This is a genomic window from Streptomyces saintjeani, from assembly GCF_055409605.1.
Window position 1 is genome coordinate 7541831 of the sequence record NZ_CP189624.1, and the last position, 57132, is coordinate 7598962.

The window sequence follows — 57132 nt, forward strand, 5'->3', positions numbered from 1 at the left end:
CTGCGCAAGCAGTGCGTCCTCCACCCGATGACAACGCTGTCGGGGCATGGCGCCGAACAGCCTTCGCACCAGCTGCACTTCCTCGTCCAGGACGCGCTGTGCGAGGCGGTCCTCCAGTGTGCCGACGACCGCCCGCTCCTGCTCGTCCTGGAGGACGCGCACCGGGCGGACCGGCTCACCCTCGACGTGCTGGGACTGCTCAGCAACCGCACCCAGGGGCGGCCCGTCAGCGTCGTGATCACGGTCCGTGAACCCGGTCTCGGGGCCGGGCCCGACGCCGACGGCCCGCTCATGGACCTCCTGGCCGACTCCCGCACCAAGGTCGTCCACCTGGGCAACCTCGCCGAGGAACACGTCCGGGCCGCGGTCACCGCCCAGGCCGGACCCGGCGTCGACGCGTCCGTCGTACGGGCCCTGTACGAGCGCAGCGCCGGCAACCCCTATCTCCTCGACCAGTTGCTCGCCGACGCCGGCGGGGCCCGGCGCCTGCACGATCCCCGGGTGGCCGACGTCGTCCGCGCCGGGATCCCGACGGGGATCCGCAGCATGCTGCGCCGGCGGTTCGCCGGGCTGCCCCCGCGCGTCGTGCGGATCCTGAAGTGCTGCGCCGTGCTCGGCACCGAGGCGACGCTGGCCTCGCTCACCGGCATGCTGGACGACGGCGGGGCCGACCACGGCCTCGGGGAACTCGGGGAACTCGGGGAACTCGTGGAAGAGGTCATGGGCACCGGGCTCATGGAGAGCGACCGCGACCGCCCGCACCGGCTCGTCTTCCGCTACGGCCTCATCCGCGACGTCCTGCTGGCGGAGATGCGCCACCAGGAGCGGGCGGCCCTGCACGCCCGCGCCGTCGGCGTGCTCAGCGCCTGGCACGGGGACTCACCCGAGGCGAGCGAGGAGGTGGCCCGGCACGCCTGGCAGGCCGCCCTGGCCCTGCCGGCCGAGGACGTGGTGCCGCACCTCAGGCGCGCCGGCGAACAGGCCATCGGCGACGGCGACTACCAGGGCGCGCGGACCTGGTTCGAGCACGCGCACACCCTGCTCTCCGCCGCGCCCCGCACCGGCGACGCGGCGTCGGAGCAGACGCTGGACCTGCGCACCAGGCTCCTGTACACGACGACCATCACCCGCGGCTACGGCGACCACCAGGTGGAGGCCGAGGCCGGGCGCATCCGGAAGCTGTCCGCCGGCACGGCGGGCCGGACCACCGAACAGGCCGCCCTGCTGCTGCGGCAGTTCGTGGCCGAGCTGATCACCGGCCGGCACACCGAGGGCGCCCGGCACGTGGAGCAGCTGCGCGCGCTCGCGGAGCGGTCCGGTGCCCCGGAGATCCGGTTCTACGAGCAGATCGCCCGCGGGCTGCTGCGGCTGCCCAGCGAGACCGCCGACGCGCTCACGGCCCTGACCGAGGCGGAGCGGACGGCCGACGAGCTGAGCCCCGAACGGCGGGGGGCCATGACCCGCCGGTCGCAGCACGACCCCCGGTTCCTGGCCATGAACCACCGGGTCCTCACCCTGTGGCTGCTCGGCGCCACCGACGACGCGCGTGCGCTGTGCGACGAACTGCTCGCGGCCACCGGCCGGGACGGCACACCGGTCGACCGGGCGAGCGCGCACTACTTCGACTCCCTGGTGGCGGCCCTGGGCGAGGACGCGCACCGGGCGGCGGCCTCCAGCGGCCGGGGCCTGGACATCGCCCGGGCCCACGGGCTGAGCCACTGGACCGCCATGCTCCAGGTGTGCCGGAGCTGGGCGCGGCAGCAGGCCGGTGAGCCCGGCGCGCTCGGCTGCCTGGAGTCGGCGGTCGCCGAGCTGCGCGAACGGCGTCTGCTCATCCGGCTGCCGCTCCACCTGGGCCTGCTGGCCCAGGCCCAGCACAGCAGCGGGGCGGTCGAGGACGCCCGCAGGACGCTGCGGTCGTCGGCCGCCGAGGTCGAGTCCCGGGGGGAGTTCGCCTATGCGGGCAGCGGTCTGCCGTTCACCCGGCTGCGCCACCTGACGTCCGCGTCGTAGCAGCGGGGGCGTCTCTCAGCCGGGCGCGTGCCTGTTCGGCCTCGGGGTGGCCGAGTTCGTCGAGGATCCGCACCGCCTCCCGCCACAGCGGCACGGAGGCGCTGCGGCTCCCCTGGGCCTCGTGGGTGTCACCCATGTGCAGGAGGGTGTCCGCCTCCAGATAGCGGTCGTTCATGCGCTGGTACAGCTTCAGGGCGCGCTCGTAGCAGCGGAGGGCTTCCTGGTGGTGGCCCATGTGGTGGTGGGCGTACCCGAGGCTGTCCCAGGCCGCCGCCTCGCCGTTGGTGTCGCCGATCCGCTGGTGCAGGGCCACCGCCCGGGTGCACTCGGCGACGGCCTGCCGGTAGGCGCCGTGCAGGATGTACGTCCAGCCCGTCTCGTTGAGGACGAGCGCCTGCCCGGTGAGGTGGTCCACGGACCGGTACAGGTCCAGGGCGAGCGCGTAGTGGCGCAGGGCCGCGTCGTGGTCGTCGCGGCCGTTGGCCAGGAAGCCCAGCGACCGGTGCGTGCGGGCCTGGCCGCCCGCGTCGCCGAGTTCGGTGAACAGGGCCATCGCCGCGTCGAGTTCGGAGTGGGCCCGGTCGTCCTGGGCGAGGCGCCCGTACGCGAATCCCAGCGCCCGCCGGGCCTTCGCCTCGCGGAGCCGGTCGTGGAGCAGCCGGGCGGCCTCCACGGCGATGGTCTGCGCGTCGGCCTGGTCCTGCCAGCGGCCCCTGCGGTCCAGGTACAGCTCCAGGGTCTGGGCCAGCAGCCAGGCGTGCGCCGGGTGGCCCCCGCTCCCGGCCTGGACGACGGCGGACAGCAGCACGGGCAGTTCCCGCTCCAGCCAGGCGGCGGCGGGGGCCGGGTCGGTCAGGGGCTCCAGTTCGACGCCCGGCTCGGCGGGGGAGTCGGGGGCGGCGTCGATGCGGTGGGGCGTCAGCGCGGTGGTGGCGGTGTGGGCGCCGTGGACGTAGTGGTCGAGCAGGCGCCGTACGGCCGCTGCGCGGGTGTCGGCGTCGTCGTGGTCCTGGAGCTGCTCGGCGGCGTAGATCTTGAGCATGTCGTGGAAGGCGAAGCGGTTCGACAGCGGCCGGATCATCAGGTGGGCGTCGGCGAGCTTGGCCAGCAGCGTCGTCGTCCGGCGCACCGACAGGGCGGCCAGGCTCGCCGCGGCCGTGGCGGACAGGTCGGGTCCCGGGTGCAGGGACAGCAGCCGCAGCAGCCTGGCCGCCTCGGGCCCGAGGCCGTCGAGGGACCAGGAGAAGACGGTGCGCAGGTCGGTGTAGGGGTCGTCGTCGGCGAAGGCGTCGAGGCTGTCGTGGCCGGCCCGCAGTTCGGCGGCGATGGACGAGAGGGAGAAGCCGGGCAGGGTCGCCGCGCGGGCCGCGATGACGGCGAGGGCGAGGGGCAGCCGGTGGCAGAACTCGACGATCGCGTCGACGGCTTCGGGTTCGGCGGCGGTCCGGCCCCGGCCCAGGTGACGCGCGAGGACCTCCCGGGACTCCTCCTCGCTGAGCGGGCCGAGGATCAGCGGGGCGGCCCCGTGGGTGGCGACGAGGCCGCGCAGCTGGGTGCGGCTGGTGATGAGGACCAGACAGGTGCAGCTGCCCGGCAGCAGGGGGCGCACGTGCTGGGAGTCGCGCGCGTTGTCGAGGACGATCAGGACCCGGCGGTCCGCGAGGATGCTGCGGTAGAGGGCCATCTGGGAGTCGAGGTCGGCGGGCAGGTGGCGGGCGGAGACGCCGAGGGCGACGAGGAACGAGCGCAGGGCTTCGGCGGCGGTGACGCACGGTCCGCTCGCGTCGAAGCCCCGGAGGTTGACGTAGAGCTGGCCGTCGGGGAAGCGGGGCGCGAGGCGGTGGGCGAGGTGTACGGCGAGGGCCGTCTTGCCCACGCCGGCCATTCCCTCGATGGTGTTGATCACCGCCGAGGGGGTCGGGGAGGCTTCGTCGAGTCTGTCGAGGGCGCTGGTGATGCGGGCGAGTTCGTCCCGTCGGCCGACGAAGGTGCGCAGGTCCAGGGGGAGCTGGGTGGGGCGGACGATGGCCGGCGCGGGCGGTGCCGGGGGTGCTTCCTGGCGTCCGTTCCGAGGGGTCGTGGCGCTTTCCGGCCGGCTGAGCAGGCTCGCGTGGGCCAGGCGGAGTTCCCGGCCCGGCTCGATGCCGAGTTCGTTCTTCAGCCGCAGGCTCATCTCCTGGAACAGCCCGAACGCCTCCGCCTGACGCCCGGTCCGGGCGAGTGCCTGGATCAGCCGGGCGTGCAGCGACTCGTCCAGCGGGTACTGCGCTGTCGCCCGGTGCAGCAGGGGCAGGACCGGGGCGGGGGTGCCCAGGGCCAGCATCAGGTCGGTGCCCTCGCGCAGGGCCGCCAGGTGTTCGCTGTCGACGGCGGAGAACAGGGGGTGCACCCGGATGTCCGCCGGAACTCCCTGGGCGGCCTCTCCGCGCCAGAGGGAGAGTGCCTGGGTGTACAGCTCCGCCGCGCCGCTCACCTCGCCGCCGTCGGCGGCGCCGCGGGCGCGGGTGACCAGCTCACGGAAGTGCAGCAGGTCGAGGGTGGTGGCGTCGGCGTCGATGCCGTACCCACCGGCGTGGCGCACCAGCAGGCCGCCCGGGGCGCGGGGCGGCAGTGCGGGCTCCAGCAGTTTCCGTAAGGAGCCGATGTGGCGGTGGACGACGTTCACCGCGCTGTTCGGCGGGTCGCCGTGCCACAGGACGTCGACGATCTGGCTCAGGCCGACGGCCTGCCCGGCGTGCAGCAGGAGGAGCGCCAGTACGGCGTGCTGCTTCGGCGGCCCGAGGGGTAACTCGACGCCTCCGCGCCGTACTTTGACCGATCCGAGGACCATAAATCGTACGTGATGAGTTTCATCGTCTTTGTCTTTCATCTTCACAAGCCCTGGTAGAAGGATCCTGGACCCAGGTCGAGCCCGACACTTCAACCCTAGTTCGTGTGATCATCATTCCCGCGCGGCCTGCCGCCGGCCGGACCTGCGACGACGCTCCGTCAGCGACTCGAATCCGCCGCGTCCGTAGGGGACTTGGGCGGATCGACCGCTGGAGGGGGCACGGTGGCCGGCTCCCGCTCGGCGACCTCCAGCCGTGGCAGGAGGCGGTCCAGCGGGCCGGGGAGCCACCAGCTCGCCCGGCCGGCCAGGTGCAGTACGGCCGGTACGAGCATGGTGCGGATGACGAAGGCGTCGAAGAGGACGGTCACCCCCATGCCGATGCCGAAGAGTTTCATCTCCCGCTCACCCGCGGCGAAGGAGAGGAAGACCAGCACCATGATGGCCGCGGCGACGGTGATGACGCGGCCGGTCTCCACCTGCCCGAGGGTGACGGACCGCCGGCTGTCGCGGGTGTGGACCCAGGTCTCGTGCATCCTGCCGAGCAGGAAGACCTGGTAGTCCATCGACAGCCCGAACAGGATCGCGAAGAGGAAGACCGGGAGGTAGGCGTCGATCGGGCCGGTCTCGCCGATCCCGGTCACACCGCGCAGCCAGCCCCACTGGAAGACCGCCACGATGACGCCGAAGCAGACCCCGATGGCGAAGAGGTTCATCACCGCGGTGAGCGCCGCGACCAGCAGGCTGCGGAAGGCGATCAGCAGCAGCAGTGCGCCCAGCAGCACGACCACGCCGATGAAGAGGGGCAGCCGGGCGCTGATGGTGTCCGTGAAGTCGACCTCGGTCGCGGTGAACCCGCCGATGTACACGGCCGCTCCCGTGCCCCGGACGGCTTCGGGCGTCACGTCGTCACGGAGGTGGTGCAGCAGCTCCTTGGTCCGCTCCGACTGGGGTGAGGTCTTCGGGAACACCTGCTGCACGGCGACCTCGCCGGACGGACTGACGCGCGCCGGAGTGACGCTCGCCACGCCGGGGGTCGCGGCCATGGCGGCGTTCACGTTGCGCAACGCCGCGTCGGACAGGCGGCCGTCCGCCGTGACCACCGCGAGCAGCGGCGCGTTGAAGCCGGGGCCGAAGCCCTCGGACAGCGCGTCGTACGCCTGCCGGGTGGTCTGTCCGGGCGGGTCGTTGCCCTGGTCGCTGAAGCCGAGCCGCAGACTCAGCAGCGGCAGGGCGAGGACGACGGTGACCAGGGTGGCCGCCACCGCGAACACCAGCGGCCGGCGCTCCACCAGCGCGGCCCAGCGGATCCAGCCCCGGCTGTCCGGCGCCCGGTCCCCTTCCCCCGCCTCGGCCCGGCGACGCTCCCGCCGGCTGAAGAGCCGCTCGCCGAAGAAGCCGAGCAGGGCGGGCAGCAGCGTCAGCGCGGCAGCCATCGTGAAGAGGATGCCGATCACCGAGGCAGCCGCCATCCCCGACAGGTAGTCGACCCCCAGACTGAACAGGCCGAGCAGGGCGAGACAGATGACCGTCCCGGCGAACAGCACGGAGCGGCCCGCCGTGCGCAGGGTCTCCACGAGCGCGTCCTCGACGCTCCGCCCGGCGAGCAGCCCGCGTCGCTGACGGGTCACCAGGAACAGCGCGTAGTCGATGCCCACGCCGAGGTTGAGCAGGATCGTCAGACTGGAGGCGAAGCTCGGCACCGTCATCACCCGGGAGACCATGCCGATGAGGGCCACCGCCGGGATCACCGAGGCGATCGCGCAGACCAGCGGCAGCGACACGGCGAGCAGGGAGCCGAAGGCGAGCCACAGCACCACGGCGGCGGCGAGGACGCCCACGAGTTCACTGACCGAGGTGCTGATCGTCATCGTGGCCTGCGCGACGGCGTAGCCGCCGAGGTCGACCGACACCTTCGGGGTGGCGAACCCCTGTGCGGTGTCGATCACCTTGAGCACCGTGTCCTTGGCCAGGGCGTCGCCGTCCTGATCGAACCGGACCGAGGCGAAGGCGATCGTGCCGTTCGCGCTGATCGCCCGCTCGCCGCCGGTCTCGTACGGGCTCTGCACCCCGGCCACATGCGGCAGGGCGTCCACCGCCGCCAGCATCTTCCCCATCCGCTCCCGTACGTCCGTGTCCCGCACGGTGCCGCCGTCGACCTTCCAGACGATGGTGTCCAGCTCGCCCGCCTGGTCCGGGAACTCCCGCTGGAGCAGTTCGCCCGCGGTGCTGGAGTCGGTGTTCGGCAGGGAGTCGCTGACGCGGTAGTCGGCCGGGATCAGCCGGCCCAGTCCCGCGATGGCCACCACCGCCACCACCCAGAGCACGACGACGAGGCGACGGTGCCGGAAACTCCACCGGGCGAGCGTTTCCATGGACCAGTCCTCCGGCCAAAAGGTAAGTCACCACTCATGTTAATGATGCACAAGGATGATGGCATCTCGTGGGAAAGAAGCAAAGAAGGGGGTTCGAGCCAACCCATAAGCTGAGTTCCGACTCACTTTATCGGGATCCGGGGATACTGGGCTTCATGAAGCAGAACGAGGAGGTGTCGCAGCCACCGCTGCGCGCAGACGCCCGCCGCAACCGCGCCACGATCCTCGCGGCGGCCCACGAGGTGTTCGCCGAGGAGAGCCTCGACGTACAGATCCAGGTGGTGGCCCAGCGCGCCGGGGTGGCCGTGGGCACGGTGTTCCGGCACTTCCCGACCAAGGAGGCGCTGATCGAGGCGGTGGGGGCCATGCAGCTCCGCACCGTCCTCGACCGCTTCGGCCGGGCCCTGGAGGAGCCCGACCCGCCCGGCGCCTTCGAGCGGCTGGTGTGGCACCTCACGGGCCAGTACCAGCTCTACCGGGCGGTGCCGCCGGCGCTCGCGAACGACTCGTCGCCGGAGATCGGGCACCTGCGCGGGCAGTTGTACGAACAGCTGGGGCGGACCGTCGCCCTGGCGCAGGAGGGCGGGCGGATCCGGGCGGATCTCGAACTGACCGACATCATGCTGCTGGTGACCGCCTGCGCGCATGTCGCCGAGGGGACGGCCCGCACGGACCCCGCCCTGCGCAAGCGGTTCATGACGGTGGTCTTCGACGGCATGCGCCCGGCGGGCGGCAGCCCCCTCCCCAAGCCCACGCACGCCTCCCCCCTCGGCAGCTGGCTGGCGGTGTACCAGGCCCAGCGCTGACCGGGACGCCCGTCGCCCGTCAGTGGGACCGTTCCACCGAGAACACCGCGATCCGGTACAGCGACTGCCAGGCTTCGGGGGACGCCGTGGCGCGGATGCTCTCCAGGGCCTCGATCGCCGCGTGGTGATGGTCGCGGGCATGACGGCGGGTCAGTTCCCGGCCACCGCAGTCCTCGATCAGCCGGGTCGCCCGGTCCACGAGGCGCGCGTCGAGTTCGCCGTCCGTGTCCATGACGGCCCGCAGTTCGGCGACCGCGGCCCCCTCCCCGCTCAGCGCGGTGGCCAGCGGCAGCGTCAGCTTGCGGCGCTGTACGTCGGCACCCACGTCCTTGCCGGTCAGCCGGGGATCACCGAACGTGCCGAGCAGATCGTCGACCGCCTGGAACGCGATACCCAGGTTGGTCCCGTACCGGCGCAGCGCGGTCACCGTCGTGGCGTCCGCGCCCGCCAGGATCGCGCCGAGGGAGGCCGCGGCGCCGAACAGCGCCCCGGTCTTCCCCGCGAACATGCCCAGCACGTCCTCGACCGTGAGGTTGCGCTGCGCCTGGTAGGAGAGGTCCTTGGCCTGGCCGTCGATCATCTCGCCGGTCGCGTCGAGCAGCACCGCCGCCGCCTCGGCCGCGCCGGGCGCCCTGGACTCCAGCACCACCTGGAGCGCCAGGGTGAGCAGCGCGTCCCCGGCGACGATGGCCGGTCCGATGCCGAACACGGTCCACGCCGTCTGCCGGTGCCGGCGTTCCCGGTCCAGGTCGATGACGTCGTCGTGCAGCAGCGAGAAGTTGTGCACCAGCTCCATCGCCACGGCGCCCGGCAGCCCGGCGCCGGCCTGGCCACCGCTCAACTCGGCGGAGAGCAGGGCCAGACAGCCCCGCAGCCCCTTCCCGCTGTCGCCCTCGCTCGGCTGCCCGGCGCTGTCGGTCCACCCCATGTGGTAGGAGACGACCTGTCGCAGCTCCGGCCCCAGCCGGGCCGCCGCCGAGCCGAGCGCCGGCCGCACCAGCCCCCGGCACCGCTCCAGCGTGGCCTTCATCGCCCTGGTGCCGTCCGCGCCGGCCTCGGCCGTCGTCCCGAGTGCACCCGTGCCCGTCCGTTCCATCACGTGTCCTTTCGCGCGGTGTCGGACGCCGGCAGCCCCGCCACCCGCAGCAGCAGGTTCTTGATCTCGGTGGCGTGGAAGGACGGCTGCTCGAACCGAGGATCGCTGCACAGGACCACGGGTCCGTCCGCGGGCCGGTCCGGGAGCCGGCCGTGGCTGCCGCCCACACAGGACGGGTCCAGCGGTACGACGTTGAAGCCCGCCCGCATGCCGAGCTTCATCCGCGCCAGCTGGTACAGCCCCTTGACCTTGACCAGGGGGTCCGCGGGATCGAAGAACAGCTCGGCCGGGTCGTAGCCGGGCTTCTTGAAGAAGTCCATGCACTGGGCCCAGTCCGGGGCCCGGTCGTCGTCCAGCCAGTAGTAGTAGGTGAACCAGGCGTCCGGCTCGGCGATCGCCACCAGTTCCCCGGCCCGCTCGTGGTCGATGTGGTACTTGGCCTGCTGGGTGCGGTCCAGCACCTCGTCCACGCCCGGCAGCTCACCGACGATCGAGCGCACCCGGTCGAGGACCGACGGATCGCGTACGTAGACGTGGGCGGCCTGGTGGTCGGCGACCGCGAGGGCGGCCGAGGTGTGCGGGTCGAAGAACTCCTTGCCGTGCTGGCTGTAGACGTTCAGCAGCCCTTCCCTGCGCAGCGCCCGGTTGATGTCGACGGGGCGGCCCACGCTGGTCAGCCCGTACTCGCTGACGATCACGATGTGGTGGTCCCGGTCGATGAGGGCGTCGATCAGCGGAGCCAGGACCCCGTCCAGCTCCCGGGCGGCGGCGATCGCCTCCGGGCCGTCGGCGCCGTACCGCTGGAGGTCGTAGTCCAGATGCGGGATGTAGAGCAGCATCATGTCGTGCGGGCGCAGCTCCAGCATCCGCAGCGCCGCGTCGACCAGCCAGCGGCTGGGTTTGATGTTGGACAGCGGGCTCCAGAACTCGGGCAGCGGAAAGGTGCCGAGGGCCTTCTGGAGGTCGACGCGGAGGTCGTCGGGGCGGGTGTAGATGTCGGGCTGGACGGAACCGTCGTAGTGGAACATCGGGCGCGGGGTGAGCACGGTGTCGATCTCCATGCCCATCGCGTACCACCAGCACAGGTTGCCGATGGAGTAGTCCGGGTCGGCCTTGTGCGCCGCGTGCCAGAGCTTCTCCCCGGCGACCAGGCCGTTGTTCTGCTTCCAGAAGTGCACCTCGGCGAGGTCCCGGAAGAACCAGCCGTTGCCGACGATGCCGTGGTCCTTGGGGTACAGCCCGGTCAGCATGCTGGACTGCACGGAGGTGGTGACCGCGGGGAAGACCGGGTCGAGCCGGGCCCCGAAGCCCCGTTCGGACACCCTGCGCAGGCTCGGCATGTGCTCCAGCAGGCGCGGGGTCAGCCCGACGACATCGATGACGTGGACGGGCCTGCGCGCACTCGCCGCGCGTGCGCGGGAGACGGACTCAGCCATACGACAACTCCTCCAGTCCGGTTTTGTGCAGTCGGGTGATCAGCCAGTCGAGTTCGCTCGTGATGCCCGCGACCAGCCCGTCCGCCGCCGACGGTTCCCGGGCGGGCAGGACGTCCCAGGTGTAGGTCTCGACCTCGATGTGCCGGGTGAGCGGGTGCGGGCCGCCGAGCACGGCGTCGAGGGCGTCGCCCAGGACGTGCTGGGTCGTGGTGAGCGCGCCGAGCCGCTCGCGGTGCAGCGGGGCGTGGAAGTGGACCCGCCAGGGCCGGTCGGCGGGCAGGGCGGCGGCCTCCGGCAGGTCGTCGACCCCCTGTACGCCGGTGGCGCCGAGCGCGCGCACCTGGTGCAGATAGCGCTCCTCCGCCAGGGCTTCGAGGCTCTCCCGGGCAGCCGCCTCGGCCGGCCGGGCCGCCTCGACCGCGCACGCCGCCTGGAGTTTCACCAGCGCGCGCCCGGCCCCGCGCAGCGCGGTGAGGAACTCCGGCGGGGACTCGAAGGCCACGGCCAGATGGCAGGTGTCCAGACAGACCCCGATGGTGTCGCCGAGACCGGCCAGCCGGGTCAGCTGATCGGCGCGTTCGACGACACAGCCCGGCTCCGGTTCGAGTCCGACCCGGATACGCCGGCCGGTGCGGACGGCGTGGGCTTCGAGCTCCGTGTGCAGCCGGTCGAGGGCGGTGCGGGCGGCGGCGTCCTTGGCGTCCGTCCAGCCCACGCGCCAGCCGAGCGGCAGGGTGGAGATGGCGCCCTCGTCGATGGTGTCGGGCATCAGGGCGCCGAGGATCCGGGCCAGCATCAGGGTGTAGTCGAGACGCCGGGGGTCGGCCCAGTCGGGCCGGTAGACGCGCTTCTTGACCCGGGCGCCGTGGAAGTCCCGGTAGGGGAAGCCGTTCAGGGTCGCCGTGAACAGTCCGCGCGTGCTCAGCTCCCGGCGCAGCCGGCTCAGCAGCTCCGGGTCCTGGTCGAGGGCCGCCGCCGCCTCGTACGGCAGCCACAGGCCCAGCCCCAGCTCAAGGCGGCCGAGCCGGTCGCGGACGGGCCGCGCGTAGCGGTCGAGCTGGTCGACGATGTCGGAGACGCTCTGCGCCGGGTGCACATTGGTGCAGTAGCTGACGTACACGTCCGTGCCGTCCGGGTGCCTCAGGCGCATGGGGTCACTTCTCCCCGCGCAGGATCGTGTTGCCGTCGAAGGTGTCGGCACCCAGTCCGGCGGTCGACTCCTCGTCGAGCTGGAGCCGGCCGCTCTGCCCGTAGAACGCGACCGGGTTGTCCCAGAAGAGTCCCTGTACGGCTTCTTCCCCGAAGCCGGCCGCGCGCAGCGCCTCCCACGTACGGACGGTGGCGAGCGGATCGCTGATCCCCCAGTCGGCGGCGGAGTTGACCAGCATGCGTTCGGTGCCGTACTCCTCGGCGACGAGGGCCATCCGGACGGGGTCCATCTTGGTGTTGGGGTAGATGGTGAAGCCCGTCCAGCAGCCGCTGGCGCGGACCTCCGCGACGGTGAGTTCGTTGAGGTGGTCGACCACGACCATGCCGGGGTCGATGCCGGACTTTGCGACGAGGTCCAGGATGCGCTTGGTGCCGCCGGTCTTGTCCCGGTGCGGGGTGTGGATCACCACGGGCAGCCCGTGCTCCTCGGCCAGCCGCAGCTGACGGGCCATGACCTGTTCCTCGGCGGAGGTGCCCGCGTCCAGGCCGACCTCGCCGACCGCGACCACCCGGTCCTTCTCCAGGTAGCGCGGCAGGGCGTCGAGGACGGAGGCGCAGCGGCTGTCGTTGGCCTCCTTCGGGTTGACGGCGAGCGCGCAGAAGTGCGCGATGCCGAACTGGGCCGCCCGATAGGGCTCCCAGCCCAGCAGGCTGTCGAAGTAGTCCAGGAAGGTGTCCGGGCTGGTCCGGGGCTGACCGAGCCAGAACGCGGGCTCCACGAGGGCGCGCACCCCCGCGTCGGCCATCGCCCGGTAGTCGTCGGTGGTGCGGGAGGTCATGTGGATGTGCGAGTCGAAGACGCGCATGCGCTCTCCTCGGGGTCACTTCGGGCGGGGGGCGTCGGCGCGGAAGCCGGCCAGGGCGAGCCGTTCGGCCACGCAGCGCGCGGCCCTCGCCCGGAAGGGCAGGTCGGACTCGGCTTCGGCGGTGAGACCGGCCCCGGCGAGCCGGTCGGGCCGGGTCGCGATGACGTCGATGATCTGCCCGTCGACGTCACGTCCGGCCAGGATCCGCTCCCGGACGAAGTCGATCAGCAGGTCCACCAACTCGTCGTCGGTGCGGTCGAGCACCTCGGGTATCGAGGCGAACGGCACGGACAGGAAAGCGCACTTGAGGACGGCCTGACGCAGCGCCGCCGGCCGCAGGTGGCGTGCCGCGTACGGGCCCAGCGCCGCCTGGATCACGGTGGCGTCGTTGCTGCGTACCGCGTCCTCCACCAGCCACAGTCCCTCGGGCCCCTCGGTGAGCAGGTCCAGCGCCTTGAGCGCGGCGCGCCGCTCGCCCCGGTCCCCGTGGTGGTAGACGTCCTTGGCCATGGCGATCCGCAGCCGCGGGGTGACGGCGTACAGCAGCAGGGCGCGGACCGCCTCGTCGATGCGCCAGCCGATCCGGGTGGGGTTGAGATCGAGCGGGCCCCGGCCGCAGCGCCTGGCCGCACCCGCGTACCTGACCGGGCAGGCGGCGGGGTCCTCGGCGATCCGCTCCAGCGACTGGACGAACCAGTCCCAGGCGGGGGCGGGCAGCTTCGCCTCCACCAGTTCGCGCAGGTACGTGACGGCCTTCGGCTCAGCCATGGCTGCCCGCCGGGACCTGACCGCCGTCGCGGGCGGCGGCGCGCAGGAACTCCAGGGAGCGGCGGGCCGTCTCCGGGGCCGCGTGACTGTGGCGCGGCAGCTCGACGGCGACGATCCCCCGGTAACCGCAGGCGGCGAGCGCGGCGAGCACGGGCGGGAAATCGATGCTCCCGGCGCCGAACTCCAGGTGCTCGTGCACGTCCCGGACCATGTCGTCGATCTGCACGTTCACCAGGTACGGGGCCGCCCAGCGCACGCAGTCGGGCACCGACATCGGCTCCACGCACTCGCAGTGCCCGATGTCCAGGGTGAGCCCCAGTACGTCGGGTTCCCCCAGCTCGGCCCGCAGCCGCGCGTAGCCCGCCAGGTCGTGGACCAGCATGCCGGGTTCGGGTTCGAGGCCGAGCCGCACAGCGCGTGCTTCGGCGTACGGCAGGAGCTGGGCGACACCGGAGGTCAACTGCCGCCACGCGGCTGCCGGTTCGCCGGCGCGGTCGGTGCCGCTCCAGAAGGAGACGGCCTCGGCGCCCAGGTCGGCGGCGATGTCGACGGCACGTTTCAGCAGCCGTACGCGCGGCTCGTTGTCGGGGGAGACCAGCGAGGGCCAGTGCTTGTGCCGGATGTCCAGCAGATAGCGTGCGCCGGTCTCCACGACCACGGCCAGGCCCAGCTCTTCGAGCCGTCGGCCCACCTCGCGCACCCGGCGTGCGGCGTCGGGGGCGAAGGGGTCCAGGTGGTGGTTGTCGAGGGTGAGGGCGACGCTCCGGTAGCCCAGTTCGGAGACGATCGTGAGAGCGTCGTCGAGCCGGTGGTTGGCGAAGCCGTTGGTGTTGTAACCCCAGCGCAGCGGGGCGGGCCCGGTCATGTCGTGGCCACCCTCCGGGCCAGCGCCCGGCCGATCGGCAGGGCGGCGAGCACCGACAGCGCGGCTCCGGGCCGCCCGGACCGGGCGGTGAGCGCGGCCTGGAGCGGGATGATGCTCATGATGCCGGAGCCGACGGCCTGCTGGAGCCGGGGAGCGGTCGGCTGGACCACGGCCTGGAGTTGCGCCGGGCCGAACATGGCCGCGTAGACGACGGAGAGCGCGGTGGCGGCGGCCCGGTCGCGGAGCCTCGGGGAGGTGCCCCCGGCGCTCGGTGCCGCCGCGCAGACCGCTCCGGTGGCGGCGAGGGTGAGCGCGGGCAGCACGGCCGTCGCCCCCTCCACCTCCTTGCGGCTGAGGGCCATGAGGGTCGCCGTGTGCGCGGCGGTGACGGCCGCCGGCCGGACGGCGGCGCGCCAGCCGTCGGCGCCCGCGCCGTGCAGGACGTTCATGCCGCGGGCGAAGGCCATGGACGCGGCGGCGCCGGGGGTGCCCTTGAGCCACAGGTCGTACGCCCAGATCCCGGCCGTCAGCGGCAGCGTCACGGCGAGGGCGCGGCGCCCGCCGGCGAGTGCGGCGACGGTCAGTCCGGTCGCGGTCAGTCCGGTCGCGATGCCGAGTGCCGTGTCCGGGGTGACCCGTCCCGAGGGGATGGGCCGGTCGGGACGTTCCTTGGCGTCGATGTCCCGGTCCGCGTAGTCGTTGAGCGCCATGCCGGCCCAGTAGAGGCAGACGGAGGAGGCGATGAGCGCCGGGGTACGCCGGTCCAGCGGCCGGCCGGCCGCCGCCGCGCCGGCCAGGATGTCGCCGGGGATGCTCAGCGCCGCCGGGGCGCGCACCAGTTGGACGACGCTGCGCAGATCGGGCCGCCGCAGGTCGGGGGTGCCCAGGCTCATGAGGTCGCCTCCAGCGCTTTCGCCCAGGCCAGCAGCTGTTCGTACTGCACGACCAGCCGGGGGTCGGAGTCCCCGATGGGGTCCTTGAAGAAGAAGGCGAGCTCGGACTGCGGCCCGGACGCGCCCGTCTCCAGCGCCCTGCCCATCAGCCGGGCCAGGTCCAGGATCAGCGGCGCGGCGAGCGCGGAGTCGCAGCCCTGCCAGGTGAACTGCATCTTCATCTGGACGCCGAGGAAGCCCTCGAAGGAGATGTGGTTCCAGGCCGTCTTCCAGTCGCCCATCTCGGCGACGTTGTCGATGTGCACGGTGCCTTCGGGGTCGTAGCCCAGCAGCCGGCTGAGTCCTCGCTGCTTGGAGATGAGCTTGCTCGTGCAGGCGTCGCTGTCGGCGAGGGTGGCGCCGTCGCCGCCGCCGAGGATGTTGGCGCCGTACCAGGAGCGCACGCGCAGACCGCGGTGGGCGAACATCGGGGCCAGCGCCGTCTTGGCCAGCGTCTCGCCCGTCTTGCCGTCGCTGCCGGCGTACGGCAGGCCCTCACGCCGGGCCAGTTCGTCCAGCGCGGGCACGCGCACCCCGAGCGAGGGGGTGAAGTCGACGAAGGCGCACCCCGCTGTGAACGCGGCGTAGGCGCTGAGCGCGCTCGGTGGCAGCACGCCCGGGCGCTCGGCCATGGCCGCTTCCAGCAGGTCGAGACGGGTGTACGCCTCGTCGTGGGCCGGGTGGGCCTCGGTCGACGCGATGTTGATCACCACGGTCCGCGCCACGCCGGTGCGCTCCGCGAACCGCCGCAGCGCGGCGACCATCGCTGCCGCCTGCTCGGCCTGCGGTGCCTGCGGGTCTCCCGCCTCGGTCAGGACGATCTCCCGGTCCGCGCAGTCGAGTTGCTCGGTCACCGAGCCGACGAGGTGCTGCGGGAGGACACCGCCCATGGCCAGCTGCTCCGCGCGCTTGCGCAGCGGGGTGGTGACGACGTCCCAGCCGCCGAACACCAGATCGCGGATGGGGACGAGGCCGGCGGCGTCCATGCTGGCCAGTTCCGTCACACAACCGCTGCTCGGGGCGAGTCCCGCTCCGACCGCAGCGGCCCCGGTCACCACGGTGGTGGCGACCGAACCCCGTGCGCCGTTCAGCCAGACGCCCAGTAACCCCGTATCCCGAAGTGCCATGGTCAGTTCTCCCCTGTCAAGTGACCGACGGTCAGTCAGTCGGGAATCTATAGGCGGAAATCAAACGCAGTCAAGAGGCGGGATCCACCCTCCCCACACGTCAACCCCCAACAACAAGGGGGTACTTGAGCCCCATCCGTCCGATCTCGGCGCACCCGCCCCAACCCGCGCTCACTATTTGACCCGTCGGTGCCTGCGGTGCTGTTATGACTGGCAGTCATAACAGGCGTACCACCTCAATCGGGGGAGATCATCGTGATCGCACGCCAGGAGGAAGTGTCGAGCAACAGAGAAGCCCTGGATCAGGGCTTACCCGACGAACTGGGCAGTCCCGCTGGCATCAAGGCCCTGCGTCCCGAGCAGCTCGCCGCCGTCAGCGACCGGATCCGCGAGTTCCTGATCAAGGCCGTGTCCCGGACCGGCGGCCACCTCGGGTCCAATCTCGGCGCCGTCGAGCTGACGCTGGCCCTGCACCGCGTCTTCGACTCACCGCGCGACGTGATGCTCTGGGACACCGGGCACCAGGCGTACGTGCACAAACTCGTGACCGGCCGGATCATGGACTTCCGCACCCTGCGCCAGGCCGGCGGGCTCTCCGGTTACCCGAGCCGCGCGGAGTCCGAGCACGACTGGATCGAGAACAGCCACGCCTCGACCTCCTTGTCCTACGCGCACGGCCTCAGCGAGGGGTTCGCCGCGCGCGGCGAGGACCGGCGGGTGATCGCGGTGATCGGCGACGGCTCGATGACCGGCGGCATGGCCTACGAGGGCCTGAACAACCTCGGCCGCAGTGGACGCCATGTGCTGATCGTGCTCAACGACAACGGCCGTTCGTACGCGCCGACCGCCTCGCGCCTGCCCGGACAACTGCGGCGCGACCCCGCCCTGAAGCTGTGGGAGGAGAACCAGCGGCGCAGGCTGGAGCGGGCGCTGGACGCCGCGGCGGACATCAGCCGGCAGGCCGCCAAGGACCTGTGGGCCATCCACCGCGCGCTCGGCGACCGGCCACGCCCCGAGGCGTTCTTCCAGGCCCTGGGCATCCACTACACGGGGCCGGTCGACGGGCACGACACCCCGGCGGTCGAGACGGCGCTGCGCTCGGCGGACGCGGTGCCCGGGCCGGTGGTCGTCCACGTGGTGACCCAGAAGGGGAAGGGATACTCCTTCGCGGAGGACGATCTGGAGAAGTGCCTGCACGACGTGCCGGTCTTCGACACGGCGACCGGTCCGGTGGCCCCGGTGCCCGGACCGTCCGGCCTGACCCGGGCCTTCAGCGACACCCTCGTGGAGTGCGCCGCGGCGGACGAGCGCGTCCACGCGATCACCGCGGCGATGCCGGGGCCGACCGGTCTGCTCCCCTTCCAGCAGCGCCATCCCGACCGCTTCCACGACGTCGGGATCGCGGAACAGCACGCCGTGACCCTGGCCGCGGGCCTGGCGATGGCGGGGCGCCGGCCCGTGGTGGCCGTCTACTCGACGTTCCTCGCCCGGGCCTTCGACCAGGTCAACCTGGACGTGGGGCTGCACGGTCTGCCGGTGGTCTTCGCGCTGGACCGGGCCGGAATCACGGGCGACGACGGACCGAGCCACCACGGCGTACTGGACCTGGCGCTGTGCCTGCGCGTCCCGGGCATGACCGTGCTGGCCCCGTCCTCGGCCGACGAGCTGCGGGTGATGCTGCGGCACGCCCTGACCCTGCCGGGCCCGGTGGCGATCCGCTGGCCGAAGGGCAGCCCGGAGCAGGCCGACGCGGAGACGGGCGAGGGCCTGCTCGGCCGGCGGCTGCGCTCGGCCGGGGAGCACCCGGAGATATGCCTGCTGGCCGTGGGCCGGATGGTGGCCCCCGCCGTGTACGCCGCCGCCGAACTCGCCGCCGGGGGACGGGGCGTGACCGTCTGGGACGTACGGTGCGCGAAGCCGCTGGACGGGCGGATGCTGGCGGACGCGGCACGGCACCACACCGTCCTCACCGTGGAGGACGGCTACCGCGAGGGCGGCGTCGGCTCGGCCGTCGCCGCCGAGCTCGGCCGGACGGCGCAGGAGCGGGGGGTACGGCCGCCCGTCACCACGGTCCTCGGCGTCCCCGACATGTACGTCCCGCACGCGAAACCCGACGCCATCCTGTCCCGCCTCGGCCTCGACGCCGCCGGCATCGCCGCCTCGGCCCGGGACACCTGGCGGCGCAACCGCCCGGGCCCCGCCTGCCCGTTCGACGCCACGGAAACCGACGGACGTCCCCCCGCTGCGGGCCGCCGGTAGGCGTTGCCCGACGGACGACGGACCGAGCCGGCCGGGGCCCGCGGCGCTGCCGGGGCCCCGCGCCTGCCTACTCCTGTCTGCCGAGCTGTAGCCGGATGATGCGGCGTACGGCGCTCAGCAACTGCTTGTGGTTGGCGTCGCCCGAGGTCAGGGCCTCGACGAAGACGCCGTACACGCCGTGCAGCAGGAAGGACACGACGATCTCGGGGTCGCGGACCTCCAGATCGCCCGAGCGGATGCCCTCGCGCACATGGCGCAGCAGATCGTCGCGGACCAGCGAGATCTCGTTGTGGTCCTCCAGTCCGGCCTCCCGGAAGAGGATGCCGAGCAGTGATCTGTCGGCCGCCGTCGCGTCGAACAGCGCCTCGATGAACCGCTCCACCCGGGTGAGCGCGGAGACCTGACGGCCGTACATCGCGGCGCTGTTGCACGAGACGAGGGCCCGCTCCACCCAGCGGGTGCGCAGCGCCGCGAGGATCTGGGTCTTCGACTCGAAGTACAGGTACATCGTGCCCTTGCCGATACCGGCCGTCCGGGCGATCTGGTCCATGGTCGTGGCCGGCAGCCCCCGTTCCAGGAGGACTTCCACCGCGGCGTCCAGGATCTGTTCCGAACGGACATGCGGAGCGGCCCGCCGGGCGCGGGTACGGCGGCTGGTGGCTTCCTCGGCCTTGAGGGGTGCCTCGGGCTTGGTGTTCGACACGGTTACCTCGATCCGGGGAGGACGACTCTACTGGGCTGCCGGTGCGGTACAGCACACCTTGACTGACTAACAGTCAGTCATCTAGCCTCATCTGACCGTAGCGTGACTCGGGTTCAACGTCACCTTCATGACCCGAATTTCGGCATGTCACACCAAGAAGCGGAGGGCAATCGCCCTATGTCGCGACCCCGCTCCACCCCATCCGACTGCACCTCCAAATCCCCCGCCGGCACCGCGATCCCCCTGATCGACCGGAACCGGTGCGAGGGCAAGGAGGACTGCATGGTGGTCTGCCCGTACGACGTCTTCGAGATCCGCAAGCTCACCGAGGAGGAGCGTGAGGGGATGTCCCTCCTCGGCACGCTGAAGTCATGGGCGCACGGATACCGGCAGGCGGTGGTCGTGCGACCGGCGGACTGCCACGCCTGCGGACTGTGCGTCAAGGCGTGCCCGGAGAAGGCGATCAAGCTCCAGCGCAGCGACCGCCCGGCCGAGGCCGGCTGACCCCTCCGGGGGAGAACAGCCCACCAGGGGCCGTCGGGACACCCGGCGGCCCCTTTTCGCGCGCCCTGGGCCGGGCGGCCAGTATCCCGGCCGTCCGGACTCTGTACTGACCGACGGTCGGTCAGTTAGCATCGGAGAAGCCCGCCCGTTGGTGCCGTGCGATCTGGTGCCGTGCGATGCCGCCCGGGCCGGTCGAGGACGTCGTATCCGCTCCACTCCGCCATCGACCATGGAGTTCCGAAGCGATGCCGGTCATCTCTGTCCAGAGTTACGGAATCACCGCCGACGCCGCGCCCGGGCTGGCCCGGAGCGTCCGCGCGCGGGTGACCGCCGCCCTCCCCGGGACGGACGGCGTCTGCCAGTGCCGCGTCGTGGTCTGCGCCGCGGCGGACGTACCGGACCACCTGCCGACACCGCACGCCTGGGTGGAGGTGACGCTGTTCCCCGGCCGGTCGGCGGAGGACAAACGCGCCCTGTACACGGCGATCGTGGCGGGCCTCGGCCCGGCCGGGATCGTGCCGGGCGCCGTGACCGTCGTCCTGCGCGAACCCGCTCTGGAGAACTGGGGCATCCGCGGCGGCCGGCCCGCCTCCGAGGTCCTGCGCGACGCCGCCCCGAGCCCGACCGACAGCAGCGCCGACGATGAAGGGGACGCGCGATGAACGTGATCAGCAGCGACGAGGGCCCGAGCGAAGTCCACGAAGGCGGACCGCCCGGCCGGGGCAGGGCCGCGGACAGGGAGCGGCCGTGAACCCGGTGCCGGTCGGGCTGCCGACCGCGCGGCCGGTCCTCGCCCCGCGCCGCAAGAGCCGCCAGGTCATGGTCGGCGGCGTCCCGGTCGGCGGCGGTGCCCCGGTCTCGGTGCAGTCGATGACGACCACGGTCACCTCGGACGTGAACGCGACCCTTCAGCAGATCGCCGAACTCACCGCGTCCGGCTGCCAGATCGTGCGGGTGGCGGTTCCCTCGCAGGACGACGCCGACGCGCTGCCCGCGATCGCGGGGAAGTCGCGGATCCCGGTGATCGCCGACATCCACTTCCAGCCGAAGTACGTGTTCGCGGCGATCGACGCCGGCTGCGCGGCGGTGCGGGTGAATCCCGGCAACATCAGGAAGTTCGACGACCGGGTCGGCGACATCGCCCGCGCCGCCCAGGACGCCGCCGTACCCATCAGGATCGGGGTCAACGCCGGATCGCTGGATCCGCGGCTGCTCGCCAAGTACGGCAGGGCGACACCGGAGGCGCTGGCCGAGTCGGCGCTGTGGGAGTGCTCGCTCTTCGAGGAACACGGGTTCCAGGACATCAAGATCTCGGTGAAGCACCACGACCCGGTGGTGATGATCCAGGCGTACCGGCTGCTCGCCGGGCAGTGCGACTACCCCCTGCACCTCGGCGTGACGGAGGCCGGTCCCGCGTTCCAGGGCACGGTCAAGTCGAGCGTGGCGTTCGGCGCGCTGCTGGCCGAAGGCATCGGGGACACCATCCGGGTCTCCCTGTCCGCCCCTCCCGTGGAGGAGGTCAAGGTCGGCACGGCGATCCTGGAGTCGCTCGGGCTGCGCGAGCGCCGGCTGGAGATCGTCTCCTGCCCCTCGTGCGGCCGGGCCCAGGTGGACGTCTACCGGCTCGCCGACGAGGTCAACGCCGCCCTGGAGGGTTTCCCCGCGCCGCTGCGGGTCGCCGTCATGGGGTGCGTCGTGAACGGTCCCGGCGAGGCCCGCGAGGCCGACCTCGGGGTCGCCGCCGGCAACGGCAAGGGGCAGATCTTCGTCAAGGGCGAGGTGATCAGGACCGTACCGGAGTCGAAGATCGCCCAGACCCTGATCGAGGAGGCGCTCAAGCTCGCCGAGGAACGGGGCGTGGCAGACCCCGGCCGGCTGCTCGGGCCGGTGCCGTCGGCCGGCGCGGAGAGGGGCGGGGCGTGACCGCATCCCCGGACGGGCCCGGACGGGTACTGCTCGCGGCCCCGCGCGGCTTCTGCGCCGGTGTGGAGCGGGCGGTCGCGACCGTCGAGAAGGCCCTGGAGCTGTACGGGCCCCCCGTGTACGTCCGCAAGCAGATCGTCCACAACCTCTTCGTGGTCGCCGGACTCGAACGCAGGGGCGCGGTGTTCGTGGAGGAGGCCGAGGAGGCGCCGCCGGGCGCCGTCCTGGTGCTCTCGGCGCACGGGGTGGCGCCCTCGGTGCACGCCGAGGCCGCGGAGCGCGGCCAGCGGGTGATCGACGCGACCTGCCCCCTGGTCACCAAGGTGCACCGGGAGGCCCAGCGGTTCGCCCGGCAGGGCTACGACATCCTGCTCATCGGCCACGAGGGGCACGAGGAGGTGATCGGCACGCTCGGACAGTCGCCCGACCGGATCCACCTGGTCGACGGGCCGGACGACGCGGAGCAGGTCACCGTCCGGGACCCGGGCAAGGTGGCCTGGCTGTCCCAGACGACCCTGTCCGTGGACGAGACGACCGAGGTGGTGGAACGGCTGCGCGAGCGCATCCCCGACCTGGTCGGCCCGCCCAGCGACGATATCTGCTACGCCACCCAGAACCGTCAGTCGGCCGTCAAGGCTCTGGCGCCGCGCTGCCAGCTGATCGTGGTGATCGGCTCGGCCAACTCCTCCAACTCGCTTCGGCTGGTGGAGGTGGCCCTGGAGAACGGCGCGCCCGCCGCGCACCTGGTGGACCGCGCGGAGCAGATCGCCGACTCCTGGCTGGAGGGCGTCCGGACCGTCGGTGTCACCAGCGGTGCCTCGGCGCCGGAGGAGCTGGTGCGCCAGACCCTCGACCGGCTCGCGGCGCGCGGCTTCACCGACGTGGAGCTGGTCCTCACCGCCGAGGAGCACCAGGTCTTCGCGCTCCCCCATGAGCTGGGGGACCGGTGAGGGCCGGGCCGCCCCCCGCCGCGAGCGTGCTCGTCGTGGCGCACGGACGGCTCGGCGCACGGCTGATGCGCCGGCTGGAGGCGGCCCGGCCGGAGCTCTCGGTCCTGGTGGGACGGCCGGTGGAGTTCTCCGGGATGCAGTCCGTACTGCCGCGGCTGGACCCCGCCGTCCTGTTCACCGCCCTGCGCATGATCGATTTCTCCCGCCCCGACGTGGTGGTGGAGGCGGTGCAGGTGCCGGAGCCCGCGACGCGGATCGTGGAGCGGGCGATCGCGGCCGGCGCCTCGGTGGTCACCGTCTCCCCGGCCCTCGTCGGCACCGAGGGCCCCCGGCTGCGCGGCCTCGCCGCCGCTCACGGAGTGGGTCTGTACACGGACGGCGCCCTCGGGTTCGGGGTGTCCCTGCGGCACCTGTTACGGGCGCTGCCCGCCGGGGACTCCGTACGCCATGTCGTCGGCTGGCTCCGGCACGGGGAGACGGTGCCCGCCCAGGCGTCCGAGGGCACGGTCGAGTCGGTCGCCCACCGCAACGCGGGGCTGGCCTCGACCCTCTTCGCAGCCGCCACCACCACGGCCGAGGTGACCGTGGACCCGGGCCGGGACCGGGGCGGGGGCGAGGCGTGCGCGGTGTCCGAGTGCGAGCGGGTCGGCGGACGGGTGTCGGTGCGGGTGTGGCCCAGGCTGGTGCCCGAACTCGTGACCGCCGCCGTCAGACCGTTCGGCTGGTGGCCCGGCTGGTCCAGCGGGCTGCTCGTGGAGACCGGCACCGCCGGCACCCTCCTCCTGCCTCGCGCGGGCAGCGACCTGGACCGGACCGCGCGACTGGTCCTGGCGGACCTCGCCGCCGCGCTCCGGGCCCGCCACGGCGGGCCCGCCTTCGCCGGGGAGCACCGGTCCGTGCCGCCTCCCCGCTTCCTGATCCGCGCCGAGGCGGGGCGCCCCGGCGCCCGGGGCGCGCTGCTCCCCGGACTCGCGGCCCGCGGCATCACCGTATGGGCAGGCCGTTTCCATCGCGCGACCGATGAGATACACGCCGTCACCGGACCCGTGCCGGAAGGCGAACTCAAGAGAATCCTGGCCGAGTTGGGCACGGGGCGGCGGGCCGTGCCGGTTTTCTCGGTCGCGTCCCCGGACGACGGCGGCGAGTTCGGCCCCCTGCTGGTCCGGCCTCCTCGTCGTCCGCACCGCCGTGGCAGCCGACCGGCTGTACGTCAACTCCCGACGGAAGGAACCAATGTCATGAACCGTCCGAGCTGGGCTCCCGAGAACGTGGACATCGACGTACCCTCCTCCGCGCGCGCCTACGACTACGTCCTGGGCGGCACGCACAACTTCGAGGTCGACCGGGAGATGGCGCGCAAACTGGTGGAGGCGGCCCCCGACCTGGCCGCCCACGCGCGCGCGAACCGCACCTTCCTCCAGCGTGCGGTGCGCTTCCTGGTCGACTCCGGCGTCCGGCAGTTCCTGGACCTCGGTTCCGGCATCCCGGCGACCGGCAACGTCCACGAGGTGGCGCTCGCGATGGCCCCGGAGAGCCGGATCGTGTACGTCGACTTCGACGAGGTCGCGGTGGCGCACAGCCGGAGCATCCTGGCCGAGGTGCCGGGCTGCGCGATCCTGCGGGAGGACATCCGCAACCTGGACGCCATCCTCGACCACCCCGACGTACGGAAGCTGCTGGACTTCGACGAGCCGGTCGCCATCCTGATGCTGGCGGTCCTGCACGCCTTCCCGGACACGGACGACCCCGGCGGCCTGGTGCGCCGGCTGCGTGACGTGGCCGCCCCCGGCAGCTATCTGGTGATCTCGCACGCGACGCACGAACTGCGGGTGGCGGAGACCCGGAAGCTGGAGCATGTCACCAAGGAGTCACCGACCAAGCTGAACATGCGCTCCCGCGCCGAGATCACCGCCTTCCTCGACGGCTTCGAACTGGTCGAACCGGGGATGACCTGGGTGTCGAAGTGGCGCGAGGAGACGCAGCCCGGTGCCGCCGCGGACTCGGACCGGTCCGACATCCTCTGGGCCGGAGTGGGCCGCAAGCCCTGAGCAGGCCCTGAGCAGAGCCGGGGCGCCGACACCGGAGACGGTGTCGGCGCCTTGCCGGCTACAGCCAGTCGCGCTTCTTGAAGACGACGTACAGGCTCACGCACACCACGCCCATCAGCGCGACGGCGAACGGGTACCCGAGCGCCCAGCGCAGTTCGGGCATGTGGGTGAAGTTCATGCCGTAGATCGTGCCGACGAGGGTGGGCGCGAAGAGGATCGCCGCCCACGAGGAGATCTTCTTGACCTCCTCGTTCTGCTCGAAGCCCGCTTCCGCCAGCGCCCGCATCTCCGCGTTCTGCTGCTGCGTCACCAGCGTCGCGTTCACCGTGAGGATCTCCGTGAGGGCCTGGCGGAAGCCGTCGACGCGTTCGCTGGTGTGGGTGACGTGGTCGGCGACGTCGCGGAGGTAGCGCTGGAGTTCGTCGTCCGTGCCGTACTTGGAGAAGCCGGCCATCAGCGCGTGGAGCATCCCGACCAGGGGACGCGTCGCGCGCTGGAACTCGACCATCTCGCGGGAGAGTTCGTAGATGCGGCGGGAGACCTCGGGGTCGCCCCGGAAGACCTCCGTCTCGATCTCGTCGATGTCGTTCTGGACGCCGGAGACGACGGGCACGTAGCCGTCGACGACGGCGTCGAGGATCGCGTAGAGGACGGCCTCCGGGCCGAGGCGCAGCAACTCCGGGGTCTCTTCCATGCGGTGGCGTACGACGGAGAGGTCGGGCGCGTCCGAGTGGCGGACCGTCAGGACGAAGCCGGGGCCCAGGAAGACGTGGAGTTCGCCGAAGTCGATCTCCTCGGGGGCGTCCAGGTACCGGGCCGCGCGCAGGACGACGAAGAGGGTGTCGCCGTAGCGTTCGAGCTTGGGGCGCTGGTGGGCCTCGTTCGCGTCCTCGACGGCGAGGGGGTGCAGGCCGAACTCGGTCGCCAGGGAGTGGAGTTCGGACTCCGTCGGCCGGGCGAGGCCGATCCAGGCCATGCTGTCGGGCTGTTCGCGCAGTTCGCGGTAGGTGTCGGCGAGGGTGGCGGGGGAGGAGACGCGGACGCCGTCCCGGTAGAGGGCCGCGTCGATCACGCCGGCGGGCTCTCCCGCGGGCCGCCGGACCTCCTTGCGGGGAAACCTCGCGCCACGGCGTCGCTCGGGCATCGCGGCTGCCTCCCGTCACTGTCGGTTCTGTCCTATTTCGTGATGATCACGGGCAGGATATACGCGAGGAGGGGAGCGCGGGCGGGGAACGCGGGGCGGCGGCAATGAGGACAGGATCTGTCCTCGATCGCGGCTACCGTGCACCCCATGACCGTCCCCCGCCTGCTCGACGTTCGCGCCCTCAACCGCGCCACCCTCGCCCGCCAGCTCCTCCTGCGCCGGTCGGCGATGACGGCGCACGCCGCCGTCGAACACCTCGTCGGCCTCCAGGCGCAGAACGTCAAGCCCCCGTACTACGCCCTCGCCGCCCGCCTCGACCCCTTCACCCCGGCCGACCTCGCCCGGCTCATGGCCTCCCGCGAAGCCGTACGCATCGTCACCCTGCGCTCGACGATCCACACGCACACGGCCGCCGACTGCCTCGCGCTGCGGCCGTTCGTGCAGCCCGCGCGGGAGCGGGAGCTGAAGCTGTTCCGCAAGGGCCTAGGGCGTGTTGCGGAAGTCCCGCCTGCCGCCCGACGCCTGGCACGCACTCTCGCCGCACCGGGCGAAACCCCACGTACAACCAGTACGAGGGCTTCCGCCCGGCACGCCGAGAGCACGCACCAGACGCCGCTCGGCCCGCCCTCCGGGCGGACGGCGGGACTTCCGCAACACGCCCTAGCGGGCGTGGACCTCGACCGCCTCACCGCGCTCGCCCGCGACCTGGTCGAGGAGAGGCCCCGCACGCCGAAGGAACTCCGCGAGGCCCTGGCCGGACGGTGGCCGGACGCGGACCCCCGGTCGCTGGGGATCGCCGCGCGCTGTCTGCTGCCGTTGGTGCAGGTCACGCCGCGCGGCGTCTGGGGCGAGAGCGGCCAGGTCGCGCTGACGACGTCCGAGCACTGGCTGGGCAGATCGGCGGACACGTCGTACGACGCCGCCGCGCTGGTCCGGCGCTACCTCGCCGCCTTCGGCCCCGCCTCCGTGAAGGACATGCAGACCTGGGCGGGCCTGACCCGGCTGCGCCCGGCGTTCGAGAAGCTGGAGCTGCTGACCTTCCGCGACGCCCACGGCACCGAGCTGTTCGACCTCCCCGAAGCCCCCCGCCCCGACCCGCGGACCCCGGCGCCGCCCCGCTTCCTCCCCGAGTTCGACAACCTCCTCCTCTCCCACGCCGACCGCACCCGGATCATCCCGCCCGAGTACTGGGGCCGCACGTGGGTCGGCAACGTCTCCCACCCGACGTTCCTCGTCGACGGCTTCCTCGCGGGCGTATGGAAACTGACGGAAGGCATCCTCACCGTCCAGCCGTTCGGGCACCTCACGAAGACGGACCGGGAGGCGGTCACCCGGGAAGCGGCGCGAATGCTGACGGTGATGCACCCGGGAACGCCGTACGACATCCGCTTCGGCACGGTGATCCCGTAGCCCCCGGTGGAACCGGCGCATGGACAGGGGGCGTTGCGGGCCGCTCGTGGAGGCCCGCAGCGCCCCCTGGTCTTGCTCCTGGGGTACCTCTACGAGGTGACCTCGGAAGTGACGAGGGAGGAGAAGGTGGTCAGCCGGGTGTAGACACCCGGGTAACCGGCCTCCGCACACCCCTCTCCCCAGGAAGTGATCCCTGCCAGGACGCCCCCGATGAGCAGGGGACCGCCGCTGTCGCCCTGGCAGGTGTCTGTGCCGCCGGAGGTGTATCCGGCGCAAACCATGTCGGACTGGACGAAGTCCGAACCGTACGAACTGCCGCAACTGGAGTCGGACACGACCGGGACGGTCGCGGTCCGCAGCTGGTTGGAGGAGCTGCCGTTCTCGGACGTGGTGCCCCAGCCGAGGATGCGTGCGGTGGTGCCGGCCGCGTACACGCTCGTCTGGGAGGAGGAGACGTACGGTGCCGTGGTGTACGGCATCGAGGTCGCCAGGGTGAGGACAGCGACGTCATCGCCATTGGTGGCATCGGTGTAACTCGGGTGGATCCAGATGTCGCTGACCTGGCTGACAGTGCCGTTCGTGCCGTTCAGATAGGTCCGGCCGCCGACCACCCGCACACTGCTCGTGGTCTCGCCGACCATGCAGTGCGCCGCGGTCACGACCTTCGTCGCGGAGACGAGGGTGCCGCCGCAGAACTGGTTCTGCGAGGCGTCCGTGATCTGCATCATGAACGGATACGACGTGGTGGTGGTCGTCGTACCGCCGACGATCGGCTGGGGTGCTGCCGATGCCGACGGGGTGCCGAGCAGCATCGTGGCTGCCGCTGCGGCGGTCGCCGCCAGGGCGGCGGCGGCCTTTCTTGCACGGTGGAGCGCGGACAAGGTGTCTCCTCGTGGGGGAGGGGGCAGTGGGGAGTACGCGCGGGTGCTGTGGGGGAGTTGTGCACGGGGGCCGCGGGACCGACCCCCGTGTGCCCGGGCGAGCGGCACGTCACCGAACCTATGGCCCGTCACACCCTCACCCCAATGAGGGAACCCCCTAGGGGACCCGGACAGGGAAAACCCTCGGTGTCCGCGTGGCGAACCGCTGGTGGCAGTTAACCCGCCGGTCCGTCAGGTGGCCCGGCGCCCCGCCGCGAGCCGCACGATGTCCACCCGTGAGCGGATCCCGAGCTTGCGGTAGACGCGCGTCAACGTCGCCTCCACGGTCTTGACGCTGATGAACAGCCGGGCGGCGATCTCCCGGTTGGTGGCGCCCTCCATGACGAGCGCGGCGACCTGCCGCTCCATCGAGGCGAGCCCCTCCAGCGCGTCGGCGGCGGGCGCCCGCTCCACGAGAGCGGGCGTCTCGACGCCGGACGCGAGGGCCGCGTCGACCTGCCGCAGCCAGGGCACGGCCCGGCACCGCCGGAAGAGGCGCGCGGCCTCGTCGTACGACGTCGGCCCGGGCCGCCGCGTGCGCAGCCGGGCCAGCGCGAACGCGGCGCGGGCCTCCTCCAGCGCGTACCCGAGTTTCGCCAGCCGGTCCTGGACGGACGTCAGTTGGGCGAGGGCGGTGTCGTGGTCGCCGCGCGCGGCGCGCACCAGGGCCTCGGCGCGGTCGAGGACGGCGATGATGCTCTCGCGGCCGAGCCGTACGGCGTGTTCGCGGGTGACGTCGATGACGTCCTGCGCCTCGGCGGCCTCCCCGACCCGCACGAGGGCCTCGGCGAGGTCGCCCTGCCAGCGCCCGCGCGCGGGGTCGGTGATGCCGAGCCCCTGCTCCAGCTCCCGTACCCGGCGCAGCGACTGGACGGCCCCGGCGGCGTCGTCGGCGACCAACTGGGCGTACCCCAGGGAGGCGAGGGCCTTGGACAGGTACATCTGGTCGCCGTCGCCCTCGGCGCGTCCGGCGGCCTCGCGGGCGAGTTCCAGGGCGCGTTCGACGTCGCCGCCGGACGCCTCGGCCTGGGACGTCAGCATCGCGGAGGCGCCGAGCCCGATCCCGGAGTCGCGCGCGAGGCGCAGGGACTCGCGGGCCAGGTCGAGGGCGCGCCCGCAGTGCCCGGAGCGCAGTTCGGTCTCGGCGAGGAACCGCTGGAAGTGCACCTCGCTCTCGACGACGCCCCGCCGCTGCACCTCCCGCAGCAGCGCGGTGATCGTCGTGCGCGCCTCGGGCAGCTGGTCGCTCATCAGCAGCCAGCGGAACCGCGCCATCGCGGGCCCGTTGTGATGGCAGGCGACATCCGCGAACTGCGGTTCCCTGAGCGCCTTCTTGATGGTCGCGGGCGCGTCCGGATGCCCCATCAGGGTTTCGGTGGACGCCTGGAGGGACAGCGCCATCAGCTCCGTACGGCGGTCCCCGCCGCGCTCGGCGAGTTCGGCGGCGTGCGCGGACTGCCGACGGGCCTCGGGGAACTCGCCGTCGACGACCAGGCCCCGCCAGGCCAGTTGATAGTGGACGAGGGCGAGGAGGCGGGGGTCGTCGCCCGCGTCGGCGAGGACCTTCGGGAAGACCGCGTCGACCTCGCCGAGGGCCTGCCCGGCGGACTCGATGACGATCATCCAGGCGCGCACCCGGTCGGCGGGCGCGGTGACCCGGGCCAGCACGTCGTGCGCGATGTCCCGCGCGAAGTCGGCCTCCCCGGCGGTGATCGCGTCCTCGCCCGCCTCAAGGCGCCGCTCGTCAGGGGAGGGCGCGGCGTCCGGCGGGGTGTGCCGGGCGGCGAGCAGCCCGAGCGAGGCGGCGACCGAGGGGGCGCCCCGGTCGCGGGCGAGGGCGGCGGCCTCGGAGAGCCGGTCGGCGACCTCCGGGTCCGTACCGGTCGTCGCCAGCGCGAGGTGGCGGGCGCGCTCGATGGGGTCGGAGGCGGCCGTGGACAGCGCCGCGTGCGCGGCCCGCCGGTCCTGCGCGGGCGCCTCCGCGTACAGCGCGGCCGAGATCAGCGGGTGCGCGAACCGTACGGCCGGGCCCTCCGGCTCCGTCGCGAGCAGGCCCAGCGCGGCGGCCTGCGCGGTCTGGGCCTCGGCGTTCTCCCGGCCCGCCGCGTGCAGCAGGGCCAGCGTCGGCCGCGCGCCCGCGCTGGCGACCAGCAGGGTGCGGCGCGCCTCGGCGGACAGCATGTCGAGGCGGGACAGCACCAGCGCGCGCAGCGAGGTCGGCACCGGCAGCGGCTCGCCGGGGCGCGGGGCCGTCGGCATCTCGCTCAGGGCGCGGCCCAGCTCCAGCGCGTACAGGGGGTTGCCGCCGCTGGTGCGGTGGATGTCGCGGACCGTGGAACGGGGCAGCTCCGTGTAGCCGCGGTGGTCGAGGAGCGCGGACACGTGCGCGCGCGAGAGCGCGTTCAGCCGGATCGCGAGCGTGTCCGGCGGCGACTGCCGCAGCTGCCGGTCGTACTCCTGCCCCTCCGTACGGACCGCGCACAGGAGCTGTACGGGGGTGTCGCCGAGCCGGCGTGCCGCGAACCCGAGGAGTTCGGCACTGGCGGGATCCAGCCACTGCATGTCGTCCGCGACGACCAGGACCCGGCCGCGTGTGGCGAGCTGGCGCAGCGCCGACAGGACGGCGAGGCGCAGGGCGAGGCCGTCGCGCTGGAGGGTGGACTCGCCGCGCCCGGTGAGCGCCGATTCGAGCGCCGTGCGCTGGGCGGCGGGCAGGGCGGCGGCCACGTCGTCGAGGACCAGGCCGAAGAGGTCGGCGAGGGCCAGGAACGGGAGGTGGGATTCGGACTCGGTCGCCGAGCAGCGCAGAACCGTGTGCGCGCTCTCGCCGTAATCCGTCGCCAGAGCGCGCAGCACCGTCGATTTCCCGATTCCGGCCGGCCCGTGGAGCAGCACGCTGCCGCCCCGCGCGAGCTGGTCGCGGGCCGACGTCCACAGCTCGTCCCTGCCGATGACCAGGTCGGGGCGGCATCGGGCAGACTCCTTGAAGTCCCGTCGCACGGTCACCGCTCCCCTCCGAGTGTCGTGTGCGGGGCAAATTCTAGGCAACGTCCCTTTGATATTCGGAGGGACATCCGGGTGAGGGAGACAACAACCGACGGCATGAGGAAATTCAGTAAGCGGTGGCCTGAATGAGCTGTGTACGTCCGAGGCTCAGGGGAGGGCTCAGGACGGCGCGCGCCCTCCCGTCCGCGACGGTTCACACCGGCCACCCCTTCCCTGTCCGGAAACCAACTCTCCCACTCAGGGCAACAGCCCCGCCCGCCGCGCCGCGACGACCGCCTCGCCCCGGGTCCGCGCCCCCAGCCTGCGCATCGCCGACCGCAGATAGCCCTTGACCGTCTCCGGCCGCAGCCCGAGCCGCTCGGCGGTCAGCGCGTTGGTCGCGCCGGCCGCCACACAGGCGAGGACGTCCAGCTCGCGCGGCGCGAGCGTGGTACCGCTTTCTACGGTTTCCGCCTGCTCGGCGCTCAATGTCAGCAGGCCGCACGCGGCGAGAAGTTCCGCCCGCAGCTGCGGGTCCGTGATGCGCGGGGCCAGCGCGCGCAGCGCCGCGTGCGCCTCCCGGACCTGCTCCCAGTGCGCCGCGTCCGCCGGGCGCCCCGGCTCCACGACCGGCCGCGCCGCCTCCAGCAGGGCCTGCGCCTCGTCCTGCACCACCAGCGCCTGCTCGACGTCCCGGGCCACGTCCACCGCCGCGACCAGCGTCCGGTCGCCCAGCGGCATCGCGGTGCGCAGCGCCCCGTACAGCACGCCGCGCACCCGGCGGCGCACCACGATCGGCACCGCCAGCACCGAGCGGATGCCCTCCTCGGCGACCGCCACGTCGTACTCGTGGCTGATCTGCCGCGAGACCGAGTAGTCGCTCACCGCGATGGGCCGCGCGAGGGCCAGCGTCTTGCCGCCGAGGCCGTAGCCGGCCGTCACCGCGAGGCCGCGCAGCGAGGTCGTGTCCGCGCCGCTCATCTCCGTGATCCGCATCCGCCGCTGGCCCAGCTCGACCGGCCCGCCGAACGTCACCGGCAAGCCGGTGGTCCGCCGCAGCCGGACGAGCGCGCCATGAATCTCCATCGTTCCCGACGCGTCCGCTGCCACCCTGCACCCGCCTCTTTCTACGGCTCCGTCGCCGCGCACACCCCCGTTCGGGGGTAGTGAGACCTGCATCACGGATTACACGATGGCAGAGTGCCGCCGGGCAATGGACCGGTACGGAGCGGGAGTGAACCGGAGGAACACTCTCCGTGGATCGAAGGAGTGCAGATGGTGACGAAGGATTCGTTCTCCGTGCGGGTTTCCGCCGATTCCAACTCGTCTGCCGCCCATGCCGGTTCCGCCACGGAATTCCGCAGAGCCCGGGACTTCCTGCTCGCCCACCGCGAGGACTACGCCGCCGCGTACGCCGGGTTCGCGTGGCCGCGCCCCGAACGCTTCAACTGGGCGCTCGACTGGTTCGACGCGATCGCCGACGGCAACGACCGCACCGCGCTGCACATCGTCGAGGAGGACGGCTCCGAACAGAAGCTGTCCTTCGCCGAGTTGGCGCACCGCTCGAACCAGGTCGCGAACTGGCTGCGCGCGCGGGGCGTGCGCGCCGAGGACCGTGTCCTCGTGATGCTGGGCAACCAGGCCGAGTTGTGGGAGATCGCCCTCGCCGCGATGAAGCTGCGCGCCGTTGTCATCCCGGCAACTCCCTTGCTGGGCCCGGCGGATCTGCGCGACCGCGTCGAACGGGGCCGCGTCCGGCACGTGATCGTCCGCTCCACCGACGCCGCCAAGTTCGCAGAGGTGTCCGGCCGTTACACGAAGATCGCGGTCGGCGAGCCGGTCGAGGGCTGGCACGGGTACGCCGACGCCGACGCCGCGTCCGCCGAGTTCACCCCCGACGGGGAGACCCTCGCCGACGACCCGCTGATGCTCTACTTCACCTCCGGCACCACCGCCCGCCCCAAGCTCGTCGAACACACCCACGCGTCCTACCCCATCGGGCACTTGGCCACCATGTACTGGATCGGCCTCAAGCCCGGCGACGTCCACCTCAACATCTCCTCGCCCGGCTGGGCCAAGCACGCCTGGTCCAACCTCTTCGCCCCCTGGAACGCCGAGGCGACCGTCTTCATCTTCAACTACGCCCGGTTCGACGCGAGTCGGCTGATGGCGGAGATGGACCGGGCCGGGGTGACGACCTTCTGCGCGCCGCCGACCGTCTGGCGGATGCTCATCCAGGCGGACCTGACCCAGTTGCGCACGCCGCCGCGCGAGGCCGTCGCCGCCGGGGAACCCCTCAACCCCGAAGTGATAGAGCAGGTGCGGCGGGCCTGGGGGCTCACGATCCGGGACGGGTTCGGGCAGACCGAGACGGCCGTCCAGATCGCCAACAGCCCCGGGCAGCCCCTCAAGACGGGCTCCATGGGGCGGCCCAGCCCCGGCTACAAGGTCGAGCTGCTCGACCCCGTCTCCGGCGCTCCCGGCGTCACCGAGGGGGAGATCGCGCTCGACCTCGCCGGGCGGCCCGTCGGGCTCATGACCGGGTACCACGGGGACGCGGACCGTACGGCCGAGGCGATGGCGGGCGGCTACTACCGCACCGGGGACGTCGCCTCCCGCGACGCGGACGGGTACCTGACGTACATCGGGCGCAGCGACGACGTGTTCAAGGCCAGCGACTACAAGATCTCGCCGTTCGAGCTGGAGAGCGCGCTGCTGGAGCACGAGGCGGTGGCCGAGGCGGCGGTGGTACCGGCGCCGGACCCGGTGCGGCTGTCCGTGCCCAAGGCGTACGTGGTGCTCGCGGCGGGGTGGGAGGCCGGTCCCGGGACGGCCGCGGCGCTGTTCGCGCACTCCCGCAAGGTGCTCGCGCCCTACAAGCGGATCAAGCGGCTGGAGTTCGCGCCGTTGCCGAAGACGGTGTCGGGGAAGATCCGGCGGATAGAGCTTCGGGAGGCCACGGCGGAGGGGTCGGAGAACGAGTACCGGGAGGAGGACTTCCGGTGAAGCCGGGGGCCGGGTCCTATGCCCACGGCGCCGGGTCCGTCCCTCTCCTCGGTGACACCATCGGCGCCGACCTCGACCGTGCCGTGGCCCGCTGGGGCTCCCGGGAGGCGCTTGTCGACGTGCCGTCCGGGCGGCGCTGGACGTACGCCGAATTCGCCGCCGACGTCGAGGAGTTGGCGTGCGCGCTGCTCGCGAGCGGGGTCGGCAGGGGGGACCGGGTCGGGGTGTGGGCGGTCAACACCCCCGAGTGGGTGCTGGTGCAGTACGCGACCGCCAGGACCGGCGCGGTCCTGGTGAACATCAACCCCGCGTACCGCACGCACGAGGTCGCGTACGTCCTCGACCAGGCCGGGGTCTCGCTGCTGTTCGCCTCGGTCGCGCACAAGGGCAGTGACTACCGGGCGATGGTCGAGCAAGTCCGGGGCCGTTGCCCGGAGCTGAGGGAAGCGGTGTACTTCGGGGACCCCGGCTGGGAGGAGTTCGTCGCGCGCGGCGGACCCGTACCGCGCGGTGAACTCCTCGCCCGCGAGGCCGAGTTGTCCTGCGACGACCCGATCAACATCCAGTACACGTCCGGCACGACGGGGTTCCCCAAGGGCGCCACGCTCTCGCACCACAACATCCTCAACAACGGGTACTTCGTGGGGGAGTCGCTGGGGTACGACGAGCGGGACCGGATCTGCGTACCCGTGCCCTTCTACCACTGCTTCGGCATGGTCATGGGCAACCTGGCGGCCACGTCGCACGGCGCCTGCGTCGTCATCCCCGCCCCGTCCTTCGACCCCGCCGCCACCCTCCATGCGGTCCAGCGGGAACGCTGCACGTCCCTCTACGGCGTACCGACCATGTTCATCGCGGAGTTGAACCTCCCCGACTTCGCCGCCTACGACCTCACGACCCTGCGCACCGGCATCATGGCCGGCTCCCCCTGCCCCGTCGAGGTCATGAAACGCGTCGTCGCCGAGATGCACATGGCCGAGGTCTCCATCTGCTACGGCATGACCGAGACGTCCCCGGTCTCCCTCCAGACGCGGCGCGACGACGACCTCGAACACCGCACGGCGACCGTCGGCCGGGTCCTTCCCCACGTCGAGGTGAAGATCGTCGACCCCGCGACCGGTGTGACCCAACCCCGGGGCCGCGCGGGCGAGTTGTGCACACGGGGCTACAGCGTGATGCTCGGCTACTGGAACGAGCCGGAGAAGACCGCCGAGTCCATCGACGCCGGCCGCTGGATGCACACCGGCGACCTGGGCGTGATGCGCGAGGACGGCTACGTGGAGATCGTCGGCCGCATCAAGGACATGATCATCAGGGGCGGCGAGAACATCTACCCGCGCGAGGTCGAGGAGTTCCTCTACGCCCACCCGAAGATCCGCGACGTCCAGATCGTCGGCGTCCCCCACGAGACGTACGGCGAAGAGGTCCTGGCCTGCGTCATCCCCCACGACGCGGGCGACCCGCCGACGCTGGACGAGATCCGGGGCTACTGCGCGGGGCGCCTGGCCCACTACAAGATCCCGAGCCGGGTGCGGATCCTGGACGCGTTCCCGATGACGGTGTCGGGGAAGGTCCGGAAGGTCGAACTGCGGGAGACGTACGGAGGCTAGGCCGGCGACGGCGCTCGCGGCCGGTTTCCCCCGTGTCCCGGCCGCGAGCCGTCCCCCGTCAGCAGGACCCGCCACCCCCGTTCCGGCAGGACCCGCTGAACTCAATGTGCCCTGTTTCCCGCCAGGTTGAAGCCCCTCGACGCTTCTTCAGAGGTTCATTTGAGGTTGCCGTACGGCTGCTACGACGGGTGCGGTAACGCATTTATGCGCAGGTATCAGGCTTCTGGTGTGCTGCCGGTCCAAGGCGCTTGGCGGCTCGGGGAGGTTGTCAGTGGGGACGTGCACCATGCATGTATGCCTACGCGAAGCGACATGACCCTGGAATGGCAGTTGAGAGAGGTCCTCAAGCAGGCGGTCGACGAAGGGGTGCGGGAGGGGCTGGAATCGATCTTCACGTACATGCACAGCGGAGGTGGTAGGAGGCGCAGACAGAGCAAAGAACTCGTGCGGTTGCTGGAGGCGGCCCGGGGTAGGGCGGCTCTCGTGGGGGAGTGGCAGGTTGTGCGATTGCTACAGGACTCGTTGGATTACGCAGAGGGGCGGATTCTCCAGCCGGATTTCGCGGAGCGTTACCGCCTCTTTCAGGACGGGGCGCGCAAGGAGCGGTCCCGTGACTTCACGGCCAGCACGGTGCAGTCGATGCACGGATGGCTGGTCGAGCACGTCAGGGCCTACGTGAGAGAACACCCGGAAGCGAGCGTCGAGGAAGTGGTGGAGAACTTCCGCGCACAGGGCGAGGACGCCGCGTTTCTCCAAGCTCCTGAGGATCGGCCCGGCCGGTACGTGATCCCCAGAGGGAGAGCCGAGATCGCGTTGTGGATGGAGCGGTTGCTGAGGAGTGACCGCATCGAGATCGAGCACCCCGAGGAGGCGGCTCGCCGGATTGCTGTTTCCCCCGAGGCGCTGGCCGTGCTTGCCGCTGACAAGGAGGGACGACTTGTGCTTCAAGCCGCCGAGTTGCAGCGCCGCACCGCAAGCCTTCGTGCTCTCCGTCTCGTCATCGAGGACCGTACGGCCAAAGAGGCCGATCTTCAGCGAGCCCTCGAAGGCAACCACTGGATCTTCGGCGGCAGATACATCGGTGAGGCTGCTCACCGCCGGCTCGTGCCTGGTGACGAGATGGACATTCCTCTGATCCGCGCAGACGGCGCTCTGCACGTCGTGGAGTTGAAGCGCTCCATGAGCCTCAAGGACCCTTTCGTCAAGCGGTACCGCAATGCCTGGGTCCCGGCGGCGCCGGTCCACGATGCCGTCGGACAGGCGGTCAACTACCTCGTCGGACTGGACGAGCATCGGCAGCGCATTCACGAGGAATTCGGCATAGAGACCCGGCGGGCCAGCGCCCTGGTGCTCGTAGGCCATCCCGGGCTGCATCCAGATGTGCCTGAGGAGGAGATCAACGAGGCCCTGCGGACGTTCAATTCACATCTCGCGCGGGTCGAGGTGCTCACCTACAAGGACCTGTTGGACAGCGCCGAACGATCTCTGCAGTGGGTGTGAGCCACGGTCAGCGTGCCATCCAGCTGAACGCCTCCGCGTCCGCCTTGTACTCCAGGCTCACGAGCCCGTCGTATCCGGCCACCGTCAGCCGGTCCAGCCAGGCCCTCAGTGGCAGCGAACCCGTGCCCGGTGCCCCGCGTCCCGGGGCGTCGGCGAGCTGGACGTGGCCGGTGACGGGGGCGTACCTGTCGATCATCGTCGGGACGTCCGCGCCGTTCGTTCCGAGGTGGTAGAGGTCCATCAGGAAGCGCGCGTTCCCCAGTCCCGTAAGGGAGTTGACCTGGTTCACGACCTCCACGGCGGCCTCCGCGCTCAGCAGGGGATACCTCGGTGACTCGACCCGGTTGAGCGCCTCGATCAGCAGGACCGCGCCGACCCGGTGCGCGGCCCGCGCCGCGTACGTGAGGTTCTCCAGTGCCAGCGCGTCCTGTTCGGCGGGGTCGACGCCCTCGACCCGGTTGCCGTACGGCGCGTTGAGGGTGCCGCAGCTCAGGGAACCGGCGAAGTCGGCGGCGACGTCGACGTTGGCGCGGAAGCGGTCGGACTCGGCGCCGGGGAGGGAGAGGGCGCCCCGGTCGGGGCCGGGGAGCCGGCCGGAGTAGAAGTTGAGGCCGGTGAGGCGGACGCCCGCGTCGGTGATCGCCCCGCGCAGGGCGTCGAGTTCGGACCGGTCCGGCGTCGGGGTGTCCGGCCACGGCCACCACAGCTCGACGTTGCTGAAACCGCTTGCGGCAACGGCCGCCGGACGTTCGAGAAGGGGGAGGTGGGTGAAGAGGATCGAGACGTTGACGGTGTACCGCCGGTCGGGGAAGCTCATCGACACCCTCATCGACACCCTCAGGGACGTACCGAAGTGTTTCGTATACCGGAAAGGGGATTCTGGCACACGGAGGAAAGGCGCCATGTTTCCGGACGGCCTCGGCAACCCCCTGCGGGCGCCCGCCCCCGTCCGGGACAGTGGTCGCATGAGTCTGATGACCGACGGCAAGGCACCCGGCCCCGTGCGCTTCTACCTGCGCTGCGACCGCCTCGACTGCGAGGCGCGCGCCGTGTTCGAACTGGTCATCACGGAACCGGGCCCCGACATCGAGCAGGACCTGATGGGCCACATCATGCACGAGTCGGGCAAGGCGGTTCCCCACATCGACGCGATGGGGTGGACGTTCTACCCGGGCGGCATCGGCTACTGGTGCCCGCGCTGCACGGGCCACCGGACGGGCCCGGCACCCGCCGTCGTACGCGACCCGGCGGCACCGAAGCAGCGGGCCCGGCGCAGGCGCCCGAAGTGAGGGCTGCCGCGCCGGCGGCGGGGCGCGTTAGGTTGAGCGCGTGCGATTGAGAGTGGAGTTCACGACCGAGCCCTTCGACCTCGACGAGGTGCCCGCCCACGCGCTCGCGGCCCGCAAGGCGCTGGACGCGGCGGAGCTGGACGCCGTCGACGTGGGCCCGTTCGGCAACACGGCCGAGGGGGACGCGCCGGCCGTCCTGAGCGCGGTGGACGCCGTGCTGCGCGAGGCGCTCCGGGCCGGTGCCACCCGCGTCTCGCTCCAGGTCAACGTCCTCGGGGAGAACGCCGGGGAGGGGGCGTGAGCGACCCCGCTGTGAGCGACCCCGCTGTGAGCGACCCCGTTGCGAGCGACCCCGCCGTGAACGACCCCGCCGCGAGCGATTCCGGCGACTTCATCACGGCCGTGAAACCCCTGGTCGACGCGATCGGCGGCGAGCTGGTCCCGGCCGACGAGGCGGGCCCCGACGACGTCGTCCTCACCTGGTCCGGCGCTGACGCCGTAGCCGTACGCCTCCCGCAGCTCGCCGACTCCCTCGACCACATCCTCGCCGCGATGGAGAGAAAACTCGGGAAACCGCTTGCACAACTCGACCGCAAGGCGAAACAGGAGATCGTGCGGACGCTGGAGGCGCGGGGTGCGTTCACGGTGCGGCACGGGGTGGAGACGGTGGCGAGCGCGCTCGGGGTGAGCCGGTTCACGGTCTACAACTACCTGAATCGGGAGAAAGGCGCCTGAAAGGTCGCATTCGGTTGCGCTTCCGGCGGCGGCCACGCGTGTAACCCAGAATTTTCAACAAACTGTTGACGAACGTTCGTGCGACGGCGTTAGCTGACGCCGTGACGACCCCACCCCCGGGCCTGGCCCGCCTCAACACCCTCCCCGAGCCGGCCGCCCGCGCCGCCCTCCACGAGGTGTGCGCGGCGACGTCCTGGGCCGACCGGGTCCTCGCGGCCCGCCCGTACCCGACCCCCGAAGCCCTGTACGACGCCGGCGAGGCCGCCGCACACGATCTCGACGACACCGGCCTGGACGAGGCGCTCGCCGGGCACCCGGCGATAGGCCGCCCCCGCTCCGGCGACCCGGCATCGGCGCGCGAACAGCGCGGGATGACGGACGCCGACGCCGCCGTACGGGCCGAGATGCTCGAACTGAACCTCGCCTACCAGGAACGTTTCGGCCACGTCTTCCTGATCTGCGCGACCGGCCGCACCGGGACACAGCTGCGCGACGCCGCCCGGGAACGGATCGGGAACACGCCGGAGCGCGAACGCGAGATCGTCCGGGGGGAACTCGGCAGGATCAACCGCATCAGGCTCGTACGACTCGTCGAAGGTGATCCCGCATGACCAGCACCGTGTCCACACACATCCTGGACACCTCGGCCGGCCGCCCGGCCACCGGCGTCGCCGTGCGGCTGTCCGCGCGTGCCGAGGGCGACTGGTGGCCGGTCGGCGAGTCGGTGACCGACGCCGACGGCCGCTGCAAGGACTTCCCGCCGCTGCCCGAGGGCACCGTCCACGCCCGCCTCGTCTTCGAGACCGACACCGAGTTCTTCCCCGAGGTCGCGGTCGCGTTCGCGGTCGCACCCGGCGAGCACTACCACGTACCGCTGCTGCTGAATCCGTTCGGCTACTCCGTCTACCGAGGGAGCTAGGACCCATGACCCGCGCACTGCTCGGCCAGAACCAGTACGGCAAGGCCGAGACCCGAGTCGTCCGCGTCGTCCGCGACGGCGCCACGCACCACATCAGGGACCTGAACGTCTCCGTCTCCCTCAGCGGCGACATGACCGAGGTCCACTACTCCGGCTCCAACGCGAGCGTCCTGCCGACCGACACCACGAAGAACACGGTGTACGCGTTCGCCAAGGAGTACGGCATCGACTCCGCCGAGCAGTTCGGCATCGACCTCGCGCGGCACTTCGTCGCCTCGCAGGAGACGATCCACCAAGCCCGGGTCCGCATCGAGGAGTTCGCGTGGGAGCGGATCGCGAACGCGGGGGAGGGGGAGCACTCCTTCGTCCGCAAGGGACAGGAAACCCGCCTGACCCAGGTGACATTTGACGGTTCGTCATGGGAGATCGTGTCCGGCCTGAAGGACCTCACCGTCCTCAACTCGACCAACTCCGAGTTCTGGGGCTACGTCAAGGACCAGTACACGACCCTCCCCGAGGCGTACGACCGTATCCTCGCGACCGACGTCACCGCCCGCTGGCGCTTCAACTGGTCCGGCGCGGAAGGGGAGTCGCCGAACTGGCAGGAGTCGTACGAGGAGACGAAGCGGCACATCCTGGAGGCGTTCGCCGAGACGTACTCGCTCTCCCTCCAGCAGACGCTGTACGCGATGGGTGCGCGGGTCGTCGAACACCGGCCGGAGATCGACGAGATCCGCTTCTCGCTGCCCAACAAGCACCATTTCCTCGTGGACCTGAAGCCGTTCGGGCTGAAGAACGACAACGAGGTGTACTTCGCCGCCGACCGGCCCTACGGCCTCATCGAGGCGACGATCCTGCGGGACGGCGCCGAGGCGCGGATTCCGGTGGACCTCACCAACCTGTGACGCTCCGAGAGCTTTTGATGCTTTGAGAGAGGACCCTGTGATGCCCCAGCGCATCGTCATCGAGAACGCGGCGATCGCGACCGTGGACGCCGCCGACACCGAGTACGAAAACGGTTACCTCGTCGTTTCCGGCAACCGCATCGAGTCGCTCGGCGCGGGCCGGGCTCCCGAGGGCCTCACGGACGTCGTCCGCCGTATCGACGCGACCGGCCACCTCGTCACCCCCGGCCTGGTCAACACGCACCACCACTTCTACCAGTGGATCACCCGGGGCCTGGCCACCGACCACAACCTCTTCGACTGGCTCGTCGCCCTCTACCCGACCTGGGCGCGCATCGACGAGCCGATGGTCCGCGCGGCGGCCGAGGGCTCCCTTGCGATGATGGCGCGCGGCGGCGTCACCACCGCGATGGACCACCACTACGTCTTCCCGCGCGGCACCGGCGACCTCTCCGCCGCGATCATCGGCGCCGCCCGCGACATGGGCGTCCGCTTCACGCTCGCGCGCGGCTCGATGGACCGGGGCGAGTCGGACGGCGGTCTGCCGCCGGACTTCGCCGTCGAGACCCTGGACGGCGCGCTCGCGGCCACCGAGGAGACGGTACGCCGCCACCACGACCCGTCCTTCGACGCGATGACCCAAGTCGCCGTCGCCCCCTGCTCCCCGTTCTCCGTCTCCACCGAACTCCTGCGCCAGGGCGCCGAGTTGGCCCGCCGCCTCGGGGTACGCCTGCACACGCACGGCTCGGAGACGGTGGAGGAGGAGAAGTTCTGCCACGAGCTCTTCGGCATGGGTCCCACGGACTACTTCGAGTCCACGGGCTGGCTCGGCGAGGACGTGTGGATGGCGCACTGCGTGCACATGAACGACTCGGACATCGAGGCGTTCGCGCGCACCCGCACGGGCGTCGCCCATTGCCCCTCCTCCAACGCCCGCCTGGCCGCCGGGATCGCCCGGGTCCCCGACATGCTCGCGGCCGGCGTCCCGGTCGGCCTCGGCGTCGACGGCACGGCGTCCAACGAATCCGGGGAACTGCACACGGAGTTGAGGAACGCGCTGCTGATCAACCGGCTGGGGGCGCATCGGGAGGCGGCGCTCAACGCACGCCAGGCGCTGCGGCTGGGTACGTACGGCGGCGCCCAAGTCCTGGGCCGCGCACGGGAGATCGGCTCCCTGGAGCCCGGCAAGCTGGCGGACCTCGTGCTGTGGCGTCTCGACACGCTGGCCCACGCGTCGATCGCCGATCCGGTGACCGCGCTGGTCTTCGGGGCTGCGGCTCCGGTGACGGCGTCGTTCGTGAACGGTCGTCAGATTGTCGAGGAGGGGCGGTTGTTGACGGTGGACGAGGACGAGATCGCGCGGGCGACGCGGGCGGAGGCGCGGAGGCTGGCGGGGATCGCGGCGGGTCGATAGGGGCGGGTCGATAGAGGCGGGCCCGGCCTTGCCCCTGACCCCGCCACCTGGCCTCACCTCCGCCGAGGCGAAGCCAGCAAGTACCGTTCCCGCGACCGTGTGTCCGTGTGCTCGCTCACCTGCCAGCCGGCCGCCTCCAACGCCTGTGCACAAGGGGCGAGTTCGGGCCCGTACACCGCGACCGCCTCCGGCTGGGGTGTCGCCCGTACCCGGTAGCCGTCCTCGTCCGGCCCGGCGGGCAGTCGATCCGCCGCCTCCAGGGCCAGCGCGGCGGCGCGTACGAGGTGTGCGCGCTCCCAGGCGCACGGGCGCGTGGTGTCGCCGTCCGGATCGGTCATCCGGCGCAGCTCCAGCAGCCCCTGCCAGGCGCTGTGCACCTCGCGGGCGCGGGCGGGCGTACGCGCGGGCGGCGCCTCCTCCCCTCCGACGCGAGCCGCGAAGACCCCGGTGTCCGGAGGCGGCGCGGGGACCGCCCGCCGCACGGGCTCCTCCCGCACCCGCTGGCCCGCCGGGGTCAGGAAGTACTCGTGCGGCACCCGGGGATGCCGGAACGCGAGCCCCCGCTTCACCAGCGCGTCGAGCTGCGCGGCCGTCCCCTTCAGCCGTCCGGTGACCGGCTCGGCGGCGTCGATCACCCGCCGCTGAGCGGCGGTCGGCGGTCGTATCACGGTGTACCTCCTCTCCTGCTCAGAAGGCTACGACGCGGGTCTGACAACCGGCTTCCCGGCGGCTACTGCCGATACCCGCTGAGGAACCGCCCGATCCTCCCGATCGCCGCCTCCAGATCGTCCGCGTGCGGCAGTGTGAGGATGCGGAAGTGGTCGGGGGTCGGCCAGTTGAAGCCGGTGCCCTGGACCACCTGGATCTTCTCGCGGAGCAGGAGGTCGAGGACGAATTTCTCGTCGTCGTGGATGGGGTAGACCTTGGGGTCGAGGCGGGGGAAGGCGTAGAGGGAGCCCTTGGGGCGGACGCAGGAGACGCCGGGGATCTCGTTCAACTTGCGCCAGGCCACGTCGCGTTGCTCGTAGAGGCGGCCACCCGGCGCGGTGAGGTCGTTGATCGACTGGCGTCCGCCGAGGGCTGCCTGGATGGCGTACTGAGCGGGCGCGTTGGCGCACAGGCGCATGGACGCCAGCATCGTGAGGCCCTCAAGGTAGTTCTTCGCGTGCTGAGTCGGACCGGTCACCACCAGCCAGCCCGAACGGAAGCCCGCGACGCGGTACGTCTTCGAGAGGCCGCAGAACGTCAGGACGACCAGGTCGGGCGCGAGCGCCGCGGCGGAGTGGTGGACGGCGTCGTCGTACAGGATCTGGTCGTAGATCTCATCGGCGAAGACCATGAGGCCGTGGCGCCGGGCCAGGTCGAGGATGCCCTCGATGACCTCCTTCGGATACACCGCGCCCGTCGGGTTGTTGGGGTTGATGATCACGACCGCCTTCGTGCGGTCGGTGATCTTCGACGCCATGTCCGCGAGGTCGGGGTTCCAGTCGGACGCCTCGTCGCAGACGTAGTGCACGGCCTTGCCGCCCGCGAGGGTGGTGGTGGCGGTCCAGAGGGGGAAGTCCGGTGCGGGGATGAGGATTTCGTCGCCGTCCTCGATCAGCGCCTGGACGGCCATGGAGATCAGCTCGGAGATGCCGTTGCCCAAGTAGACGCTGTCCACGTCGACTTCGAGGCCGAGGTTCTGGTACCGCTGCGCGACGGCGCGCCGTGCGGAGAGGATGCCGCGCGAGTCGGTGTAGCCGTGCGCCTGGGGGAGCATCCGGATCATGTCCTGGACGATCTCCTCGGGCGCCTCGAACCCGAAGAGCGCGGGGTTGCCGGTGTTGAGGCGCAGCACACTGTGCCCCGCCTCCTCCAGCGCGTTGGCGTGCTCGATCACCGGCCCGCGGATCTCGTAGCAGACCTCGCTGAGCTTGTTCGACTGCCGGAACTCCATGCATCCCTCCGGGAACTCGTGTTGCTTGGTTTTACCAAGTGGGAGCTTGGAAAGTCCAACAACTTGTTTAGACTGCGTCGCATGTCACCTCGCCGAAGCTACGACCAGTACTGTTCCGCCGCTCGTGCGCTCGACGTCGTCGGCGACCGCTGGACCCTGCTGATCGTCCGGGAGCTGCTCGCCGGCCCGCGCCGCTACACCGACCTGCACGCCGACCTCCCCGGCGTCAGCACGGACGTCCTCGCCTCCCGGCTGAAGGACATGGAACGCGACGGCATCGCGGGCCGCCGCAAACTCCCCCCGCCCGGCGCGGCGTACGTGTACGAACTCACCCCGCGCGGCCGGGAGTTGCTCCCGGTCCTCCAAGCGCTCGGCACGTGGGGAGAGCGGGAACTCCAGGACCGCCGCCCCACCGACGCGGTCCGCGCCCACTGGTTCGCGCTACCTCTGGCCCGCGCCCTGGAGGGCGAGGGAGTAGTCCAAGTGCGGCTGGACGAAGGGGAGTTCCACCTGTACGTCGGTGAGGTGACGGGACCGGTGTACGGCGACGGCGTCGCCCCCGTCGAGCCGGACGCCGGTCTGGTCCTCGACACGTCGACGTGCATGGCCATAGCACAAGGGGAGTTGAGCCTCCTGGACGCCGTACGCGCGGGCCGCGTCGAGGTGAGCGGCGAGGGGAGCGTCGCGAAGGCCTTGCGGGAGGCGTAGAAACGCAAGATGCCCACCGCCCTTGAGCGGTAGGCATCTTGATGAATCATCAGGTTGTGATCACACCCCCGGCGGCACCCGCGACGGCCTCCCCGTCCCCCGGGTCAGCGTGTATCCGCCGATCCCCGCGAGCGCGGCGAGGATCGCGCCGACCCCGGTCCACACCCAGCGACTCGACCACCACCCCGACGCCCACCCGTCCTCGGGCTCCAGGCTGAACAGCGACGCCTTCGAGTCCTCCTGCGCCTTGGTGGCCGCGACGCCGGGCACCAGCGGCTCGGACAGCCACCCGTCGACCGCCGCGGCGCCGCCGATGTGCTTGGAGTCCACGCGGAGTTCGGCCGAGACCGGCAGCCCGAGGTCGGCGGTCTTCACGCCGACGGCCGTGAGGCGGACGTAATACGTGCCGGGCAGCGGGTCGTTGGCCCACGGCTCCGACCAGGACCTCACCGTCCGCAGCACGCAGGCGAGTTCGAGAGAACCGGTGCCCTGCGCGGCGGTGTGCGTCTGCGCACCGTACTGGCACGCCTGGCGGCGGCGTAGACCGTCGTACACGTCGAGCTGCCAGGTCTGGCCCGTGTGGGCCTGGGGGAGCTTCAACGTGGCCTTGACGGTGGGGCGTTGGCCCGCGTCGGCGGGGAACGACCAGTACATGTAGTCACCGGTCGAGCCGCTGGCCGTGGCCGTCTGCCCCTGCTCGATCTCGGCCGCCGTACGGAACGACGTGCCCGCCGAGGTCGGCACCTTGACGTCGCCGGACGGGCTCGGGGAGGGGGAGTCGGCGGCGGCCGGAGCCGCGGCGAGGCCCAGCGTCAGCAGGGCGGCACTCAACACTCGTACGACACGCATCAGTTGGTCCTCCAGACCGCGAGACGCCAGCGGGACAGCCAGCCCCAGAGCAGACCCGCCAGGAAGCCGACGAGCACCAGCACACCCAGCAGCCACCAGCCGCGGCCGAGACCGAACGACGCGACGTCACTTGCCGGCGACGGCGCGTCCACGACGTCCACCGTCAGCTCCAGCGGCAGACCGGGAGTCGTCTTCACCCCGGCGGCCGGGGAGAACGAGTTGGTGATCTGGAGACACACCGTCTCGGCCGGTGCGTCGTCCTCGTCGCTGTCCTCCTTCGGATAGCGAAGTCCCGTGGACAGGACGTCCGTTCGGCCCGTGCCCGACGCCTCGCCGCGCACGATCTCCCGGCCGCTGCGCGTCACCGCCCGCACCAGCAGCCCGTAGTTGGGGTCCACGGCCCGGTCGGCCGAGACGCTCACCGAACTCCGCAGCTCCTGGCCCGGCTTGACCTCGACCTTGTACCAGCGCTGCTGCGCGAACTCCGTACGGTCCGTGTACAGACCGGACTTGAGGACCGGCGCGCTCGCGCAGGTCGCCCCGCCCGTGGTGGCCACCGGCGTCACCACCGGCGCGGCGGCGCGGTCCACCAACTGGTTGACCTTGTCGGTGAGTTCGGTGGTGTGCTCGACCGACGTGTACGTCCCGCCGGTCGCCTCCGCGATGCAGCTGAGCTGCTGGCGCATCTTCGTGTTGGGCACCAGGCCCAGTGTGTCGATGGTCAGCCCGATGCCCTTGGCCGCGATCTCCCGGGCCACCACACAGGGGTCGAGCGGCGCGCAGGTGTCCTCGCCGTCGCTGATCAGCACGATCCGCTTCGAACCGGTGCCGCCCTCCAGGTCGTCCGCCGCCGCGAGCAGCGCCGGGCCGATCGGCGTCCAGCCGGTCGGGGAGAGCGTCGCCACCGCCGTCTTCGCCTCGGTGCGGTCCAGCGGGCCGACCTTGTAGAGCTGCGAGGTGTCCTTGCAGCCCGTCTTCTGGTCGTCGCCGGGGTAGTTGGCCCCGAGCGTGCGGATACCGAGCAGGACGGTCTCCGGGGTCGCGTCGAGCACCTCGTTGAACGCCTGCTTGGCCGCGGCCATCCGCGTCCCGCCGTCCATGTCCTTCGTCCGCATGGAGCCGCTGACGTCGAGCACCAGGTCGACCTTGGGCGAGAGAGCGGTGGTTTCGTCGGCCGCCGCCGCGGTCGGGAACGTGAGCCCGACCGCGAACGAGGCGAGCAGGGCGCAGACTCCCGCCGCCAGCCGTTGTGTTCTGATCATCGACGGATCTTATGGACCGGGGACGCTCCGCTTCAAAACGAGCCCTGGCAGGCGGTCAGTTCTTCAACGGGTTGGGCAGCAGCGCCCATTGGTCCCCGCTCACCCCCGGCGACAGCCGCATCAACGTCAACGCCTTGGTGGGGAGCGGCTGTTCACGCAGTGCCGTGAGGTCCTCCGTCGGCGGCAGGTCGGGTACGGCCGCCTCCAGCGCCTCCGCCAGCGCCGTACGGCTGCCCGCTGTCGAGCCGAGCGCGCCCGCCACCAGCGAGCCGAACAGCTTGCGGCGCAGGGCCGTCACGTCGTCCGTGAGGATGCGCTCGGGGAGGTCCGGGAGGGGGATTCTGTGCCGGGTCAGGCGAGTTGGGCTGACCCTGATGTCCGCGAGGTCCCGGTAGACCAGCCGCACGGGGGTGCCGTCCCCCGACAGGACGACCAGGAGGTTCTGGCCGTGTGCCTCCAACGCCACGCCCAGGTCCAGGAGTTGCAGGCCGACCGTCAGGCAGAGCCGGGCGAGGTCCGCCAACCAGCCCGGGCGGGAGGGGAGTCCGGTGAGCGGGAGTGCCGCCACCGGGACGATGTGCTCGCCGGGGGCCGCGTACCGCTGCGGCGACTCACGCCAGACCGCCGCGAGGTCGGGGGAGTCGGCCGTCGCCGCGCCCGGCGTGCGGGTGACGTGCAGGAGGCCGTCCGTGCGCGCGGCGACCGTCTCCGCGAACGCCGAGAGGGTCGCCGAGGCGAGGATCGAGCCGATCGAGATGTCCCGCACGGAGGAGGTGAGGCGGGCGCTGAGCGCCGTCTTGACGTGCGGGCCGCCGCCCTGGAGGGCGAGAGTGCGCAGGGACATCAGGGGGTGCGCCGTCAGGCCCGCGTCGGCCGTGCGCTTCAGGACGTGCCGGGCCTGCCAGGGGTGCGCCGGGATCAACAAGTGGGCGCCGTCCCGCAGTTCGTCCGGCCACTCGCCGGACACGAGGCACTCCTCGACCGGGACGGGGACCAGGCTCAGCCGTACGTCCGGGCGGTGCTCCGGGCCGTACGCGAGCTGCTCCGCCACCGAGAAGCCGGGCCGGGAACGGCAGTTGGGGTGATACGGGTGACCGTCCACCACGCGCTGCTCCCACTCCCAGTCCGAGGCGGGCCAACCCTCGCCGGGCGTCTCCTGGTTGGCCCGGGACAGGGCCAACGACGCCGTGCTGTGCGCGAGTTCGGCCGCGAAGCCCGTCGCGTGCGGGACGCCCAGGTCCGTCATCAGGCGCGCGGGGTCGTCGTACCCGGCATCGTCCAGACGCACGACGGTGACGTACCCGTCCGTCGCGAACGGGTCCGGGGACGGGCCGTGCAGGCGGCGGCCGTCCGCGAGGCGCAGCGTCCCGGCCGGCTCATGGGCCGTGATCCACGGGAGGGGCTCGTGGGTGAGGGCGCGCCACAGCCGGGTCAGGACGGCGGCGCGCGCACCGGGCAGCTCGGCCGCGTACCGGGGGCCGAGGTCCGGCCGGTGGACGGCCAGTTCGGCCGCGATCGCGGCCTCGGCGGCGGGGGGACGGTGCACGGACGGGCTCCTTGGGACGAGTTCACCGGTTGGCGGGCGATACGGACGGAAGCGTACGGAGGGTGTCATGGCAGGCTGTGCCGACGGCGATACTGATCGCCCCCGCCCGCATGGACCGTAGAGAACGAGTGCACCGAGTGACTGCCCACCCCCCGGCCCCCGACGCGTACGCCTCGGCGCCGCTGCTGAACTGCCTGCTGCGGGAGGTCGCGGAGCCGACACCGGAGCCCGGCGTCCACCGCCTGCCGAGCGGCCGGCTGCTGAGGGTGAGAGGCGAACGCAGGCCGATGGAACCGGAGTTGACCGGCGCCCCCGCCCACCTCACCGACCCCGCCCACCTCACCGACCCCGCCCACCTCACCGACCCTGCTCCCGCCCGCCCCCTGGACCACCCCGCCCTCGTGGCCCTCGTAGCCGAAGAACTCCGCCTCCACACCGGCCTCGACAACCCCGACCTGCCCGCCGAGATGCTCGACAGCCGCGAGGTCGTCGCCGCGATCCTCGCAGCTCGCGCCCTCGCCGCCCCGCCGCAGGACCCGTACCGCCGCTCCGAGCAGTCCCTCGTCACCGGCCACCCCTACCACCCCGCCCCCAAGGCGCGCGGCGGCGGGCCGGCCGCGAGGTGGCTGCCGTACGCCCCCGAGGCGTACGCCGCCTTCCCGCTCGCCCTGCTCGGGGTGCGCGAGGACCAGGTCGTCGAGGAGGGGGACGTCTCGGCGCTGGACGCGCTCGGTGAGGCGCCCCCCGGTTACCGCCTGCTCCCCGCGCACCCCTGGCAGCTCGACCTCCTCGGCGGGGCGTTGCAGCAAGCGGTTGCGGAAAAGCGGCTGATCCACCTCGGCACCACCACCCCCGACGCCTGGCCGACCGCCGCGATCCGCACCGTCTACACCCCCGCGCACGACCTGTTCCTGAAGTTCAGCCTGGACGTCCGCATCACCAACGACATCCGCCGCCTCTGGGCCCACGACCTGCGCAGACTCCGCCGCACGGACGAGGCGGCGGCCCGAGCCCTCCCCGGCGTCTGGCTGAGCGACCGCGGCTACCGCACCGCCGCCTTCGCCTTCGAGGAACTCGCCGTCCTGGTCCGCGACGGCTTCGGCGACCTCACCGCGACCCCCCTCCTCGCGGCGGCCCTCGCCGAGGGCTTCGACGGCAACCCCCTCGCCGCCACGACCGACCCCGAGGGCTGGTGGACGGCGTACCTCAGGGCGGTCGTACAACCCGCAGTAACCGGTTTCGCACAAGGCGTCGTACTAGAAGCGCACGCCCAGAACACCCTGATCGTCGTGGACGCCGAAGGCACCCCCGTCCAGGCCCTCTACCGCGACGCGGAGGGCGTCAAGCTCCTCACGGACGTCGACCGCGCGGCCGGCTGGGAACGCCTCGTGTACACGCTCGTCGTCAACCACCTCGCCGAGACCGCCGCGGCCCTCGCCGAACACCACCCCGGTTTCGCCCCCTGGCCCGCCGTACGAAGGGAGTTCGAGCGGTACGACCTCCCCGAGGCGAGGGCACTCCTGTCGGCCCCGACACTCCCCGGCAAGACGAACCTCCTCCTGCGCTGGACCCGGGCGGACGGCGCGGACGCCCGCTACCTCCCGCTCCCGAACCCGCTGGCCGGCCCCTGACCTGGCTTAGGCTGGCCCCTGTGCTGCGCGAAGTGACTGCCGTCCGATACGTGACCCCCCTCAGGTCGGGCGGTTCCGTGCCCGGCGTCGTCGAGGCCGACGACCTGGGCACGTACGTCGTGAAGTTCACCGGCTCCGCGCAGGGCCGCAAGGCGCTGGTCGCCGAGGTGATCGTGGGCGAGCTGGCGCGGGCGCTGGGACTGCGGTTCCCGGAACTGGTACTGGTCCACTTCGACCCCCTGATCGCGGACGACGAACCGCACCAGGAGGTCCGCGACCTGCACGCGGCCAGCGCCGGACTCAACCTCGGCATGGACTACCTGCCGGGCGCCCGGGACTTCACGCCGGATGTTGCACAAGCGTTTGCTGTCGATTCTCTGGAGGCCGGCCGCGTCGTCTGGCTGGACGCCCTCACCGTCAACGTCGACCGCACTGTCCACAGCTCCAACCTGATGGTCTGGCCCACCTTCGGCACGGCCCCGCCCCGCCTGTGGCTCATCGACCATGGCGCGGCCCTCGTCTTCCACCACCGCTGGGACGACTCCGAGCCGGAGAAGGCGTACGACTTCCGCCACCACGCCCTCGGCATGTACGCCCCGGACGTCCGCGCGGCCGACGCCGAACTCGCCCCGAAAGTGGCGGAAGACCTGCTCCGCACGATCGTCGCCGAGGTCCCCGACGCGTGGCTCACCGAGGACTTCGCGACGCCCGCCGAGGCCCGCGAGGCGTATGTGGCGTACCTGCACGCCCGCGTACGCGCCTCCGCGCAGTGGCTGCCCACCGACTTCCCCACCCGGGACGAACTCGCCGCCGAGAACGCCCAGCGCGCGGCGGCGAACCGGAAAGGACGCCCCGCGTGGCTCAAGCAGGTCCCCGACCTGCACGGCAAGCCCGCGGCCGAACAGGATTGGTCGGTGCACCTCGGATGAGTGGCCGTGTCGAGATCGAGTACTGCACCCAGTGCCGCTGGCTGCCGCGCGCGGCCTGGCTCGCGCAGGAGCTGCTGACCACGTTCGAGGGCGAGTTGACGGAACTCGCGCTGAAGCCGGGCACGGGCGGGGTGTTCATCGTCCGGGCGAACGACGAGGTCGTGTGGGACCGGCGCGAACAGGGGTTCCCGGAGCCCACGGCCGTGAAGAAGGCCGTACGCGACCGAGTGGCCCCGGGGAAGACCCTGGGCCACTCGGAACGGTCGACTCCCGCGTGAGGCTCAGCCCTTGAGCCGCTCGTACGCGGGCAGCGTCAGGAAGTCCGCGTAGTCGTCGTCCAGGGCGACCTGGAGCAGCAGGTCGTGAGCCTGCTGCCAGTGACCGGAGTTGAACGCGTCCTCGCCCGACTCGGCCTTGATGGAGGCGAGTTCGTCGGCGGCGATCGTCCGGACCAGGTCCGCCGTCGCCTTCTCGCCGTTCTCGAACTCCACGCCCGCGTCGATCCACTGCCAGATCTGGGAGCGGGAGATCTCGGCGGTGGCCGCGTCCTCCATGAGGTTGAAGATGGCGACCGCACCGAGTCCGCGCAGCCACGCCTCGATGTAACGCACGCCCACCTGAACGGCGTTGACGAGTCCGTCGTACGTCGGCTTCGCGTCGAGCGAGTCGATCGCGATGAGGTCGGCGGCGTCGACGCGGACGTCCTCGCGCAGGCGGTCCTTCTGGTTCGGCTTCTCGCCGAGGACCTTGTCGAAGGACTCCAGCGCGATCGGGACCAGGTCGGGGTGGGCGACCCAGGAGCCGTCGAAACCGTCGTTCGCCTCACGGTCCTTGTCCGCGCGGACCTTCTCGAACGCGACCTTGTTGACCTCCGCGTCCCGGCGCGACGGGATGAACGCGGCCATGCCGCCGATCGCGTGCGCGCCGCGCTTGTGGCAGGTGCGGACGAGGAGTTCGGTGTACGCGCGCATGAACGGGGCCGTCATCGTGACCAGGTTGCGGTCCGGGAGGATGAACCTGTCGCCGCCGTCACGGAAGTTCTTCACGATGGAGAACAGGTAGTCCCAGCGGCCCGCGTTCAACCCCGAGGCGTGGTCGCGGAGTTCGTAGAGGATCTCCTCCATCTCGTAGGCCGCGGTGATGGTCTCGATCAGGACGGTCGCGCGGATCGTGCCCTGCGGGATGCCGACGTAGTCCTGCGCGAAGACGAACACCTCGTTCCACAGGCGGGCTTCGAGGTGCGACTCCGTCTTCGGGAGGTAGAAGTACGGGCCCTTGCCGAGGTCGATCAGGCGCTGTGCGTTGTGGAAGAAGTACAGGCCGAAGTCCACGAAGGCGCCGGGGACCTGAACGCCGTCGGCGTCCACGAGGTGGCGCTCGTTCAGGTGCCAGCCGCGCGGGCGCATCACGACCGTGGCGAGTTCGCCGTCCGGGCGCAGGGCGTACGACTTGCCGGTGCGCTCGTCCGTGAAGTCGATGTTCCGCCGGTAGGCGTCGGACAGGTTCAGCTGGCCCAGGACCACGTTCTCCCACGTCGGCGCCGAGGCGTCCTCGAAGTCCGCGAGCCAGATCCTCGCGCCCGAGTTGAGGGCGTTGACCGTCATCTTGCGGTCGGTGGGGCCGGTGATCTCGACGCGGCGGTCGTCCAGGGCGGCGGGGGAGGGGGCGACCCGCCACGACTCGTCCGCGCGGATCGCCGCCGTCTCCGGGAGGAAGTCCAGCGTCGAGGTGCGCGCGATCTCGGCGCGGCGCTCCGCGCGCCGGGCGAGGAGTTCGGCGCGGCGAGGGGTGAAACGCTGGTGCAACTCCGCCACGAAAGCGAGCGCCGCGTCCGTCAGGACCTCCTCCTGCCGGGGCAGGGGCTCGACGTCGACGAGGGTCAGCGGGGACGGCGCCGGTGCGGACATGAGCGGTCACTTCCTTCGCGAGGATAATTCTGTGTAATGGATAGTAGTTTCCTCATCGTGGAACTTCAATGCTCTGTTGAATCCAGCCGCCCCAGATCCGCCTCCACGTCGATGTCGTACGCCTCCGCCACGTCCCCGCACTCCACGAGCCGCACCCGATGCCCCCGGAGGTACTCCCGGGCCCCCTGATCCCCCGTGGCGGCCTCCGAGATCCCCGCCCAGTGCGCCGACCCGAACAGCACGGGATGCCCGCGTACCCCGTCGTAGGCGGCCGACACCAGCGACCCCTCACCCTCGTACGCCTCCACCACCCGCCGCACCGCCTCCGGCCCGATCCCCGGCTGGTCCACCAGCGACACGAGCACCGCACGCGCACGCGTGAGGGCGACCGACTCCAGCCCCGCCCGCAGCGACGACCCCATGCCCTCCTTCCACGCCGGGTTCTCGACGAGCACGCAGCCGTCGAGGCGCGCGGTGCGCCGTACGGTGCCGGCGGCGGCGCCCAGAACGACGTGCACGCGCGCGAGACCGGCCGTACGGAGTGTCGTCACGGCGTGTTCGACCAGCGGGCGGCCCCTGTGGGGGAGCAGCGCCTTGGGGCGTCCGCCGAGGCGCCGCCCGCCGCCCGCCGCGAGCAGCAGAGCGGCCACCTGGACTTCGTTGTGCGTCATCCCTCCTGCATACCTGGACCGGTCCTCCCGCGCGTGTGCGCGGGGGGCTGATTTTCCGTCCTTCGTGTGGCGCCGTGCCGGACGGGTGGCGTTTACTGGCCCGCGTCCTGAGGCGGGCTCGGCCGCCGCCCCGGGGCGTCATGGCGCGAGGGGGAACGGGAGACACCGTGCTGCGGAGCGTGGGGCAGAGGGAAGTGACCGACGAGGATCCCAGAGTCACGGAGTTGCGTACGGCCGTCTCGCGCCTGCGCCGCGAACTCGCCACGCATCCGGCGGAGTTCCCGGACCGGGCCGTCGCCGAGGACGAACTGGCGGCGCTCGCCGCGATGGCGGACCACGGCATGCCCGAGATCCCTCGCCTGCGGACCTCGCTGCTGGCGCTGGCGGGGGCGATCGGGTCGGTGAGCGCGCTGTCGCGGGGGCTGTCGGAGGTGCGGGCGGCGGTCGAGCTGTTCGGAGGGCCGGGGCGGGGGTGAGGGGTCGGCGGTCGTGTCCGCCGAGCCGCGCGTCAGCCGGCGTTCTGGCTGGCCAGTGAGACGGACAGCTCGCGCGCGACCTGCTGGAGCACCGGGACGATGCGCTCGGTCGCCTGTTCCGTGACGCGCCCGGCGGGCCCGGAGATGGAGATCGCCGCGGCGGTGGGGGAGTTCGGCACGGAGACGGCGAGGCAGCGGACGCCGATCTCCTGCTCGTTGTCGTCGACGGCGTACCCGAGGTCGCGTACGGCCGCCAGGGCGGCCAGGAAGGCGTCGGGGGTGGTGATGGTCTTCTCGGTGGCCGCGGGCATCCCCGTGCGGCCCAGGAGGGCGCGTACGTCCCCGTCGGGGAACCCGGCGAGGAGCGCCTTGCCGACGCCGGTGGAGTGCGGCAGGACGCGCCGGCCGACCTCCGTGAACATCCGCATCGAGTGCTTGGACGGCACCTGCGCGACGTACACGATCTCGTCGCCGTCCAGGAGCGCCATGTTCGCGGTCTCCCCGGTCTCCTCGACGAGCCGCGCGAGGTGGGGGCGCGCCCAGGTGCCGAGCAGCCGCGACGCCGACTCGCCGAGGCGGATCAGGCGGGGGCCCAGCGCGTAGCGACGGTTCGGCTGCTGGCGGATGTACCCGCAGGCCACCAGTGTGCGCATCAGGCGGTGGATCGTCGGCAGCGGCAGCCCGCTGCTCGCCGACAGCTCGCTCAGCCCGACCTCGCCCCCCGCGTCCGCCATCCGCTCCAGGAGGTCGAACGCGCGCTCAAGGGACTGGACCCCTCCGCCTGCGGACTTGGCGGACTCGGAGGTGCTGGCGCTGGACGGCGGCACGGCGCGTTCCTTTCGGCAGGCAGGAGGCAGCAGCCTACCCGTGGCGTGTTGACTCCTCGGCGGTGCGTCGTTACGTTCTGGCAGATGAAAGCATAATTCCGCGATCCGGAAAGTGCTGGGTCGGAGGGTGGGCTCTTGACGCTCCGAAGGGGCTGAGTGAAGACTCCTTCAACAGAAAGTTGAACTTCGTTACGGGGATGTAAACCCAGGTCAGAGAGGGGTCCCGCGTGTCCGAGGCCGAATGGGTCCTGCGCTCCACGCGCGTGGTCACGCCCGAGGGCGAGCGAGCCGCCGCGATCACGGTCGCGGGCGGCGTGATCACCGCCGTCCTGCCGTACGACGCTCCGCTCCCGCCCGGCGCACGCGTGGAGGACGTCGGCGACCACGTCGTGCTGCCCGGCCTCGTCGACACGCATGTGCACGTGAACGACCCCGGCCGCACCCACTGGGAGGGCTTCTGGACCGCCACGCGCGCGGCGGCGGCCGGCGGCATCACCACCCTCGTCGACATGCCGCTCAACTCCCTCCCGCCGACGACGACCGTCGAGCACCTCGACGTGAAGCGGAAGGTCGCCGCCGACAAGGCGCACACGGACGTCGGCTTCTGGGGCGGCGCCCTGCCCGACAACACGGCCGACCTGCGCCCCCTGCACGACGCCGGGGTCTTCGGCTTCAAGGCGTTCCTGTCGCCTTCCGGCGTCGACGAGTTCCCGCACCTCGACCGCGAGCACCTCGCGCGCGCACTGGAGGCGATCGCCGCCTTCGACGGCCTGCTGATCGTCCACGCGGAGGACCCCCACCACCTCGAAACCGCGCCCCAGCAGGGCGGCCCGAAGTACGCCGACTTCCTCGCCTCCCGCCCGCGCCATGCCGAGGACACGGCGATCGCGCACCTCCTGGAGGAGGCGAAACGCCTCCACGCGCGCGTGCACGTGCTGCACCTGTCCTCCAGCGACGCCCTCCCGCTGATCGCCGGGGCCAAGGCGGACGGCGTCCGCGTCACCGTCGAGACCTGCCCGCACTACCTGACGCTCACCGCCGAGGAAGTCCCCGACGGCGCCAGCGAGTTCAAGTGCTGCCCGCCCATCCGCGAGGCCGCCAACCAGGACCTCCTGTGGCAGGCCCTCGCCGACGGGACGATCGACTGCGTGGTCACCGACCACTCGCCCTCCACGGCCGACCTGAAGACCGACGACTTCGCCACCGCGTGGGGCGGCATCTCCGGCCTCCAGCTCAGCCTCTCCGCCGTCTGGACGGCCGCCCGCGCGCGCGGACACACGCTGGACGACGTCGTGCGCTGGATGTCGTCCCGTACGGCCGCCCTGGTGGGCCTCGACGGCCGCAAGGGCGCGATCGCCCCCGGCCACGACGCCGACTTCGCCGTCCTCGCCCCCGACGAGACGTTCACCGTCGACCCCGAGGCCCTCCAGCACCGCAACCGCGTCACCGCGTACGCGGGCCGGACCCTGTACGGCGTCGTCAAGTCCACCTGGCTGCGCGGCGAACGCATCCACGCCGACGGCGAGTTCACCGCCCCGAAGGGCCGCCTCCTGACCCGCGACCACTGACACTCGCACCGGCCACTCCCGAAAGGCACCCCCGTGACGGCGATCCCCCGTTTCACCGGCGACGCGCAGCCCTACCAGGGCGGTGATCCGTACGCGGACCACCGCGGCGCCGACCTCCCCTTCACGCACCTCGCCGACCTCGCCGACCGGCAGCTCGGCGCCGGGGTGATCGCCGCGAACGACGAGTTCTTCGCCCACCGGGAGAACCTCCTGCTGCCCGGGCGCGCGGTCTTCGACCCCGAGCACTTCGGGCACAAGGGCAAGGTCATGGACGGCTGGGAGACCCGCCGCAGGCGCGGCGCCTCGGCCGGGCACCCCTGGCCGACGGCCGACGA

At 71.9% G+C, this 57132-nt stretch carries 50 protein-coding genes (2 of these 50 only partly in view); 26 read left to right on the top strand and 24 right to left on the bottom strand.

Annotated features, from left to right (window positions below; genetic code table 11):
* A protein-coding gene (locus tag ACQCO7_RS34185; protein WP_464075429.1) for a BTAD domain-containing putative transcriptional regulator crosses the window boundary here: on the top strand, positions 1-2013 show its 3' portion. The gene continues 1203 nt to the left of window position 1, outside the view; only the last 2013 of its 3216 coding nucleotides appear in the window; its start codon lies off the left edge, out of view; its stop codon occupies positions 2011-2013.
* Here the strand turns inward: ACQCO7_RS34185 and ACQCO7_RS34190 are convergent.
* Together ACQCO7_RS34190 and ACQCO7_RS34195 are read right to left on the bottom strand one after the other, a co-directional pair.
* The gene (locus ACQCO7_RS34190) at positions 1979-4843 is read right to left on the bottom strand and encodes an AfsR/SARP family transcriptional regulator (protein ID WP_464075430.1); all 2865 of its coding nucleotides are present in this window, start codon (positions 4841-4843) and stop codon (positions 1979-1981) included. The two genes, ACQCO7_RS34185 and ACQCO7_RS34190, sit on opposite strands and share 35 nt — an antisense overlap.
* Before the next feature lie 158 nt (positions 4844-5001).
* Positions 5002-7215 (bottom strand): MMPL family transporter, encoded by a 2214-nt coding sequence (locus ACQCO7_RS34195; protein WP_464075431.1) that lies wholly within the window; start codon positions 7213-7215, stop codon positions 5002-5004.
* 155 nt (positions 7216-7370) lie between these two features.
* Between ACQCO7_RS34195 and ACQCO7_RS34200 the strand changes: the two genes are divergently transcribed.
* Complete coding sequence (locus ACQCO7_RS34200) at positions 7371-8021, top strand: TetR/AcrR family transcriptional regulator (RefSeq protein WP_464075432.1); 651 nt, start codon at positions 7371-7373, stop codon at positions 8019-8021.
* A gap of 19 nt (positions 8022-8040) precedes the next feature.
* Here ACQCO7_RS34200 and ACQCO7_RS34205 read toward each other — a convergent pair whose 3' ends face one another.
* The 8 genes from ACQCO7_RS34205 to ACQCO7_RS34240 are packed head-to-tail and all read right to left on the bottom strand — an operon-like array spanning position 8041 to position 16260.
* On the bottom strand, positions 8041-9117 hold the full coding sequence (locus ACQCO7_RS34205; protein ID WP_464075433.1) for a polyprenyl synthetase family protein: 1077 nt from the start codon (positions 9115-9117) through the stop codon (positions 8041-8043).
* Positions 9117-10553, bottom strand: a complete 1437-nt coding sequence (locus ACQCO7_RS34210) for an alkaline phosphatase family protein (protein ID WP_464075434.1) — start codon at positions 10551-10553, stop codon at positions 9117-9119. Before ACQCO7_RS34210 ends, ACQCO7_RS34205 begins: the two co-directional genes overlap by 1 nt.
* Positions 10546-11703 (bottom strand): metabolite traffic protein EboE, encoded by a 1158-nt coding sequence (gene eboE / locus ACQCO7_RS34215; protein ID WP_464075435.1) that lies wholly within the window; start codon positions 11701-11703, stop codon positions 10546-10548. Before eboE ends, ACQCO7_RS34210 begins: the two co-directional genes overlap by 8 nt.
* A gap of 4 nt (positions 11704-11707) precedes the next feature.
* Positions 11708-12568, bottom strand: coding sequence for a TatD family hydrolase (locus ACQCO7_RS34220; RefSeq protein WP_464075436.1), 861 nt, complete (start codon positions 12566-12568; stop codon positions 11708-11710).
* A 15-nt stretch (positions 12569-12583) separates the two neighbouring features.
* Positions 12584-13336: an EboA domain-containing protein gene (locus tag ACQCO7_RS34225; protein WP_464075437.1), complete on the bottom strand. Its 753-nt coding sequence runs from the start codon at positions 13334-13336 to the stop codon at positions 12584-12586.
* Complete coding sequence (locus ACQCO7_RS34230; RefSeq protein WP_464075438.1) at positions 13329-14201, bottom strand: sugar phosphate isomerase/epimerase family protein; 873 nt, start codon at positions 14199-14201, stop codon at positions 13329-13331. The genes ACQCO7_RS34225 and ACQCO7_RS34230 overlap by 8 nt, the downstream gene beginning before the upstream one ends.
* Positions 14198-15094 carry an SCO3242 family prenyltransferase gene (locus tag ACQCO7_RS34235; protein ID WP_464075439.1) on the bottom strand — a complete coding sequence of 299 codons (897 nt, stop codon included), beginning with the start codon at positions 15092-15094 and terminating at the stop codon, positions 14198-14200. Before ACQCO7_RS34235 ends, ACQCO7_RS34230 begins: the two co-directional genes overlap by 4 nt.
* Positions 15091-16260, bottom strand: a complete 1170-nt coding sequence (locus ACQCO7_RS34240) for an inositol-3-phosphate synthase (protein WP_464075440.1) — start codon at positions 16258-16260, stop codon at positions 15091-15093. Before ACQCO7_RS34240 ends, ACQCO7_RS34235 begins: the two co-directional genes overlap by 4 nt.
* 255 nt (positions 16261-16515) lie before the next feature.
* Between ACQCO7_RS34240 and dxs the strand changes: the two genes are divergently transcribed.
* The gene (gene dxs, locus ACQCO7_RS34245) at positions 16516-18519 is read left to right on the top strand and encodes a 1-deoxy-D-xylulose-5-phosphate synthase (protein ID WP_464075441.1); all 2004 of its coding nucleotides are present in this window, start codon (positions 16516-16518) and stop codon (positions 18517-18519) included.
* Between the two features lie 67 nt (positions 18520-18586).
* On the opposite strand, the gene ACQCO7_RS34250 is transcribed toward dxs, so the two are convergent.
* Entirely contained in the window at positions 18587-19222 is a 636-nt protein-coding gene (locus ACQCO7_RS34250; protein WP_464075442.1) for a TetR/AcrR family transcriptional regulator, read from the bottom strand.
* A gap of 177 nt (positions 19223-19399) precedes the next feature.
* On the opposite strand from ACQCO7_RS34250, the gene ACQCO7_RS34255 reads away from it, so the two are divergent.
* The 5 genes from ACQCO7_RS34255 (at position 19400) to ACQCO7_RS34275 (ending at position 24647) form a co-directional block, all read left to right on the top strand.
* The gene (locus tag ACQCO7_RS34255; RefSeq protein ID WP_409114924.1) at positions 19400-19726 is read left to right on the top strand and encodes a 4Fe-4S dicluster domain-containing protein; all 327 of its coding nucleotides are present in this window, start codon (positions 19400-19402) and stop codon (positions 19724-19726) included.
* 245 nt (positions 19727-19971) lie between these two features.
* Positions 19972-20388 carry a tautomerase family protein gene (locus ACQCO7_RS34260; protein ID WP_464075443.1) on the top strand — a complete coding sequence of 139 codons (417 nt, stop codon included), beginning with the start codon at positions 19972-19974 and terminating at the stop codon, positions 20386-20388.
* Between the two features lie 85 nt (positions 20389-20473).
* The gene (gene ispG, locus ACQCO7_RS34265; RefSeq protein ID WP_464075444.1) at positions 20474-21649 is read left to right on the top strand and encodes a flavodoxin-dependent (E)-4-hydroxy-3-methylbut-2-enyl-diphosphate synthase; all 1176 of its coding nucleotides are present in this window, start codon (positions 20474-20476) and stop codon (positions 21647-21649) included.
* On the top strand, positions 21646-22599 hold the full coding sequence (locus ACQCO7_RS34270) for a 4-hydroxy-3-methylbut-2-enyl diphosphate reductase (protein WP_464075445.1): 954 nt from the start codon (positions 21646-21648) through the stop codon (positions 22597-22599). The genes ispG and ACQCO7_RS34270 overlap by 4 nt, the downstream gene beginning before the upstream one ends.
* Before the next feature lie 35 nt (positions 22600-22634).
* Complete coding sequence (locus ACQCO7_RS34275; RefSeq protein WP_464075446.1) at positions 22635-24647, top strand: SAM-dependent methyltransferase; 2013 nt, start codon at positions 22635-22637, stop codon at positions 24645-24647.
* 58 nt (positions 24648-24705) lie between these two features.
* On the opposite strand, the gene ACQCO7_RS34280 is transcribed toward ACQCO7_RS34275, so the two are convergent.
* Positions 24706-25791: a magnesium and cobalt transport protein CorA gene (locus ACQCO7_RS34280; protein WP_464075447.1), complete on the bottom strand. Its 1086-nt coding sequence runs from the start codon at positions 25789-25791 to the stop codon at positions 24706-24708.
* A gap of 147 nt (positions 25792-25938) precedes the next feature.
* Here ACQCO7_RS34280 and ACQCO7_RS34285 point away from each other — a divergent pair, with 147 nt between their 5' ends.
* Positions 25939-27201: a winged helix DNA-binding domain-containing protein gene (locus ACQCO7_RS34285; RefSeq protein WP_464075448.1), complete on the top strand. Its 1263-nt coding sequence runs from the start codon at positions 25939-25941 to the stop codon at positions 27199-27201.
* A gap of 89 nt (positions 27202-27290) precedes the next feature.
* Here ACQCO7_RS34285 and ACQCO7_RS34290 read toward each other — a convergent pair whose 3' ends face one another.
* The 3 genes from ACQCO7_RS34290 to ACQCO7_RS34300 all read right to left on the bottom strand — a co-directional run bounded on the left by ACQCO7_RS34290 (position 27291) and on the right by ACQCO7_RS34300 (position 32216).
* Complete coding sequence (locus ACQCO7_RS34290; protein ID WP_464075449.1) at positions 27291-28082, bottom strand: S1 family peptidase; 792 nt, start codon at positions 28080-28082, stop codon at positions 27291-27293.
* Positions 28083-28313: 231 nt separating this feature from the next.
* Entirely contained in the window at positions 28314-31127 is a 2814-nt protein-coding gene (locus ACQCO7_RS34295) for a helix-turn-helix transcriptional regulator (RefSeq protein WP_464075450.1), read from the bottom strand.
* A gap of 237 nt (positions 31128-31364) precedes the next feature.
* Complete coding sequence (locus ACQCO7_RS34300) at positions 31365-32216, bottom strand: helix-turn-helix transcriptional regulator (RefSeq protein WP_464075451.1); 852 nt, start codon at positions 32214-32216, stop codon at positions 31365-31367.
* 165 nt (positions 32217-32381) lie between these two features.
* On the opposite strand from ACQCO7_RS34300, the gene ACQCO7_RS34305 reads away from it, so the two are divergent.
* The 3 genes from ACQCO7_RS34305 to ACQCO7_RS34315 all read left to right on the top strand — a co-directional run bounded on the left by ACQCO7_RS34305 (position 32382) and on the right by ACQCO7_RS34315 (position 37222).
* Positions 32382-34112 (top strand): AMP-binding protein, encoded by a 1731-nt coding sequence (locus ACQCO7_RS34305; protein WP_464075452.1) that lies wholly within the window; start codon positions 32382-32384, stop codon positions 34110-34112.
* Positions 34109-35722, top strand: coding sequence for an AMP-binding protein (locus ACQCO7_RS34310; protein ID WP_464075453.1), 1614 nt, complete (start codon positions 34109-34111; stop codon positions 35720-35722). Before ACQCO7_RS34305 ends, ACQCO7_RS34310 begins: the two co-directional genes overlap by 4 nt.
* Positions 35723-36034: 312 nt before the next feature.
* On the top strand, positions 36035-37222 hold the full coding sequence (locus tag ACQCO7_RS34315) for a Shedu anti-phage system protein SduA domain-containing protein (protein ID WP_464075454.1): 1188 nt from the start codon (positions 36035-36037) through the stop codon (positions 37220-37222).
* Between the two features lie 7 nt (positions 37223-37229).
* Here ACQCO7_RS34315 and ACQCO7_RS34320 read toward each other — a convergent pair whose 3' ends face one another.
* The gene (locus tag ACQCO7_RS34320) at positions 37230-38039 is read right to left on the bottom strand and encodes a TIM barrel protein (RefSeq protein WP_464075455.1); all 810 of its coding nucleotides are present in this window, start codon (positions 38037-38039) and stop codon (positions 37230-37232) included.
* 148 nt (positions 38040-38187) lie between these two features.
* Between ACQCO7_RS34320 and ACQCO7_RS34325 the strand changes: the two genes are divergently transcribed.
* The 7 genes from ACQCO7_RS34325 to ACQCO7_RS34355 all read left to right on the top strand — a co-directional run bounded on the left by ACQCO7_RS34325 (position 38188) and on the right by ACQCO7_RS34355 (position 42484).
* Positions 38188-38511, top strand: a complete 324-nt coding sequence (locus ACQCO7_RS34325) for a hypothetical protein (protein ID WP_464075456.1) — start codon at positions 38188-38190, stop codon at positions 38509-38511.
* 40 nt (positions 38512-38551) lie between these two features.
* A complete protein-coding gene (locus ACQCO7_RS34330) occupies positions 38552-38812 on the top strand; it encodes a YkoF family thiamine-binding protein (RefSeq protein WP_464075457.1) in 261 nt (86 codons plus the stop codon).
* 56 nt (positions 38813-38868) lie between these two features.
* On the top strand, positions 38869-39246 hold the full coding sequence (locus tag ACQCO7_RS34335) for a helix-turn-helix domain-containing protein (protein WP_464077350.1): 378 nt from the start codon (positions 38869-38871) through the stop codon (positions 39244-39246).
* A 101-nt stretch (positions 39247-39347) separates the two neighbouring features.
* Complete coding sequence (gene uraD, locus ACQCO7_RS34340; RefSeq protein WP_464075458.1) at positions 39348-39857, top strand: 2-oxo-4-hydroxy-4-carboxy-5-ureidoimidazoline decarboxylase; 510 nt, start codon at positions 39348-39350, stop codon at positions 39855-39857.
* Positions 39854-40165 carry a hydroxyisourate hydrolase gene (gene uraH, locus ACQCO7_RS34345; protein ID WP_464075459.1) on the top strand — a complete coding sequence of 104 codons (312 nt, stop codon included), beginning with the start codon at positions 39854-39856 and terminating at the stop codon, positions 40163-40165. Before uraD ends, uraH begins: the two co-directional genes overlap by 4 nt.
* Positions 40166-40170: 5 nt before the next feature.
* Entirely contained in the window at positions 40171-41070 is a 900-nt protein-coding gene (gene pucL / locus ACQCO7_RS34350; RefSeq protein WP_464075460.1) for a factor-independent urate hydroxylase, read from the top strand.
* A gap of 40 nt (positions 41071-41110) precedes the next feature.
* Positions 41111-42484 (top strand): 8-oxoguanine deaminase, encoded by a 1374-nt coding sequence (locus ACQCO7_RS34355; RefSeq protein ID WP_464075461.1) that lies wholly within the window; start codon positions 41111-41113, stop codon positions 42482-42484.
* 53 nt (positions 42485-42537) lie between these two features.
* On the opposite strand, the gene ACQCO7_RS34360 is transcribed toward ACQCO7_RS34355, so the two are convergent.
* Entirely contained in the window at positions 42538-43152 is a 615-nt protein-coding gene (locus ACQCO7_RS34360) for a hypothetical protein (protein WP_464075462.1), read from the bottom strand.
* Positions 43153-43214: 62 nt separating this feature from the next.
* A complete protein-coding gene (locus ACQCO7_RS34365; protein WP_464075463.1) occupies positions 43215-44423 on the bottom strand; it encodes a pyridoxal phosphate-dependent aminotransferase in 1209 nt (402 codons plus the stop codon).
* A gap of 81 nt (positions 44424-44504) precedes the next feature.
* On the opposite strand from ACQCO7_RS34365, the gene ACQCO7_RS34370 reads away from it, so the two are divergent.
* On the top strand, positions 44505-45131 hold the full coding sequence (locus ACQCO7_RS34370) for a winged helix-turn-helix transcriptional regulator (RefSeq protein ID WP_464075464.1): 627 nt from the start codon (positions 44505-44507) through the stop codon (positions 45129-45131).
* A 60-nt stretch (positions 45132-45191) separates the two neighbouring features.
* On the opposite strand, the gene ACQCO7_RS34375 is transcribed toward ACQCO7_RS34370, so the two are convergent.
* The 3 genes from ACQCO7_RS34375 to ACQCO7_RS34385 are packed head-to-tail and all read right to left on the bottom strand — an operon-like array spanning position 45192 to position 48788.
* A complete protein-coding gene (locus tag ACQCO7_RS34375) occupies positions 45192-45980 on the bottom strand; it encodes a hypothetical protein (protein ID WP_464075465.1) in 789 nt (262 codons plus the stop codon).
* Positions 45980-47242 carry a VWA domain-containing protein gene (locus ACQCO7_RS34380; protein ID WP_464075466.1) on the bottom strand — a complete coding sequence of 421 codons (1263 nt, stop codon included), beginning with the start codon at positions 47240-47242 and terminating at the stop codon, positions 45980-45982. Before ACQCO7_RS34380 ends, ACQCO7_RS34375 begins: the two co-directional genes overlap by 1 nt.
* A 55-nt stretch (positions 47243-47297) precedes the next feature.
* Entirely contained in the window at positions 47298-48788 is a 1491-nt protein-coding gene (locus ACQCO7_RS34385) for an IucA/IucC family protein (RefSeq protein ID WP_464075467.1), read from the bottom strand.
* Positions 48789-48898: 110 nt separating this feature from the next.
* Between ACQCO7_RS34385 and ACQCO7_RS34390 the strand changes: the two genes are divergently transcribed.
* From ACQCO7_RS34390 to ACQCO7_RS34400, 3 genes are read left to right on the top strand one after another with little or no spacing between them, the layout of a single operon-like run.
* Positions 48899-50419 (top strand): IucA/IucC family protein, encoded by a 1521-nt coding sequence (locus ACQCO7_RS34390; RefSeq protein WP_464077351.1) that lies wholly within the window; start codon positions 48899-48901, stop codon positions 50417-50419.
* A 20-nt stretch (positions 50420-50439) separates the two neighbouring features.
* Positions 50440-51348, top strand: coding sequence for a HipA family kinase (locus tag ACQCO7_RS34395; protein ID WP_464075468.1), 909 nt, complete (start codon positions 50440-50442; stop codon positions 51346-51348).
* Complete coding sequence (locus ACQCO7_RS34400) at positions 51345-51626, top strand: Rdx family protein (protein ID WP_050371922.1); 282 nt, start codon at positions 51345-51347, stop codon at positions 51624-51626. Before ACQCO7_RS34395 ends, ACQCO7_RS34400 begins: the two co-directional genes overlap by 4 nt.
* A 3-nt stretch (positions 51627-51629) precedes the next feature.
* Here the strand turns inward: ACQCO7_RS34400 and aceB are convergent, their stop codons facing one another.
* Together aceB and ACQCO7_RS34410 are read right to left on the bottom strand one after the other, a co-directional pair.
* Positions 51630-53255, bottom strand: a complete 1626-nt coding sequence (gene aceB / locus ACQCO7_RS34405) for a malate synthase A (RefSeq protein WP_464075469.1) — start codon at positions 53253-53255, stop codon at positions 51630-51632.
* A gap of 65 nt (positions 53256-53320) precedes the next feature.
* Positions 53321-53926: a nucleotidyltransferase family protein gene (locus tag ACQCO7_RS34410; RefSeq protein WP_464075470.1), complete on the bottom strand. Its 606-nt coding sequence runs from the start codon at positions 53924-53926 to the stop codon at positions 53321-53323.
* Positions 53927-54093: 167 nt separating this feature from the next.
* On the opposite strand from ACQCO7_RS34410, the gene ACQCO7_RS34415 reads away from it, so the two are divergent.
* Positions 54094-54402, top strand: a complete 309-nt coding sequence (locus ACQCO7_RS34415) for a DUF5955 family protein (RefSeq protein ID WP_464075471.1) — start codon at positions 54094-54096, stop codon at positions 54400-54402.
* Between the two features lie 32 nt (positions 54403-54434).
* Here the strand turns inward: ACQCO7_RS34415 and ACQCO7_RS34420 are convergent, their stop codons facing one another.
* Positions 54435-55229, bottom strand: coding sequence for an IclR family transcriptional regulator (locus tag ACQCO7_RS34420; RefSeq protein WP_464075472.1), 795 nt, complete (start codon positions 55227-55229; stop codon positions 54435-54437).
* A gap of 227 nt (positions 55230-55456) precedes the next feature.
* On the opposite strand from ACQCO7_RS34420, the gene allB reads away from it, so the two are divergent.
* The gene (gene allB / locus ACQCO7_RS34425; RefSeq protein WP_464075473.1) at positions 55457-56797 is read left to right on the top strand and encodes an allantoinase AllB; all 1341 of its coding nucleotides are present in this window, start codon (positions 55457-55459) and stop codon (positions 56795-56797) included.
* A 33-nt stretch (positions 56798-56830) separates the two neighbouring features.
* Positions 56831-57132, top strand: partial view of an allantoicase gene (alc, locus tag ACQCO7_RS34430; RefSeq protein ID WP_464075474.1) — the start only. It continues 823 nt past the right edge of the window; 302 of the gene's 1125 nt are visible here — the first part of the coding sequence; it begins with the start codon at positions 56831-56833; the stop codon falls past the right edge of the window.

Excerpts from the sequence above, each read along its gene's own strand:
- ACQCO7_RS34220 (WP_464075436.1), bottom strand. The coding sequence starts at position 12,568 with ATGCGCGTCTTCGACTCGCACATCCACATGACCTCCCGCACCACCGAC.
- ACQCO7_RS34280 (WP_464075447.1), bottom strand. The coding sequence starts at position 25,791 with ATGCCCGAGCGACGCCGTGGCGCGAGGTTTCCCCGCAAGGAGGTCCGG.
- ACQCO7_RS34200 (WP_464075432.1), top strand. The coding sequence starts at position 7,371 with ATGAAGCAGAACGAGGAGGTGTCGCAGCCACCGCTGCGCGCAGACGCC.
- ACQCO7_RS34315 (WP_464075454.1), top strand. The coding sequence starts at position 36,035 with ATGACCCTGGAATGGCAGTTGAGAGAGGTCCTCAAGCAGGCGGTCGAC.
- ACQCO7_RS34380 (WP_464075466.1), bottom strand. The coding sequence starts at position 47,242 with ATGATCAGAACACAACGGCTGGCGGCGGGAGTCTGCGCCCTGCTCGCC.
- ACQCO7_RS34325 (WP_464075456.1), top strand. The coding sequence starts at position 38,188 with ATGAGTCTGATGACCGACGGCAAGGCACCCGGCCCCGTGCGCTTCTAC.
- aceB (WP_464075469.1), bottom strand. The coding sequence starts at position 53,255 with ATGTCCGCACCGGCGCCGTCCCCGCTGACCCTCGTCGACGTCGAGCCC.
- ACQCO7_RS34240 (WP_464075440.1), bottom strand. The coding sequence starts at position 16,260 with ATGGCACTTCGGGATACGGGGTTACTGGGCGTCTGGCTGAACGGCGCA.
- ACQCO7_RS34210 (WP_464075434.1), bottom strand. The coding sequence starts at position 10,553 with ATGGCTGAGTCCGTCTCCCGCGCACGCGCGGCGAGTGCGCGCAGGCCC.
- ACQCO7_RS34260 (WP_464075443.1), top strand. The coding sequence starts at position 19,972 with ATGCCGGTCATCTCTGTCCAGAGTTACGGAATCACCGCCGACGCCGCG.
- ACQCO7_RS34195 (WP_464075431.1), bottom strand. The coding sequence starts at position 7,215 with ATGGAAACGCTCGCCCGGTGGAGTTTCCGGCACCGTCGCCTCGTCGTC.
- ACQCO7_RS34285 (WP_464075448.1), top strand. The coding sequence starts at position 25,939 with ATGACCGTCCCCCGCCTGCTCGACGTTCGCGCCCTCAACCGCGCCACC.
- ACQCO7_RS34320 (WP_464075455.1), bottom strand. The coding sequence starts at position 38,039 with ATGAGCTTCCCCGACCGGCGGTACACCGTCAACGTCTCGATCCTCTTC.
- ACQCO7_RS34400 (WP_050371922.1), top strand. The coding sequence starts at position 51,345 with ATGAGTGGCCGTGTCGAGATCGAGTACTGCACCCAGTGCCGCTGGCTG.
- ACQCO7_RS34305 (WP_464075452.1), top strand. The coding sequence starts at position 32,382 with ATGGTGACGAAGGATTCGTTCTCCGTGCGGGTTTCCGCCGATTCCAAC.
- uraH (WP_464075459.1), top strand. The coding sequence starts at position 39,854 with ATGACCAGCACCGTGTCCACACACATCCTGGACACCTCGGCCGGCCGC.
- ACQCO7_RS34410 (WP_464075470.1), bottom strand. The coding sequence starts at position 53,926 with ATGACGCACAACGAAGTCCAGGTGGCCGCTCTGCTGCTCGCGGCGGGC.
- ACQCO7_RS34230 (WP_464075438.1), bottom strand. The coding sequence starts at position 14,201 with ATGACCGGGCCCGCCCCGCTGCGCTGGGGTTACAACACCAACGGCTTC.
- ACQCO7_RS34190 (WP_464075430.1), bottom strand. The coding sequence starts at position 4,843 with ATGGTCCTCGGATCGGTCAAAGTACGGCGCGGAGGCGTCGAGTTACCC.
- ACQCO7_RS34365 (WP_464075463.1), bottom strand. The coding sequence starts at position 44,423 with ATGGAGTTCCGGCAGTCGAACAAGCTCAGCGAGGTCTGCTACGAGATC.
- pucL (WP_464075460.1), top strand. The coding sequence starts at position 40,171 with ATGACCCGCGCACTGCTCGGCCAGAACCAGTACGGCAAGGCCGAGACC.
- ACQCO7_RS34225 (WP_464075437.1), bottom strand. The coding sequence starts at position 13,336 with ATGGCTGAGCCGAAGGCCGTCACGTACCTGCGCGAACTGGTGGAGGCG.
- ACQCO7_RS34375 (WP_464075465.1), bottom strand. The coding sequence starts at position 45,980 with ATGCGTGTCGTACGAGTGTTGAGTGCCGCCCTGCTGACGCTGGGCCTC.
- ACQCO7_RS34255 (WP_409114924.1), top strand. The coding sequence starts at position 19,400 with ATGTCGCGACCCCGCTCCACCCCATCCGACTGCACCTCCAAATCCCCC.
- ACQCO7_RS34235 (WP_464075439.1), bottom strand. The coding sequence starts at position 15,094 with ATGAGCCTGGGCACCCCCGACCTGCGGCGGCCCGATCTGCGCAGCGTC.
- eboE (WP_464075435.1), bottom strand. The coding sequence starts at position 11,703 with ATGCGCCTGAGGCACCCGGACGGCACGGACGTGTACGTCAGCTACTGC.
- ACQCO7_RS34390 (WP_464077351.1), top strand. The coding sequence starts at position 48,899 with ATGGACCGTAGAGAACGAGTGCACCGAGTGACTGCCCACCCCCCGGCC.
- ACQCO7_RS34205 (WP_464075433.1), bottom strand. The coding sequence starts at position 9,117 with ATGGAACGGACGGGCACGGGTGCACTCGGGACGACGGCCGAGGCCGGC.
- ACQCO7_RS34370 (WP_464075464.1), top strand. The coding sequence starts at position 44,505 with ATGTCACCTCGCCGAAGCTACGACCAGTACTGTTCCGCCGCTCGTGCG.
- ACQCO7_RS34355 (WP_464075461.1), top strand. The coding sequence starts at position 41,111 with ATGCCCCAGCGCATCGTCATCGAGAACGCGGCGATCGCGACCGTGGAC.